46 protein-coding genes, 2 pseudogenes and 1 riboswitch are annotated in these 54,388 nt (G+C 71.6%); of the genes and pseudogenes, 18 read left to right on the top strand and 30 right to left on the bottom strand.

Going from position 1 to position 54,388, the window contains the following annotated elements; genetic code table 11:
- Positions 1-101 (top strand): 2-oxo acid dehydrogenase subunit E2 (locus tag ACZ404_RS32155; RefSeq protein WP_468446069.1); only part of this gene is annotated, 101 nt, incomplete at its 5' end.
- A 276-nt stretch (positions 102-377) separates the two neighbouring features.
- Here ACZ404_RS32155 and ACZ404_RS32150 read toward each other — a convergent pair.
- The 6 genes from ACZ404_RS32150 to ACZ404_RS32125 are packed head-to-tail and all read right to left on the bottom strand — an operon-like array spanning position 378 to position 4,611.
- The gene (locus ACZ404_RS32150; protein ID WP_468446057.1) at positions 378-1,073 is read right to left on the bottom strand and encodes a contact-dependent growth inhibition system immunity protein; all 696 of its coding nucleotides are present in this window, start codon (positions 1,071-1,073) and stop codon (positions 378-380) included.
- Positions 1,074-1,093: 20 nt separating this feature from the next.
- Positions 1,094-1,399: an RNase A-like domain-containing protein gene (locus ACZ404_RS32145; protein WP_468446055.1), complete on the bottom strand. Its 306-nt coding sequence runs from the start codon at positions 1,397-1,399 to the stop codon at positions 1,094-1,096.
- Complete coding sequence (locus tag ACZ404_RS32140) at positions 1,396-2,043, bottom strand: hypothetical protein (protein ID WP_468446053.1); 648 nt, start codon at positions 2,041-2,043, stop codon at positions 1,396-1,398. The genes ACZ404_RS32145 and ACZ404_RS32140 overlap by 4 nt, the downstream gene beginning before the upstream one ends.
- A gap of 59 nt (positions 2,044-2,102) precedes the next feature.
- On the bottom strand, positions 2,103-3,815 hold the full coding sequence (locus tag ACZ404_RS32135; protein WP_468446051.1) for an RNase A-like domain-containing protein: 1,713 nt from the start codon (positions 3,813-3,815) through the stop codon (positions 2,103-2,105).
- Positions 3,815-4,126 carry a WXG100 family type VII secretion target gene (locus ACZ404_RS32130; RefSeq protein WP_468446049.1) on the bottom strand — a complete coding sequence of 104 codons (312 nt, stop codon included), beginning with the start codon at positions 4,124-4,126 and terminating at the stop codon, positions 3,815-3,817. The genes ACZ404_RS32135 and ACZ404_RS32130 overlap by 1 nt, the downstream gene beginning before the upstream one ends.
- A gap of 59 nt (positions 4,127-4,185) precedes the next feature.
- Positions 4,186-4,611 carry a WXG100 family type VII secretion target gene (locus ACZ404_RS32125; RefSeq protein ID WP_468446067.1) on the bottom strand — a complete coding sequence of 142 codons (426 nt, stop codon included), beginning with the start codon at positions 4,609-4,611 and terminating at the stop codon, positions 4,186-4,188.
- 284 nt (positions 4,612-4,895) lie between these two features.
- On the opposite strand from ACZ404_RS32125, the gene ACZ404_RS32120 reads away from it, so the two are divergent.
- The 3 genes from ACZ404_RS32120 (at position 4,896) to ACZ404_RS32110 (ending at position 7,814) form a co-directional block, all read left to right on the top strand.
- A complete protein-coding gene (locus ACZ404_RS32120) occupies positions 4,896-5,027 on the top strand; it encodes a hypothetical protein (RefSeq protein WP_468446047.1) in 132 nt (43 codons plus the stop codon).
- Positions 5,028-5,158: 131 nt separating this feature from the next.
- The gene (murJ, locus tag ACZ404_RS32115) at positions 5,159-6,817 is read left to right on the top strand and encodes a murein biosynthesis integral membrane protein MurJ (RefSeq protein WP_468446065.1); all 1,659 of its coding nucleotides are present in this window, start codon (positions 5,159-5,161) and stop codon (positions 6,815-6,817) included.
- Between the two features lie 100 nt (positions 6,818-6,917).
- Positions 6,918-7,814, top strand: a complete 897-nt coding sequence (locus ACZ404_RS32110) for an alpha/beta fold hydrolase (protein ID WP_468446045.1) — start codon at positions 6,918-6,920, stop codon at positions 7,812-7,814.
- Positions 7,815-7,874: 60 nt separating this feature from the next.
- On the opposite strand, the gene ACZ404_RS32105 is transcribed toward ACZ404_RS32110, so the two are convergent.
- The 3 genes from ACZ404_RS32105 to ACZ404_RS32095 all read right to left on the bottom strand — a co-directional run bounded on the left by ACZ404_RS32105 (position 7,875) and on the right by ACZ404_RS32095 (position 9,868).
- A complete protein-coding gene (locus ACZ404_RS32105; RefSeq protein ID WP_468446043.1) occupies positions 7,875-8,327 on the bottom strand; it encodes a hypothetical protein in 453 nt (150 codons plus the stop codon).
- A complete protein-coding gene (locus ACZ404_RS32100; protein ID WP_468446041.1) occupies positions 8,324-8,866 on the bottom strand; it encodes an RNA polymerase sigma factor in 543 nt (180 codons plus the stop codon). Before ACZ404_RS32100 ends, ACZ404_RS32105 begins: the two co-directional genes overlap by 4 nt.
- A gap of 96 nt (positions 8,867-8,962) precedes the next feature.
- Positions 8,963-9,868: a D-alanyl-D-alanine carboxypeptidase family protein gene (locus ACZ404_RS32095; protein ID WP_468446039.1), complete on the bottom strand. Its 906-nt coding sequence runs from the start codon at positions 9,866-9,868 to the stop codon at positions 8,963-8,965.
- A gap of 188 nt (positions 9,869-10,056) precedes the next feature.
- Between ACZ404_RS32095 and ACZ404_RS32090 the strand changes: the two genes are divergently transcribed.
- Positions 10,057-10,707 (top strand): GntR family transcriptional regulator, encoded by a 651-nt coding sequence (locus ACZ404_RS32090; protein ID WP_468446037.1) that lies wholly within the window; start codon positions 10,057-10,059, stop codon positions 10,705-10,707.
- Positions 10,704-11,999 (top strand): MFS transporter, encoded by a 1,296-nt coding sequence (locus ACZ404_RS32085; RefSeq protein ID WP_468446035.1) that lies wholly within the window; start codon positions 10,704-10,706, stop codon positions 11,997-11,999. Before ACZ404_RS32090 ends, ACZ404_RS32085 begins: the two co-directional genes overlap by 4 nt.
- A 120-nt stretch (positions 12,000-12,119) precedes the next feature.
- Here ACZ404_RS32085 and ACZ404_RS32080 read toward each other — a convergent pair whose 3' ends face one another.
- A complete protein-coding gene (locus ACZ404_RS32080) occupies positions 12,120-12,944 on the bottom strand; it encodes a maleylpyruvate isomerase family mycothiol-dependent enzyme (protein ID WP_468446033.1) in 825 nt (274 codons plus the stop codon).
- A gap of 182 nt (positions 12,945-13,126) precedes the next feature.
- Here ACZ404_RS32080 and ACZ404_RS32075 point away from each other — a divergent pair, with 182 nt between their 5' ends.
- Positions 13,127-13,927 carry a carbon-nitrogen family hydrolase gene (locus ACZ404_RS32075; RefSeq protein WP_468446031.1) on the top strand — a complete coding sequence of 267 codons (801 nt, stop codon included), beginning with the start codon at positions 13,127-13,129 and terminating at the stop codon, positions 13,925-13,927.
- 60 nt (positions 13,928-13,987) lie between these two features.
- Here ACZ404_RS32075 and ACZ404_RS32070 read toward each other — a convergent pair whose 3' ends face one another.
- The 5 genes from ACZ404_RS32070 to ACZ404_RS32050 form a co-directional block, all read right to left on the bottom strand.
- Positions 13,988-14,488, bottom strand: coding sequence for an LURP-one-related/scramblase family protein (locus ACZ404_RS32070; RefSeq protein ID WP_468446029.1), 501 nt, complete (start codon positions 14,486-14,488; stop codon positions 13,988-13,990).
- A gap of 73 nt (positions 14,489-14,561) precedes the next feature.
- Positions 14,562-14,810 carry a DUF6458 family protein gene (locus ACZ404_RS32065; RefSeq protein WP_468446027.1) on the bottom strand — a complete coding sequence of 83 codons (249 nt, stop codon included), beginning with the start codon at positions 14,808-14,810 and terminating at the stop codon, positions 14,562-14,564.
- A 99-nt stretch (positions 14,811-14,909) separates the two neighbouring features.
- Positions 14,910-16,550: a hypothetical protein gene (locus ACZ404_RS32060; protein ID WP_468446026.1), complete on the bottom strand. Its 1,641-nt coding sequence runs from the start codon at positions 16,548-16,550 to the stop codon at positions 14,910-14,912.
- A 129-nt stretch (positions 16,551-16,679) separates the two neighbouring features.
- Positions 16,680-17,978 (bottom strand): M18 family aminopeptidase, encoded by a 1,299-nt coding sequence (locus ACZ404_RS32055; protein WP_468446024.1) that lies wholly within the window; start codon positions 17,976-17,978, stop codon positions 16,680-16,682.
- Between the two features lie 87 nt (positions 17,979-18,065).
- The gene (locus tag ACZ404_RS32050; protein ID WP_468446022.1) at positions 18,066-19,892 is read right to left on the bottom strand and encodes an acyl-CoA dehydrogenase; all 1,827 of its coding nucleotides are present in this window, start codon (positions 19,890-19,892) and stop codon (positions 18,066-18,068) included.
- Between the two features lie 141 nt (positions 19,893-20,033).
- Here ACZ404_RS32050 and ACZ404_RS32045 point away from each other — a divergent pair, with 141 nt between their 5' ends.
- From ACZ404_RS32045 to ACZ404_RS32035, 3 genes and pseudogenes are all read left to right on the top strand, one after another.
- Positions 20,034-20,507 carry an SseB family protein gene (locus ACZ404_RS32045; protein WP_468446020.1) on the top strand — a complete coding sequence of 158 codons (474 nt, stop codon included), beginning with the start codon at positions 20,034-20,036 and terminating at the stop codon, positions 20,505-20,507.
- A 108-nt stretch (positions 20,508-20,615) separates the two neighbouring features.
- A complete protein-coding gene (locus ACZ404_RS32040) occupies positions 20,616-21,593 on the top strand; it encodes a pirin family protein (protein WP_468446018.1) in 978 nt (325 codons plus the stop codon).
- A gap of 65 nt (positions 21,594-21,658) precedes the next feature.
- Positions 21,659-22,681 (top strand): annotated as a pseudogene (locus tag ACZ404_RS32035) (AI-2E family transporter); the annotation flags it as partial.
- Here the strand turns inward: ACZ404_RS32035 and ACZ404_RS32030 are convergent.
- The gene (locus ACZ404_RS32030; protein ID WP_468446016.1) at positions 22,675-24,867 is read right to left on the bottom strand and encodes an ATP-binding SpoIIE family protein phosphatase; all 2,193 of its coding nucleotides are present in this window, start codon (positions 24,865-24,867) and stop codon (positions 22,675-22,677) included. The pseudogene ACZ404_RS32035 and the gene ACZ404_RS32030 sit on opposite strands and share 7 nt — an antisense overlap.
- Before the next feature lie 207 nt (positions 24,868-25,074).
- On the opposite strand from ACZ404_RS32030, the gene aspS reads away from it, so the two are divergent.
- Positions 25,075-26,838 (top strand): aspartate--tRNA ligase, encoded by a 1,764-nt coding sequence (aspS, locus tag ACZ404_RS32025; protein WP_468446014.1) that lies wholly within the window; start codon positions 25,075-25,077, stop codon positions 26,836-26,838.
- A gap of 62 nt (positions 26,839-26,900) precedes the next feature.
- Here the strand turns inward: aspS and ACZ404_RS32020 are convergent, their stop codons facing one another.
- On the bottom strand, positions 26,901-30,008 hold the full coding sequence (locus ACZ404_RS32020) for an FG-GAP repeat domain-containing protein (protein ID WP_468446012.1): 3,108 nt from the start codon (positions 30,006-30,008) through the stop codon (positions 26,901-26,903).
- 90 nt (positions 30,009-30,098) lie between these two features.
- Positions 30,099-30,860, bottom strand: coding sequence for a nucleotidyl transferase AbiEii/AbiGii toxin family protein (locus ACZ404_RS32015; protein ID WP_468446010.1), 762 nt, complete (start codon positions 30,858-30,860; stop codon positions 30,099-30,101).
- A 151-nt stretch (positions 30,861-31,011) separates the two neighbouring features.
- Here ACZ404_RS32015 and ACZ404_RS32010 point away from each other — a divergent pair, with 151 nt between their 5' ends.
- Together ACZ404_RS32010 and ACZ404_RS32005 are read left to right on the top strand one after the other, a co-directional pair.
- Positions 31,012-31,359, top strand: a complete 348-nt coding sequence (locus ACZ404_RS32010) for a DoxX family protein (protein WP_468446008.1) — start codon at positions 31,012-31,014, stop codon at positions 31,357-31,359.
- A 261-nt stretch (positions 31,360-31,620) separates the two neighbouring features.
- Positions 31,621-32,352 carry a class I SAM-dependent methyltransferase gene (locus ACZ404_RS32005; RefSeq protein WP_468446006.1) on the top strand — a complete coding sequence of 244 codons (732 nt, stop codon included), beginning with the start codon at positions 31,621-31,623 and terminating at the stop codon, positions 32,350-32,352.
- Positions 32,353-32,409: 57 nt separating this feature from the next.
- Here ACZ404_RS32005 and ACZ404_RS32000 read toward each other — a convergent pair whose 3' ends face one another.
- From ACZ404_RS32000 to ACZ404_RS31975, 6 genes and pseudogenes are all read right to left on the bottom strand, one after another.
- Positions 32,410-33,021 (bottom strand): Uma2 family endonuclease, encoded by a 612-nt coding sequence (locus tag ACZ404_RS32000; protein ID WP_468446004.1) that lies wholly within the window; start codon positions 33,019-33,021, stop codon positions 32,410-32,412.
- A 52-nt stretch (positions 33,022-33,073) separates the two neighbouring features.
- Positions 33,074-33,387 (bottom strand): annotated as a pseudogene (locus ACZ404_RS31995) (helix-turn-helix domain-containing protein); the annotation flags it as partial.
- A gap of 84 nt (positions 33,388-33,471) precedes the next feature.
- Positions 33,472-35,088, bottom strand: a complete 1,617-nt coding sequence (gene metG / locus ACZ404_RS31990) for a methionine--tRNA ligase (protein WP_468446002.1) — start codon at positions 35,086-35,088, stop codon at positions 33,472-33,474.
- Between the two features lie 100 nt (positions 35,089-35,188).
- Entirely contained in the window at positions 35,189-36,538 is a 1,350-nt protein-coding gene (locus ACZ404_RS31985) for a VWA domain-containing protein (protein ID WP_468446000.1), read from the bottom strand.
- 97 nt (positions 36,539-36,635) lie between these two features.
- On the bottom strand, positions 36,636-38,576 hold the full coding sequence (locus ACZ404_RS31980; RefSeq protein WP_468445998.1) for an FUSC family protein: 1,941 nt from the start codon (positions 38,574-38,576) through the stop codon (positions 36,636-36,638).
- A 106-nt stretch (positions 38,577-38,682) separates the two neighbouring features.
- A complete protein-coding gene (locus ACZ404_RS31975) occupies positions 38,683-39,471 on the bottom strand; it encodes an alpha/beta fold hydrolase (RefSeq protein WP_468445996.1) in 789 nt (262 codons plus the stop codon).
- An 87-nt stretch (positions 39,472-39,558) separates the two neighbouring features.
- Between ACZ404_RS31975 and ACZ404_RS31970 the strand changes: the two genes are divergently transcribed.
- On the top strand, positions 39,559-40,905 hold the full coding sequence (locus tag ACZ404_RS31970) for an aminotransferase-like domain-containing protein (protein ID WP_468445994.1): 1,347 nt from the start codon (positions 39,559-39,561) through the stop codon (positions 40,903-40,905).
- Between the two features lie 145 nt (positions 40,906-41,050).
- Here the strand turns inward: ACZ404_RS31970 and ACZ404_RS31965 are convergent, their stop codons facing one another.
- Together ACZ404_RS31965 and ACZ404_RS31960 are read right to left on the bottom strand one after the other, a co-directional pair.
- Complete coding sequence (locus ACZ404_RS31965) at positions 41,051-41,989, bottom strand: hypothetical protein (RefSeq protein WP_468445992.1); 939 nt, start codon at positions 41,987-41,989, stop codon at positions 41,051-41,053.
- 109 nt (positions 41,990-42,098) lie between these two features.
- On the bottom strand, positions 42,099-42,587 hold the full coding sequence (locus ACZ404_RS31960) for a hypothetical protein (protein ID WP_468445990.1): 489 nt from the start codon (positions 42,585-42,587) through the stop codon (positions 42,099-42,101).
- A gap of 212 nt (positions 42,588-42,799) precedes the next feature.
- Here ACZ404_RS31960 and ACZ404_RS31955 point away from each other — a divergent pair, with 212 nt between their 5' ends.
- On the top strand, positions 42,800-44,059 hold the full coding sequence (locus ACZ404_RS31955; protein ID WP_468445988.1) for a hypothetical protein: 1,260 nt from the start codon (positions 42,800-42,802) through the stop codon (positions 44,057-44,059).
- A gap of 5 nt (positions 44,060-44,064) precedes the next feature.
- Here the strand turns inward: ACZ404_RS31955 and ACZ404_RS31950 are convergent, their stop codons facing one another.
- From ACZ404_RS31950 to ACZ404_RS31940, 3 genes are all read right to left on the bottom strand, one after another.
- A complete protein-coding gene (locus tag ACZ404_RS31950; RefSeq protein ID WP_468445986.1) occupies positions 44,065-46,035 on the bottom strand; it encodes an Ig-like domain repeat protein in 1,971 nt (656 codons plus the stop codon).
- 200 nt (positions 46,036-46,235) lie between these two features.
- Positions 46,236-47,804, bottom strand: a complete 1,569-nt coding sequence (locus ACZ404_RS31945; protein ID WP_468445984.1) for an LCP family protein — start codon at positions 47,802-47,804, stop codon at positions 46,236-46,238.
- Between the two features lie 513 nt (positions 47,805-48,317).
- Positions 48,318-49,136 carry a hypothetical protein gene (locus ACZ404_RS31940; RefSeq protein ID WP_468445982.1) on the bottom strand — a complete coding sequence of 273 codons (819 nt, stop codon included), beginning with the start codon at positions 49,134-49,136 and terminating at the stop codon, positions 48,318-48,320.
- A gap of 800 nt (positions 49,137-49,936) precedes the next feature.
- Here ACZ404_RS31940 and thrS point away from each other — a divergent pair.
- Both thrS and ACZ404_RS31930 read left to right on the top strand, forming a co-directional pair.
- On the top strand, positions 49,937-51,220 hold the full coding sequence (gene thrS / locus ACZ404_RS31935) for a threonine--tRNA ligase (RefSeq protein WP_468445980.1): 1,284 nt from the start codon (positions 49,937-49,939) through the stop codon (positions 51,218-51,220).
- A 49-nt stretch (positions 51,221-51,269) separates the two neighbouring features.
- The gene (locus ACZ404_RS31930; protein WP_468445978.1) at positions 51,270-52,241 is read left to right on the top strand and encodes a nucleoside hydrolase; all 972 of its coding nucleotides are present in this window, start codon (positions 51,270-51,272) and stop codon (positions 52,239-52,241) included.
- 36 nt (positions 52,242-52,277) lie between these two features.
- Here the strand turns inward: ACZ404_RS31930 and nicT are convergent, their stop codons facing one another.
- Entirely contained in the window at positions 52,278-53,363 is a 1,086-nt protein-coding gene (nicT, locus tag ACZ404_RS31925) for a Nickel transporter NicT (protein ID WP_468445976.1), read from the bottom strand.
- A 29-nt stretch (positions 53,364-53,392) separates the two neighbouring features.
- Positions 53,393-53,595, bottom strand: a riboswitch (cobalamin riboswitch).
- Between the two features lie 78 nt (positions 53,596-53,673).
- Between nicT and ACZ404_RS31920 the strand changes: the two genes are divergently transcribed.
- Positions 53,674-54,018 carry an ArsR/SmtB family transcription factor gene (locus ACZ404_RS31920; RefSeq protein ID WP_468445974.1) on the top strand — a complete coding sequence of 115 codons (345 nt, stop codon included), beginning with the start codon at positions 53,674-53,676 and terminating at the stop codon, positions 54,016-54,018.
- Positions 54,019-54,388 lie beyond the last annotated feature (370 nt).

The following is a 54,388-nucleotide window of genomic DNA, read 5'->3' as shown; positions in this document are numbered from 1 at the left end:
GCTTCGACCACCGCCTGATCGACGGCGAACTGGGCTCCAAGGTCCTCGCCGACATCGCCGCGATCCTGGAGCAGCCCAAGCGCCTGATCACCTGGTCCTGACCGACCTGAGCCGCGCACCCCACCTCGGGGTGCGCGGCTCGGGTCCTGGTCCGTCCGGCCAGGGCTGGTCGAGGAACACCGGGGGGGCCATTCTCCGCAGCCGCTGCCGCCAGCGGGCCGCACCTCGGCCTCTTCCTTCGACGCCACTCCCTGCCTGCGGGAGACCTGAGACCGTGACCCTCCTGCCGCCGCAGGCCCGAGAAGCGCTCCGACGCGGAGGCGACGCCGTCTGCCGCGTCTCGCTCCATGAAGCCGGCCCCAGCGCGCACTTGCTGCTTACCCGAGCGCTGACCCTGCGTCGGGACCGTCCTCGGCACGAGGCACGGGGAGCTGCCCGGCGACCAGAGCGAGCCAGCCGCTGGGTGAGTACGGCGGCGGGGGGTCGACCTCCATCCCTAGCTCAGCAAGCGCCAGGGCGAAATCGGTCTCGTCCAGAGCGAGTGCGAGCAACTCGTGCATCTCTCCGACCAGCCGAGCGACCAGTTGAGGATCGGACGAGTTCCGATAGTCGTCGATGGCCGCGTCGTGGTCGCCGAACTCGTCTGGCATGTCCTGGGAGAACCAGCCGCCGAGGAACTGGCCGAGTTCGGGGAAGCGGGCATGCCATTCCCAGTGCGTCGCGGGGGTGGCCGGGTGCGGAACCTCACCCGTTTCGATGCTGTGCTTGATGTGGTCGGCGAGGCAGTACAGCCACTGCTGGATGTTGTTCTCAGAAACGCCCACGTCGGGAATGGCGTAGAACTCACCCAGGCGCAGGCGCAGTCGGCCCGGTGGGTTGTCGGCGTACTCGCGCAACTGCCGTTCCGCTACGGCGAGGGCCCAAGGGCGGTGATGCCACGTGTGCCGGAGATAGGCGATCAGCGCATGGCTGGGCCGGTCCGGGGTGTCGTCCGCCGGCTGCCCGAGGTAGGCGCGCACGACCTGGTCGAGCTCGCCGTAACGGCGATCGTGTTCAAGGGGGCTCAGGGGCACTGTGGTCAGCCTCTATGGGGTCACAGGTAGATCGGAAATGTGGCGTGGACGGCGAACCCGTGCGGTCGGGAGTCGTCGCGTTTGAGGATCACCCGGGCGGCGTGCACGTCTACGGGCTCCCGGCCTGCCAGCATCATCGCCTGCAACAGCACGCGCCCCACGGGCTCGGACCGGGACGGCCAGGAAGCCTCGACGGTCAGCCGAGGACGGGTGGACTGGGCCAGCCAGCGATGGATGAGTTGCTGGTTGCCGGTGACGACCTGCTGGGTGGCCCATCGGGCCGTTTCGCGGTCGGGGTAAGTGGCGGAGCGCTGCGTGGTGGTCATGGCTGGTCCGAGTCCGGCGTCGGGGTGGGGTGATGGTCTCTCATGTGAGTTGCGACGGTCGTCAGCAACGTGGTGAGTGTTGCGGGGGCGGCCCAGGGCATCCTGTTCAGGAGCCGGGCCCGCGAGCCAACCGAATCCAGTATGCGCACGAGGGCGTACTGGGCCTCCGAGGCGACGGGGCCGAGGAACTCCCCGCAGAATGGGTGCTCCGAGTCGATCGCCGCGCTGATCGCGTCTTCGAGCGACGGATACTCGCCCTGTGCGATCCAGTTGTCATAGAACCCCTGTAGCCTGCGGAACCTCACGCGGGTCTCCCACTCGGAGCCGGGCGGCAGGTCGATCTCGTCGCGGGAGTCCTGCTCGACGAGACGAAGAGTGCCCGCCAGCGTGCGCAGGTACTCGCCACCGTCCATGCCCTCCGCAGCACGGCTGAGCTTCGCCGTGAACTCCTCCGACAGCGAGCCTCCCCGGTCGAGGTGCTCGGCCGCGAGGTCGAGAAGCGCCGTGACAGTGGGGACAGGACAGAGCCATTGCGTCTCGTTGGAAGAGGCCACCAAACGGACGAAGGCCGCCAGCTCGTCAGTCAGTGAGTATTTTCCTCGGGATTCCTGACAGGTGATCGCCAAATCAAGAACTCTGGCCACCGGGCCCCTGTCGAAGGCGGACCAAGTGAAGGACAACAAGGTGTCTCCTCCCGGGAATTTCAACTCACTGGCATTGAGGTGACGACGATGAACGGCGGTACAAGTCCCTCTCGGTATCGTAGTACGACTCGTACCCGGTGGGTATCACTGGCCTGGGCCGCATTGCCGTGTGCGGCGTAGTCCGCGGCGCTGACGGTCGAGCCGGTGGCTTCGTTGAAGGACAGCTCGACGGGGGGCTGTATCTTGGAATTATTGGGGTCCCAGCTTGGATTATTGCGCTTTCTTCGCTCGACCCGCTCAATCCATTTTTCTATTCGATCCGCATTGTCGATGTCGTCGAGAGCCGACTGTGTGTAACGCTGAGCAGACGTCAGGTCCTTGAAACTCGACGCAGAGCTCGCACTCGGATCGTCCCGGAGCCGGCCTCTGAGCTGGTCGTCGGTCAGACCTACGTGTTTGTCGACGGAGTGGCCCCCGTACAACCCCTCGTCATTGGCCAGGTCAAGCGGATAGAAGTGGTTCTTCTCGTCCTCGTCCTTGGTGTATTTGTGCTCGTTTTTGAAGTCGTTGAGCGCCCTGGCCCCGAACGCCTCGGCGCGCGCCTCCTCTGCGTTGTAGGTGGGGGCACTGCGCTCTGCCTCCTCCAGGTGTGGTTTCAGTTCGTGGAACTGCGGCGTCAATGTGTTGACTCGTGCGGTGTAGTGATCCACCACGGCATTCAGAGCGGCGGTGTCGATGTTGAGAGTGATCTCGGTTCCGACTTCCGCACCCGCTTTCAACAGGCCTCCGATGAAGCGTCCGACGGTCTTGGCTCCTTCTTTGACGTCCTCCATGTCCAGGCCGTCGCTGAGGTCGATGTTACCGATCGCCTGCTTCACGGCATCAAAATATATCTTCCAGACCTTGTCGTTGAGGTCGACCGCGGCCTCCGCGAATTCGCGGAGCAGGTCGCTGATCTTCTTCGCGCTGTCGAAGAGGACCGACATGACCGGGTGCGTGGCGGTCGGGCTGGAGGCGCTGTCGTGCTTCCACTGATATGGAGCGCCGGGGTCGTTCTTGCCCCAGGCCGTGGTACCCCAGAGCGCACTGCAGAACTGCCGCATGGCGTCGTACCACTCGCTGTTGCTCTGCTGAGTGATGCCGCTGATGTATCCAGTGAGCATGCTCTCCGTGGTGGAGAGCGTGATGGTCATGTCTGCCCAGGACTGGGACAGCGAGTTGAGATAGTGCTGCTGCGGGAAGGGGTAGACGTCCGGCACCTTGCCCCAGCGGAAAGCGTGCTTGAGCAGTGGGCGGATGATGTGCCACACGGCGTCGGGTATGCACTCGAGCAGCGAGCGGATGAAGTCGTCACCGCCGTCGTCGTCACCCCACTTGAGGTCGGGCACCGATCCGTAGTCCGGTGCTTTGTGGATGACCTGAGGCGGTGGTTGGGTCTGGGGCTTGGTCTTGCCGGACGCGTCGTTGGCCGCCTCGGCCTTGGAGTAGTTGTTGGCCGTGGTGGCGAATCCGATGGCGGCACCGCCGATGCTCTCCACGGACCTGGCCCACACGTCGAGGAAGAGACTGCCGACCTCGACGTACGCCTTGGCGAAGTCTTGTGCGGCGGTGCCGTAGCCGCCGGCGTCCGGATACTTGTGCAGTTCGGTCAGCAGATCTTTGGCGGCCTTGTCGAATGGTGTCTGCTGCCCGGCGAAGCTGCCCGCGACGAAGTGCAGATGGGACGGCTTGACATCGATGGTGCCGCTCGACGACGGGGCCGGCGTTCCCATCAGGCGGCTCCCCAGCCGCGCAGCACTGCCTGATGCGCCGCCGCGTAGTTGGCGTGGCCAGTGGTGACGTATGCGTGCAGCCACTTCTGGGCCGCCTGTAGATCTTGTGCGGAGCGGTCCCACTCCTCGAGCTTCTTCACGAACATCTCGCGAGCTTCGCCCTTCCACGACAGCACGACCGGTTCGACACGGTCGTACAGGTCGTCCAGCTTGCCGTTGAGCTGTTTGAGGATGTCTTCCAGGTCGGCGGCGAGTTCGTGAAGTGTGGCGAACGAGACGGTTATGTGGTCGTCGGCGGCACCGGTCGACATGAATCCCCCTTGGTGTCGGTGACTGTGTATGCGAAACGGGTACGCGAAGCTCTGGGGTGTCAGAAGCCGTCGAGGGCGCTGCGCGGGGCAGCCGGGTCGGCGTCGGCTCCGGGATTCGGCGTGGAAAGTCTGTCGACCTCGCTTGCGATGTCGACGTGGACTCGGTTGATCTGTTCGAGCACGTGCAGATCGTCGGCACTGAAGCCGTCACGGCTCAGCCGTACGGCTTCCTCAAGCTGCTTCATCACGTCCCGGATGCGTACGGCGTCCTCGGCCGCCGCGCGATGGAACTCCCGATACGCCGTTGCCGCCGGGCCTTGCCAGCCGGCCTCGATGCGGTCGACGATCTCATCCATGCGCTTGACCTGCCTGTCCAGGTGGTCCTGCATGTCGTCAAGATCTTTCGCCAACTTGGTGAGATCGTTGCGCGACACCCGTAGGTCGGCGCCGCCTCTGTGCCCTGTCTCCGTCCCGCGAACGGCCATGTCGTACGCCTCCCCCGCGTCCACGCCAGTGCCTCGATGGCGTGGTCAATCGTACGTACGGTGGTCGTCTCGCGGGTCTCACGGCCCGTCCATGGGCACGTCCGACTCCGCCTGATCGTCGTCCCCGGCCGCACGCGCCTGAGGCCGGCGTTCTCCTCCCGGATCCGTGACCGCGATGCGGAGCGTGGTGCCGCGCAGCGAGATCTCCAGGCGGATGAGGGGTCGTGCAGGCAGCCGTGCAGTAAGGCGTTCGTGCACAACTCGCCGGCGCGGACGTGGTTTACATGGACACGCCGTGGCTGGAGAGGGAGGAGGACGCAGCCCGGCACAACGCCTCGTTCGAGCGGATCGCTCGCTGTGGGCTCGCCCCCCGGGACTCCGCCACTTTGATGGAACGCATCCGCAAGGAGCTGTGAACGACACCGTCGCCGTCCGGGGCCCCAAGGACCCCGCCGGGCCCGTCCTCACGGTGGGCCCCGTCGCCTGGGCTCCCTTCGCGGCGCATCCTGCTCGTAAGTGATCTCAACTGCCGTAAGTTGAGCGCATGATGACGGGGGCAGCGAACAGCACGGCGCGGCATGCGAAGGTGCGGAAGGGGGCCGGGCAGGGCGGGCTCGTCCGGAGTTCCGCGCTCATGGCGGTCGGGACCGTCGTTTCGAGGGCCACCGGGCTGATCCGGACCGTGCTGCAGGCGGCCGCTCTCGGCAACGCGTTGCTGGCCAGTACGTACAACACGGCCAACACCGTGCCGACGAGTCTGTACACGCTGCTGATCGGCGGCGCGCTGAACGCCGTGCTGGTGCCGCAGCTGGTGCGGGCGCGGGCCACGCAGCCCGACGGTGGGCGGGCGTACGAGCAGCGGCTGGTGACGCTGGTCGTCACCGTGCTGGCCGTGGGGACCGCGTTCGCGGTGTGGGCGGCGCCGGAGATCGTGGGCGTGTACATGCGGGACACGCCGGAGCAGCACGAGGCGTACCGGCTGACGGTGGTCTTCGCCCGGTTCCTGCTGCCCCAGATCTTCTTCTACGGCCTCTTCTCCATCCTCGGCCAGGTGCTCAACGCCCGCGAGAGGTTCGGCGCGATGATGTGGACGCCGGTGCTGAACAACCTCGTGCTCATCGGCATGTTCGGCACTTACCTGGGGCTGATGACCGTGCCCCACTCGGTCGCCGACGTCACCGCCGCGCAGGTCCGCTGGCTCGGCATCGGCACCACCGCCGGGATCGCCGTACAGGCCCTCGCGCTGATCCCCTTCGCCCGCGCCGCCGGGTTCCGGTTCCGGCCCCGCTTCGACTGGCGCGGCACGGGACTCGGCTCGGGCGTGCACGCGGCCAAGTGGACCCTGCTGTTCGTGCTGGCCAACCAGGTCGCGCTGACGGTGGTGACCAACTACGCCAACGCCGCCGACCAGGCGATGCCGAAGGCGGGCGTCGGCTACACGGCGTACAGCTACGCGCAGACCATCTGGATGCTGCCCCAGTCCATCGTCACCGTCTCCCTGGTCACCGCCCTGCTGCCGCGCATGAGCAGGGCCGCCGCCGAGGGCCGGATCACCGATCTGCGCGCGGACCTGTCCCGTGCGCTGCGGATCAGCGGGGTCGTCATCGTGCCGGCGGCGTTCCTGTTCGTCGCGCTCGGACCGCACCTGGCCACCCTGCTCTTCGCGCACGGCACCGCCGACGCGGCCTCCGCGCGGCCCCTCGGCCACATGCTCCAGGCGTTCGGGCCCGGTCTGATCCCGTTCTCCGCCCAGTACCTGCTGCTGCGCGGCTTCTACGCCTTCGAGGACACCCGTACGCCGTTCTTCATGGCGGTGTGGACCGGTGCCGTGAACATCGCCCTCGCCACCGCCTGTCACGTCCTGCTGCCCACCCGCTGGGCGGTGACCGGCATGGCCGGCGCCTACACCCTCTCCTACCTCGCCGGGCTGCTCCTCACCGCCCGTCTCCTCGCCCGCCGCACCGGTGGCCGCCTCGACGACGGCGCCCTGCGCGGCACGTACGCCAAGCTGCTGTGCGCGGGGGCGGGCGGTGGGGCCGCGGGCTGGGCGGTGGCGAGGGGCTGTGCGCAGGCCGTCGGCGACCGGGGCACGGCAGCCACCGCCGTCGCGACGGCCGCCGGCGCCCTGGCCCTCGCCCTGGTCTTCCTCGTGCTCGCCCGGCTCCTGCGCGTCCCCGAACTGCGCCGGCTGCCCGGCCTGCGCTGACACCCTCCAGGATTGCGGGGAACCTTTCGCACCGCTCCCGACTCCTGACCCGGCGATGCGGACCCGACGGGGGACCGCGCCGACCCGAGAGGGGTCCTGCATGGCACCGCACACCATGACCGTGTCCGACCGGCCGTTGCCCGAGGACGCCCGTGCCGCGCACCGCTGGGCGGAGGTCCGCGGCACCCGCCTGCACGTCGCCGAGTACGGCAGCGGCACCCCGTTGCTGATGCTGCACGGCTTTCCCCAGCACTGGTACGCCTGGCACCGGGTGGCCGCCCTGGTCGGGGACGGGTACCGGCTGATCTGCCCCGACCTCAGGGGCTTCGGCTGGTCGCAGGGCACGGCACGCGGCTACGACATGGACTCCCTGGCCGGGGACGCCCTCGCGCTGCTCGACGCGTTCGGCCTCGAACGCGTCGGTCTGGTCGGGCACGACTGGGGTGCCCACCTGGGCTTCCGGCTGTGTCTGCGGGCGCCGGAGCGGTTCAGCGGGTACCTGGCGCTGAACATGTCCCACCCCTGGCCCCGGCACCGGGCCGTCCTGCCGAACCTGTGGCGCATGTGGTACACGGCGTTCGTCGAGTACCCGGTGCTCGGCCGGGCGGTTCTGCGGCACTGGCCCGGGTTCACCCGCTTCCTGCTGCGCCACCAGGTCGCCGATCCGGCGGTGTGGCCCGAGGCCGATCTCGCCGAGTACGCGGCGGCCACCTCCGCGAGCGCGTCCGCCGCCCAGGCCCTGTTCTGGCAGTACGTGCTGCACGACATCCCCGCCCTGCTGCGGGGCACCCTGCGGCGGCAGCGGCTGACCGTGCCCACGGTGCTGCTGGGCGGGGAGCGGGACAACGTGGTCGCGCCGTCGCTGCTGGCCGGTGCGCAGCCGTACGCCGACGAGCTGCGGGTACGGCTGGTGCCGGGCGCCGGTCACCATCTGCCGCAGGAGCGGCCGGAGGAGGTCGCAGAGGCCGTCCGGAACCTGTTCACCGCCGGGGGATGACGAAGCTCGGCCACGTACCATCCGCCGCCAGGGCCCGGCGCGGCTTCTTCGCCGCCGGGTCTAGCGCAGCCCCGCCCGCTCGGCGACGCGGTGCACGAACGCCCGTCCGCGCCGCTCGCCGAGCAGTCGGCCGTAGAGCCACTGGGCCGGGCGCAGGACGGCCGGGCGGGTCGCGCCGAGGACCGCGAAAAGCGTGCCGCCGTCCTCGGGGACGGCCGCCATGCCGCCCACGACCAGCCGCGACTGCATCAGGCACCAGCCGGGGGCGAGCCGTACCTCGAAGGCTTCCCGCAGGCCCGAACGCCCCACCGCGAGTGCCTGCTTGCGGTCGGCGTCGCCCGGCGGGACCCGGAACTCCCGCAGGAACGGCACCAGATGGGGCAGTTCGCCGGACAGGTCGGCGGCGACCTCCCACACCCGCTCGTACGGCAGGTCGAGCCGCTCCTCGGCGTACAGCCCGGCGTGCAGGCCGGCGGCCAGCACCCGCAGGCGCCGTACGGGATCCGTGCTCATCGCGACCACGCCTTCCGGAACGCTGAACGGGCCCGGTGCAGCCGGGACTTGACGGTGCCGGCGGGAACGCCGAGCAGACCGGCGACGGCGGCCTCGTCGAGGCCCTCCAGTTCGCGCAGGACCAGGATCGCCCGGTGCCGTACCGGAAGCCGGGACAGGACGTCCCGTACGTCCGCGGGCAGGTCGCCGTCGGTACCGGAGCACAGCCCGCCGAGGCCGGCCGGGTCGGCGGGGTCGGCCGGTTCCTCGACGGCCGTGCGCCGGGCCACCCGGACGGCCTCGCGCACGGTGACCGTGCGCACCCAGCCGTAGAGGGCGAGCGGATCGCGCAGTCCGCCGAGGCCCCGGAAGACGGCCGTCAGGGACTCCTGGACGGCGTCCTGGACGTCGTACGGCGCGAGCGGCCGGCACAGCCGGGTCACGTACGGCGTGACCAGCGTGAGCAGATCGTCCAGGGCGAGGGCGTCCCCGCCCTGCGCGGCCCGGACCAGCGCGGCGGCCGTCTCCCACGGCTCGGCGCCGTCCCCCAGTGTGTCCATGTCGGAGTCAGCCTACGAGTCCGTGCGGGGTGCGTCGGCACGGCAAGGGCCCGCCGCGCTCGGCGACGGGCCCGGGTGCCGGTGGCTCGACGAAGGTCAGCCGAGCTTGGCGAAGCCGTAGTTCATCAGCTTCTTGGCGTCCGCCTCGCGCTGCGGGATGGAGGAGGAGGCGAGGACGGTGCCGATGACCGTCTTGCCGTTCCGCGTCGCGGCGAACACCAGGCAGTACTTGGCCTCCGGGCCGGAGCCGGTCTTGACGCCGATGGTGCCGCTGTAGCTGCTGAGGAGCCCGTTGGTGTTGGTCCACGGGTTCATCACGCGGGTGCTGCCGGTCTTGGTGATCGTCCGGGCCGTGTACGACTTGGTCTTGACGATCGTGCGGAACGTGGAGTTCTTCATCGCGCTGCTGGCGATTTTCGTCAGGTCGCGCGGCGTCGAGTAGTTGGAGCCGTTGCCGATGCCGTCGAAGGAGTCGAAGTGCGTGTTCTGCAGGCCCAGGTTCTTGGCGGCCGTGTTCATCTTGCCGATGAAGTTCGCCACGCGCTTGGCGCGGGTGGAGCCGGTGCCGTACTTGTCGGCGAGCGCGTAGGCGGCGTCGCAGCCGGACGGCAGCATCAGCCCGTACAGCAGCTGACGGACGGTGACCTTGTCGCCGACGATCAGGTGCGCCTGGGAGGCGTTGTTGCGGACGACGTAGTCGCTGTACTCCTTCTGGATCGTCACCTTCGCGTCGAGGTTGAGGTTCGACTGCGCGAGCACGACCTTGGCGGTCATGATCTTGGTGGTGGAGCCGGTGGAGCGCTTGGTGTCCGCCGCCTTGGTGTACAGGGTCTTGCTGTTCGCGTTGTTCATCACGTAGCCGCCCTTGGCCACGATGGAGGGCGTCGTGACGGCCTGCGCGGGCGCCGCGGTGAGGGCCCCGGTGGCGAGCAGCGCGCCGGAGGTGACGGCGACGGCGGTTGCTCGGCGGATGCGGCGGGTGCCCTTGATGCCGGTAATCAAAGTGAAGTACCCCGATTGTCTTGAATGACCCTGATGTGCGGCCGAGTTGAGTGGCACAAGAGTGGGGCCGCACGTGTCTGACACGTAGGTAGCACAGATGGTTGTGCCGCCGCTGAGAGAGATCTGCGTCACGTCCGCATGCTGGACGGGGCGGGTTCATGCGTACGCCTTGTATCTATCCTGTGGACATGGTCACGCCCGTGAAGCAACCACCCGCCGCCGACCGCGTCTACACCCACATCAAGCAGGGCGTTCTCGACCGCCGTTACGAGGGCGGCACCCTCCTCACCGAGGGCGAGCTGGCGGAGGCCGTCGGCGTCTCCCGCACGCCTGTGCGAGAGGCGTTGCTGCGGCTGGAGGTGGAGGGCCTGATCCGGCTGTACCCCAAGAAGGGCGCCCTGGTCCTGCCCGTCTCCGCGCAGGAGATCGCCGACGTGGTGGAGACCCGGCTGCTGGTCGAGGAACACGCCGCCCGCAAGGCCGTGCCCGCCCCGGCGGGGCTCGTGGAGCGGCTCGCGGAACTGCTGGAGCAGCAGAAGGCGCAGGCCGCGGCCGGCGACCTGGCCGGTGCCGCGGTGACCGACCGCTGCTTCCACGCCGAGATCGTGCGCAGCGGCGGCAACGAGATCCTCTCCCGCCTCTACGACCAGCTGCGCGACCGGCAGCTCAGGATGGGCGTCGCCGTGCTGCACTCCCACCCCGACCGGATCGCCAAGACACTCGCCGAGCACGGGGAGATCCTGAACGCGCTGCGCTCCGGCGACGCGGAGGCGGCCGTCGGGCTCGTGCACCGGCATGTGAGCTGGTTCTCGCATCTCGCCCGGGGTGAGGTGCGATGAGCCGCGCCGTCCTGCCGGGCGACCCTCCGGGCGGCCGGCGCGCGGTCGGCATGTGGTCGGTCGGCGTCGCCGTCTACTTCGTCGCCGTCATCTTCCGTACGTCCCTGGGCGTGGCCGGCCTGGACGCGGCCGACCGCTTCCATGTCAACGCCTCCGCCCTGTCCACCTTCTCGATCCTGCAGCTGCTGGTCTACGCGGGCATGCAGATACCCGTGGGCCTGCTGGTCGACCGGCTCGGCACGAAGAAGGTGCTCAGCCTCGGCGCCGTGCTGTTCACCGCCGGCCAGCTGGGCTTCGCGTTCTCCCCGTCGTACGGCACGGCGCTGGCCTCGCGGGCGCTGCTCGGGTGCGGTGACGCGATGACCTTCATCAGCGTGCTGCGCCTGGGCAGCCGCTGGTTCCCGGCCCGGCGCGGGCCGCTGATCGCGCAGCTCGCCGGCCTCGTGGGCATGGCGGGCAACCTGGTCTCCACCCTGCTGCTCGCCCGGCTGCTGCACGGCGTCGGCTGGACCGCTGCGTTCGCGGGCAGCGCGCTGGCGGGCGCGGCCGTCCTCGCGCTGACGCTGCTGTTCCTCAGGGACCACCCCGAGGGGCACGAGCCCGAGCCGTTCCCGCACCAGGGGGCGGCCTACGTCCGCCGGCAGATCGCCGCGTCCTGGCGGGAGCCCGGCACGCGGCTCGGGCTGTGGGTGCACTTCACCACCCAGTTCCCGGCGATGGTCTTCCTGCTGCTGTGGGGCCTGCCGTTCCTGGTCCGGGCCCAGGGGATGAGCCGCGCCGGCGCGGGCGAACTGCTCACGCTCGTCGTGCTGTCCAACATGGTGATCGGGCTGGTCTACGGCCAGATCGTCGCCCGGCACCACGCGGCGCGGCTGCCGCTCGCGCTGGGCACGGTGGCGGCGACGGCGGCGGTGTGGGCCCTGACCCTCTTCTGGCCCGGCGACCACGCGCCGATGTGGCTCCTGCTGGTGCTCTGCGCGGTGCTCGGCGCCTGCGGCCCGGCCTCCATGCTCGGCTTCGACTTCGCCCGACCGGCCAACCCGCCCGAGCGACAGGGAACCGCCTCCGGCATCACCAACATGGGTGGTTTCATCGCCTCGATGACGACGCTCTTCGCGATCGGCGTCCTCCTGGACGCCACCGGGGACGACTACACGGTCGCCTTCTCCGCCGTCTTCGTCCTCCAGGCCCTCGGCATCACCCAGATCCTCCGCCTCCGCGCCCGCGCGGCCCGCCGCGAGCGGGAGCGGCTGGTGGCGAGCCGCGTGGAGACGGTCCACGTACCGGCGTGACCGCATGCCGGTCGCGTGAGCGGGCGCCGAGCCGCGCCGCGGACCGTCACCCCTCGCCCGCATGCTCGTGCCGGGCACGTCAGTGGGCGTACAGGGCACCCGGCACCCGCTTCCGCGTCGCTACGGCGTCACCGCGAAATGGCGCAGGATGGCTGCCGTCAGGTCCGGGTCGCCCTCCGCCTTCACCCGGTCCGCCACCGCCTCCGGGGTCACGCGGCCGCAGGCGAGGCGGACGTACGTCTCCCAGTCGAGGGTGAGGGTGGCGGCGGGGCCGAGAGCGGGGGCCGTCTCCAGGGTGCCGCGGCCCTGGATGTCGACGCGTATGGTGCGCAGGAACTCCACCGGGCCGTGCACGTCGAGGACGACCGCCGAGCTGCGCGGCGCCTGCGCGTCCTGCGCGACGACCCGGGGCAGCGCCTCGAGCAGGACGTCACGGGCGATGTGCGCACCGGGCGAGTCCAGGTTGCCGGGGCGGCCGAGCGCCGTGCGCAGGTCCTGCTCGTGCACCCACATCTCGAAGGCGTGGGCCCGCATGGCCTCCTCGAGGGTGATCTCCTTGCCCATCGGGCCGCGCACCCGGGTGCCGGGCTCCCGGGACTCGTTGCGCAGCTGGCGGTTGCGGCGGATCACCGTGTACTCCAGCTCGGCCGTCATCTCCGGCGCCGTGTGGTGACGGCGGACGTCGACCTGCATCTCGTTGTACCGCTGGTGCTCGTTGGTGACGTGGAAGAGGTCACGGGGCAGGCTGTGGATGGGCCGCGGGTCCCCGAGCATCTCGCAGTCCATGCCGATGACGTGGGAGACCACGTCCCGGACCGACCACCCGGGGCACGGGGTCCGTCGGTTCCACTCCCCCTCGACCAGCGACTGCGCCATTTCGGATATCGCGTCGATCGAGTGGGTCCAGGCGTCGGCGTAGGGCTGGAGGGTGGGATGCAGACTCACGGAACGGGACCCCTCGGCGTTTGGTACACGGGCAGGTGGTGGCGGCGTTGCCAGCGGGAGGTGGCTGCACTCGGCGGTGATGTCGAAACGCTAAGTTACGCTGCTCCGAGGCACCCCGGCAGTGCTTTCGTGTGACGATCGTAGGCCTGTGTGGACGACTCGAATGCCAGGACGGTGGTAGTGTGCGCGCCTCGCTGATCCAGATCGCCGTGGACGAGGACGAATCGGTCGCCTCGCGCAGGCAGCGAGTGGCCTCGCTGGTGCGTGAGCAGGCCGGCTCCGACCTCGTGGTCCTGCCCGAACTGTGGACGACCGGCGCCTTCGCCTACGAGGAGTTCGGCCCGCAGGCCGAGCCGCTCGACGGCCCGACGTACGAGGCGATGGCCAAGGCGGCGGCCGACGCGGGCGTGTGGCTGCACGCCGGTTCCGTTCCCGAGCGCGATCCCGACGGCCCTCTGTACAACACCTCTCTGCTCTTCTCCCCCTCCGGTGAGCTGGCCGCGGCCTACCGCAAGATCCACCGCTTCGGCTTCGACAAGGGCGAGGCCGTGCTGATGGGCGCCGGGCGGGACCTCGTGACCGTACGCCTGCCGGGCACCACCCTGGGCGTGGCCACCTGTTACGACCTCCGTTTCCCCGAGCTCTTCCGTTCCCTCGTCGACGCCGGCGCCGAGACGCTGGTGGTCCCGGCGGGCTGGCCCGAACGGCGACGCGCGCACTGGACGCTGCTGGCCCGGGCGCGGGCGGTGGAGAACCAGGCGTTCGTGCTCGCCTGTGGAACGGCCGGGACGCACGCCGGAGTTCCGCAGGCGGGTCACTCGATCGTGGTGGATCCGTGGGGCGAGGTGCTGGCCGAGGCCGGCGCCGGCGAGGAGGTCCTCACGGTCGACTTCGACCCGGCGAAGGTGGCGGCGACCCGCGAGCAGTTCCCGGCCCTGAAGGACCGCGTCCTCGGCCTGGAGCCACCCCGGCGCCACGGGTGAGCGACGCCACGGACGAGGAGCCGTGACGGGGAAGGCGAGGGCGCTCAGTCCTCGTCGCCCTCAGTCCTCGTCGTCCCGGTCGTCCTTCTCCGCCAGGTGGATCACGCACACCGCCACCGCGATCAGCAGCGCGGGATCGGCGTCCTCGCGCACGATGTCCACGCCGTAGGTGTCCCGCAGATGCAGCCAGCGCCGGGAGATCACGGCGAGGAGTTCGCCGTCGTACTCGACGGCGAACTCCCGGTCCAGGATCTTGCCGCTGACGTCCAGTTCGGTCCCGTCGACCAGGGACACCCGGTAGTGGTTGCGCAGCAGCGACAGCCGCTTGCGCCGGATGGTGGCCAGGCCCTCGCCGTCCCGTTCGATCACCATGGTGTCGCGCAGGGCGAACATCTTCTCGTGGATGTCGATCAGGACCCGCCCCTGGGCGTCCTTCAACTCGAAGGTGTCCCGCAGCCGCATGGCCTTGCCGTCGACGAGGAAGGCCTTGTCGCCCTGCTCGTTCTCGATCCAGTAGTCGTCACCGATGCCGAGGATCCGGTCCCGCACGAGGTATCTCATGCGGGTACCGTTCCCCGGCACCGTCCGGTCATCACGGACCCGGACACGCTCTCCGGCGCGGGCCGGAAAACCCTCACACGCCGTACCCGTTGGTGTAGCCGTCGCCGCGGTGGTGGTGGGGCTCCTCCTCGACCACCGGGGTCGGCGGGACCACCACACGCCGGCGCCGGGCGATGCCGCTGAACGTGGCGATGCCGATCAGGCCCACGGCCATCAGGATGACGCCGACGAGGTCGAGGTTGACGCCCTGCATGTGCCAGTCGGTCGCGAACGTGAGGATGGCTCCCACGGCGATGAGGATGATGCATCCGCCGAGGCCCATAAGTCGTCGCCTCCCCTTTCGGTTCCGGAATCTCCGGTGCCGTCCGGGTACCCTGCGCCGCCCCGTACATGCTCGGGGCGGCGCAGTCCGGCCGTCGGGTCAGAGGACGTCGACGTAGTCCTCGCGCCCCGAGCCGACCAGGTGCGTGCTGTTCGGGTACAGCAGCACCGCGACCCACGTGCCGTCCTTCGACGCGGTCGAGCCCTTGCCGAAGGTGCCGTCGGAACGGGTGGTGGCGTTGCCCATGTCGTACCAGCTGCTGGAGCCCTTGGGCCGGAAGAGGATCTTCACCTTCTGGCCGGCGTAGGCCTTCCAGGCGTGGCTGCTCGAGCTGTAGTACTGCAGCTTGCCCTTGTACGTGAGGGTGTGTCCCTTGTGCACCGGCTCCGGCGAGGCGTTGCCGTCGGTGATGCGGGTCGGGGTGCGCCTGACGTACACGACCGTGCTGTACGACTCCTGCCAGTTGCGGCTGCCTTTGAAGTGCGCCCGGTAGTAGCCCCGGTAGGGCGCGTCGAAGGTGCCCTTGAACGACGCGCCGGACTCGGGGTCGAAGCTGCCCGGGGTGACGGTCTTCATCGTCCTCCAGCCGGTCCTGCCGTCGGCCGAGTACTGCAGCTCGACCTTGTTGTCCGCGTCTGCGGGGATGCTGGAGCCGGTGTGCAGCCTGCCCTTGGCGGTCAGCCGGGAGTACTTGTCCAGGCTCGCCGTGAAGTCGGTGAGGGACGTCTTCCGCGCGACGTACACCTTCACCTGCTGCGGCTCACTGAAGTTCAGGAACGTCCCACTGCGCACCTGCACGTCGACCGTGCCGGTCTTCGGCAGCGTCAGCTGCCCCGTGAAGCGGCCGTCGGCGCCCGTGACGGGCCGTGAGGCCGCGCCGCCGAACTCGTCGGACCAGACCTCGTCCACCGTGGCTCCGGCCAGCGGCTTCCACGCCCCGCCGACGTACACCTCGGCCGTCCCGGAGACCTTCGCGGCCTGCCCGGCCCTGACGTCGAGTTCGGTGGCGTCGAGCGTCACGCGTGTGTCCGACTGCACGGCCCTGACCCCGACGCTCTCGTTGGCCCGGGACTGGTAGAAGGGATCGTCCAGCCGCAGCCAGGCGTTGACGTCGGCGCTGGACGCGTCGGTCACGGTGTACGTGGCGGTGAAACGGCCGTCGGTGCCGGTCCTGGTCGTCCCGTCGTCCCCGTTGGAGATCTCGAGGTCCACCTGCGCGTCCGCAGCCGGTGTCGTCTCGCCGGTGCGCGGGTCGGTGACCGTGAAGCCGCCGGTGACGGTGACGTCCTGGTGCTCGTAGTCCGGGTTCTGCGGAGTGGCCTGCAGATCCGTCAGGTGCGCTTCGAGCTCGTACCAGTAGGTGCCCTGGGCCGAGGTGGTGTCCCCGTCGGCGTCGGTCAGGTCGACGACGACGCGGTAGGCGCCGAGGTCGGCCAGGCGCAGCGGCGTGGTGGTCCGCCACAGGTCGGCGAAACCGGTGCCGGTGTCCGGGGTGAAGTCGCTGACCTCGGTGACCTCCGGGGCGTCGTCGGCGGAGCCCGGCGCGTACAGGTGGGCGGTGATCGAGGTGATGGCGGTGTCCGACGAGGCGGACACCGCCATCAGACCGTCGCCCGGGTGGTCACCGCTGCCCACGCCGTACAGCACCGGCGCCACCGCGGCGTGGGCGGCCGGGACCGGGCCGAGCAGCACGCTCGCGGTGACGGAGGCGCAGGCGAGCGCCAGGGATCTCTTTCTCAAGGTGAAGTCCCCCCACGAGACCATGGATACGCAGATCGTTGAAGAGCGAAGCGCATCGTACGCCGCCGAAGCCGCACTTGAACAGGTTCAAAAGTAACGGTTCCGCAGGGGGGACGCCGGGGGCGGAAGTCAGCCCTCCAGGAACGCCACCAGGGCGTTGGCCAGCAGGAACGGGTCGTCGGCGCCGCACAGTTCGCGCACGCTGTGCATCGACAGGATGGCCACGCCGATGTCGACGGTCCGGATGCCGTGCCGGGCGGCGGTGATGGGGCCGATGGTGGTGCCGCAGGGCATGGAGTTGTTGGAGACGAAGCTCTGCAGGGGCACGCCCGCCCGCTCGCAGGCGGCGGCGAACACCGCCCGGCCGGAACCGTCCGTGGCGTAGCGGTTGTTGACGTTGACCTTGAGGATCGGCCCGCCGTTGACGCGCGGGTGGTGCGTCGGGTCGTGCCGCTCGGCGTAGTTGGGGTGGACGGCGTGCCCGGTGTCGGAGGACAGGCAGACGGTGGCGGCGAAGGCGCGGGCCCGGTCCTCGTACGACCCTCCGCGCGCGAACACCGAGCGCTCCAGCACCGTGCCGAGCAGCGGGCCGTCGGCGCCGGTGTCGGACTGGGAGCCGTTCTCCTCGTGGTCGAAGGCGGCCAGCACGGGGATGCGGTCGAGGGGGGCGCCGGAGGCGGCCACGGCGGTGAGGGCGGCGGCGGCTGCGTGCACCGACAGCAGGTTGTCCATGCGCGGCCCGGCGACCAGCTCGCGGTCCCGGCCGAGGTAGGCGGGCGCCTCCACCGGGTGCAGCGTCAGGTCCCAGCCGGCCACCGAACCGGCCGCCACTCCCGCCTCCTCCTCCAGGAAGGCGATCAGGTCGCCGTCGCGCAGGTCGTCGCCGAGCCCCCACACCGGCTGCAGATGGCGCTGCTTGTCCAGCTTCAGGCCCTCGCTGGTGACCGTGCGGTCCAGGTGGATGGCGAGCTGGGGCACCCTGAGCAGCGGCCGGTCCACGTTCACCAGCACCGTGGAGCCGTCGCGCAGGGTCAGCCGGCCGGCCACGCCCAGGTCGCGGTCGAGCCAGGAGTTCAGCAGCGGACCGCCGTAGATCTCCACCGCGACCTGGCGCCAGCCGTGCGCCCCGCTGTCCGGCCGCGGCTTGACGCGCAGGCTGGGGGAGTCGGTGTGCGCGCCGATGATGTGGAAGGGGGTGTGCGGTGCGGCGCCCTGAGGGACGTACCAGGCGACGATCGCGCCGCCGCGCAGCACGTACCGGCCGCCGGCGGCCGCGTCCCAGGCGTCCGTCTCGGCGACCTGCCGGAAGCCGGCCTTCTCCAGCCGCTCGGCGGTGTTCGCCACGGCGTGGTACGGCGACGGACTCGCCGCCAGGAAGGACATCAGGTCGTCGGTGTGGCCGCGGTCGAAGCGGGCTGGTGCGCTCATGGGGCTTACCTTAACGACGTGCGTGGGCCCGCCCCCGGTACGGAGGCGGGCCCACGGCGGTGATCGGTGGGGGCGAATCCGGCCTTTCTAGAACGCGGCCTCGTCCAGCTCCATCAGGTCGAGGTCGACGGTCCCGGCGACCTTGCGGGCCAGGGTGACGCCCGGCAGCACGTTGGCCGCGAAGAACTTCGCCGCCGCGATCTTGCCGGTGTAGAAGGCCTTGTCCTTGGCCGAGGCGGTCGGCAGCTTCTCGGCGGCGATGGCGGCACCCTTGAGCAGCAGGTAGCCGACGATCACGTCACCGGAGGCGAGCAGCAGGCGGGTGGTGTTCAGGCCCACCTTGTAGATGTTCTTGACGTCCTCCTCGGTGGCGGCGAGGTCGGTCAGCATCAGGCCGACGATCGCCTCCAGCTCCACGGCCGCCTTCGCCAGGTGCTCGCGGGCGCCGGCCAGCTCCTCGCCGCCGGTGCCGAGCGCCAGGAACTTCTTGATGTCCTCGGCGAGGCTGTTGAGGGCGGCGCCCTGGTTGCGGACGATCTTCCGGAAGAAGAAGTCCTGGCCCTGGATCGCGGTGGTGCCCTCGTACAGCGTGTCGATCTTGGCGTCGCGGATGTACTGCTCGATCGGGTACTCCTGCAGGAAGCCGGAGCCGCCGAAGGTCTGCAGCGACTGGGCGAGCTGCTCGTAGCCCTTCTCGGAGCCGTAGCCCTTGACGATCGGCAGGAGCAGGTCGTTGAGCGCGTGCTCGGCCTTGGCGTCCTCGCCGGCCGCCTCCTTGACGGCGATCGCGTCCTGGACGGAGGCGGTGTAGAGGACGAGGGCGCGCATGCCCTCCGCGTACGCCTTCTGCGTGATCAGCGAGCGGCGCACGTCGGGGTGGTGGGTGATGGTGACCTTGGGCGCGGTCTTGTCCATGAAGTTCGCCAGGTCCGGACCCTGGACGCGCTCCTTGGCGTACTCCAGCGCGTTGAGGTAGCCCGTCGACAGCGTGGAGATCGCCTTCGTGCCGACCATCATGCGGGCGAACTCGATGATGCGGAACATCTGGCGGATGCCGTCGTGCTTGTCGCCGATCAGCCAGCCCTTGGCGGGGTGGCGGTCGCCGAAGGTCATCTCGCAGGTGTTGGAGGCCTTCAGGCCCATCTTGTGCTCGACGTTGGTGGCGTAGACGCCGTTGCGCTCGCCGATCTCGCCGGTCTCGAAGTCGAAGAGGTACTTCGGGACGAGGAAGAGGGACAGGCCCTTGGTGCCGGGACCGGCTCCCTCGGGACGGGCGAGGACGTAGTGGAGGATGTTCTCCTCCATGTCGTGCTCACCGGAGGTGATGAAGCGCTTCACGCCCTCGATGTGCCAGGAGCCGTCCTCCTGCTGGACCGCCTTGGTGCGGCCGGCGCCGACGTCCGAGCCGGCGTCGGGCTCGGTGAGCACCATGGTCGAACCCCAGGTCCGGTCCACGGCGATCTGCGCCCACTTCTTCTGCTCCTCGGTGCCCTCCTCGAAGAGGATGCGGGCGAACGCCGGGCCGGAGGAGTACATCCACACGGCCGGGTTGGCGCCGAGGATCAGCTCCGCGTACGCCCAGATCAGGGACGGCGGGGCGGTGGTGCCGCCGATCTCCTCGGGCAGGCCGAGCCGCCAGTACTCGGAGTCCATGAAGGCCTTGTAGCTCTTCTTGAAGCTCTCCGGTATCGGCGCGGTGTTCGTCTCGGGGTCGAAGACCGGCGGGTTGCGGTCGGCGTCGGCGAAGGACTCCGCCAGCTCGTTCTCGGCGAGGCGGGTCAGCTCCTCCAGGACGCTCTTGGCGGTGTCGGTGTCCATCTCCTCGAACGGACCGGTGCCGTACAGCTTGTCGCGGCCGAGCACTTCGAAGAGGTTGAACTCGATGTCGCGGAGATTGGACTTGTAGTGCCCCATGAGACAACTCCGTTGAGGACTCGGCGAGGCACTGGCTCCTCGCAACTGTTCACGTTCCAACAAGTGGCTACGATGATGCTACCCGTCGGTAATAAGAAGCAAGCCCGATCGGGTCATCTGTGACTGGTTACTCTTTGGGGCATGTACGGATACGGCCAGCCCATGGACGGCGGGGCTTCGCAGCAGCAGTACGCCGCACCTCAGCAGCCGATGGCCGGCGGCTACGGGCAGCAGCCGCCGCTGTATCCCGAGCCGTCCCCGCCCTCGCTCGCGGACGCGGTGCGTGCCTTCACCACCGGGCAGATGTCCGCGGAGGACTTCCAGCAGATCTTCGCGACGTCGAAGGTGTACTGCCCGCGCGGCGACACTCCCGGCTTCCTCGCCCTGCACAACACCCAGCAGCCGGTGATCCCCATGTTCACCTCGCTGAAGGAGCTGCGCCGGTACGCGGGCAAGGAGTCCAAGTACTTCGTGATCACCGGCGCCGAGGTGATCGACCTGCTGCCGACCGGCTACGGCTTCGTCCTGGACATGGAGGGCGAGCACCGCATGGTGTTCGACGCCAAGGCGGTCGAGCAGATGGTCGACTTCGCGATGCGCAGAATGTACGGCTGAGCCGTTGCGAACCCCGGAGCCCGGAGGGAATGCCCTCCGGGCTCTCTGTGTTGTGGGTGGCAGAAAGTTCAATGCTCAACTAAACTCGGAGCACAAGGAGGTCCGACCATGCCTGCAGTGACCGTCGAGAACCCGTTGACGCTGCCCCGCGTGACCGCTCCCGCCGACGCGGTGGCCCGTCCCGTACTCGCCGTCACCACCGCTCCGAGCGGTTTCGAGGGAGAGGGCTTCCCGGTGCGCCGCGCGTTCGCCGGGATCAACTACCGCTACCTCGACCCGTTCATCATGATGGATCAGATGGGCGAGGTGGACTACCAGCCCGGAGAGCCCAAGGGCACGCCGTGGCACCCCCACCGCGGCTTCGAGACCGTCACCTACATCATCGACGGCATCTTCGACCACCAGGACTCCCACGGTGGCGGCGGCACCATCACCAACGGTGACACCCAGTGGATGACGGCGGGCTCCGGCCTGCTGCACATCGAGGCGCCGCCGGAGCACCTGGTCATGTCGGGCGGCCTCTTCCACGGCCTGCAGCTGTGGGTGAACCTCCCGGCCCGGGACAAGATGATGGCCCCGCGCTACCAGGACATCCGCGGCGGCAACGTCCAGCTCCTCACCTCCCCGGACGGCGGCGCGCTGCTGCGTGTCATCGCCGGCGAGCTGGACGGCCACCAGGGTCCCGGCAGCACGCACACGCCGATCACGATGATCCACGCGACGCTGGCGCCGGGCGCGGAGATCACCCTGCCCTGGCGCGAGGACTTCAACGGCCTCGCGTACGTGCTCGCCGGCAAGGGATCCGTCGGCAGCGAACGCCGTCCGGTCCAGCTCGGCCAGACCGCGGTCTTCGGGGCCGGCTCCTCGCTGACCGTCCGCGCGGACGAGCGGCAGGACTCCCACACCCCGGACCTCGAGGTCGTCCTCCTCGGTGGCCGTCCCATCCGGGAGCCCATGGTCCACTACGGCCCGTTCGTCATGAACACCAAGGACGAGCTGATGCAGGCCTTCGAGGACTACCAGAAGGGCCGCCTCGGCACGATCCCGGCCGTGCACGGCATGACGGAGACCGGCCCGCAGGGCTGACGGCCGTCACCCGGCCGGGCCGTCCACACAGGACAGCCCGGCCGGTTTCATGATCGGCTGGACGGGTGCAGCTGCTGCCCGAGCCCGTCCGCCGTCTCGCCGCCTGGTGTGCGGTGCTGCTGCTCGTCGCCGGGGTCGGCTGGGTCGCCGTCCAGATCTGCGCCCGGTTCCGCACCGCCCTCGTGCCGGTGCTGCTCGCCCTGCTGGGCAGCGCGCTGCTCGGGCCGCTGTACCGGTGGCTGGTCCGCGTGCGCGTGCAGCGGTCGCTGGCCGCCGCGGTGACCTGTGTCGCCGTCCTGGCCGTGGTCGGCGGCGCGATGTACATCGTCGTCAGCGCCGTCGTCGACAACGGCGACCAGATCATCACCTCGCTGCAGGACGCCACCAAGTCCGTCGCGCGGCACTTCGGGTACCCCGGCACCGGGCTGGACGACCTCGCCGCCAACGCCCGCAAGCTGCTCTCCCGGTTCGGCGCGCCCGCCGTCTCCGGCGTCATCAGCGGGGTCGGCGTGGTCGGCGAGACCCTCGCCATGGCGGTCCTCGCGCTGCTGCTCACGTTCTTCTTCCTGCGCGACTCCGGGCGCGCCGTCCACGCCCTCCGGGACCTCGCGCCCGGCGGCACCGCCGACACCCTGGAGGCCATGGCGCGGCGGGCCTTCGAGGCGGTGCAGGGCTTCATGCGCGGCACCACCCTCATCGCGCTCATCGACGCCTTCTGCATCACCGTCGGCCTGCTGATCCTGCGGGTGCCGGGCGCCATCGGCCTGGGCGCACTCGTCTTCGTCGGCGCCTACATCCCCTACCTGGGCGCCTTCGTCTCGGGCGCGGTGGCCGTGCTGGTGGCCCTCGCCGACCGCGGCTTCGTCGTCGCGCTGTGGGCGCTGGGGGTCGTCCTCGCCGTGCAGGTGCTGGAGGGGCATGTGCTGCAGCCGGTGATCCAGAGCCGGACCGTGCAGATGCATCCGGCGGTGGTGCTGGTGGCGATCACCGCCGGGGCGTCCGTCGCGGGCATCGTCGGCATGCTGCTCGCGGTGCCGCTGACCGCGGCCGCCACCGGCGTCGCACACGAACTGCGCGCCCGCTACGGCCGGCCGAACGGCCGGGGGCCGGGCGGGACGTCCACGCCGCCCGGGCCCACCGGGCCCACCGGGCCCCCCGGGCTCCCGGGACCGTCCGGGCCGGTCGAGCCGTCGGACTCGTAGAGCTCGAACCAGATGCCCTTGCCCTCGCCCCGCGGCTCCACCCCCCAGGAGTGGGCGAGCAGCTCGATCAGCATCAGACCGCGGCCGGAGGAGGCCAGCTCCCCGGGCCGGCGCTTGTGCGGCAGGTCGTCCCCGGCGTCCGTGACCTCCACCCGCAGCCGGCGCCCGCCCGGCTCCCCGGTGACCTCGGCGATCAGCAGCGCGTCGGCATCGGTGTGCACCAGGACGTTGGTGACCATCTCGGAGACCAGCAGCACCGCGGAGTCGACCTGCTCGGCCGACCGCCAGTCGTGCAGCAGCTCGCGCAGATGCCGTCGGGCCCCGGCGATCCGCTCGGGCTCGTCCTGCGCCACCGACAGCAGCGTGCGCCGCGCGGTGGGCCGCACGGCACCCTCCTCCGGCCGGCACAGCAGCACGACCGCGATGTCGTCCTCGCGCCGGTCGGCCAGCGGGCCCGTGGTGTGGTGCGAGGACGGCCCGTGCACGCCCTGCACCAGCGCGTCCGCCAGCGACTCCACGTCCCCCTGGTGCTCCTCCAGGATCTTGCGGATGCGCCGCCAGCCGCTCTCGATGTCGTGCCCGCCGGTCTCGATCAGACCGTCGGTGCACAGCATCATCGTCTCGCCCGGCTCCAGCGCGAACCGGGTCGTCGGGTAGTCGGCGTCCGGGTCGACGCCCAGCGGCAGCCCGCCCGCGGTCGGCCGCATCATCACCGTGCCGTCCGCCATCCGGATCGCCGGGTCCGGATGCCCTGCGCGGGCCATCTCCAGCATGCCGGTGCCCGGGTCGGCCTCCACGTAGAGGCACGTCGCGAACCGCACGTCGGTCATGTGCTCGTCGTGGGTGATGCCGTGCAGAAAGCGGGAGGCGCGGGAGAGCACGGCGTCGGGGCGGTGCCCCTCGGAGGCGTAGGCGCGCAGGGCGATGCGGAGCTGGCCCATCAGCCCGGCCGCCCGCACGTCATGGCCCTGTACGTCCCCGATGGCCAGCGCGAATCTCCCGCCGGGCAGCGGGATCATGTCGTACCAGTCGCCGCCGACCTGCAGCCCGCCGCCGGTCGGGATGTAGCGGGCGGCCACCCGCATGCCCGGGATCTCGGGGCCCAGCGAGGGCAGCATGGAGCGCTGCAGCCCCTCGGTCAGCTCCCGCTCGGTCTCCGCGGCACCGGCCCGCGTCAGCGCCTGGGCGAGCATCCGGGCCACCGTCGTCAGCACGGCCCGCTCGTCGGGCGTGAACGCCACCGGGTAGGTGAAGGCCGCCATCCAGGCGCCCATCGTGCGGCCCGCCACCGTCAGCGGCAGGAACGCCCAGGAGTGGCGGCCGAAGTGGCGGGCCAGCGGCCAGGTGACCGGGTAGCGCGCCATGTACTCCTCCGGGGAGGAGAGATAGACGGCCCGGCCGGTGCGCACGACCTCCGCGGCCGGGTAGTCCGTGGCCAGCGGCATGTGGGAGAAGGGGCTGTCGTCGCCCGGGGCGTGCCCGTGGTGGCCGATGACGGTGAGCCGGTCGCCCTCCACGCCGAACACCGCGAGTCCGTCCGGGGTGAAGCCCGGCATGGACAGGCCCGCCGCGACCCGCAGCACCTCCGCCGTCGACCGCGCCTCCGCCAGGGCCCGGCCCGCGTCCAGCAGGAACGCCTCCCGGGAGCGCCGCCAGTCCCCGGTGACCGCGCTGCGCGCCGCCGAGGCGCCCGGGATCGGCTCGGTGACCTCCTGCAGGGTGCCGATCAGCTCGTACGCCCGCCGGTTCGGGTCGAAGGACGGCTTCGACCGGCTGCGGACGACGCGGACGACCCGCCCGTGCTCGTCGACGATCCGGACGCGCACCTCGGCGAGGGTGCCCTCGGAGGCCGCAAGCTGGACCACCCCGGTGATCTCGTTCCAGTCGACCGGGTGCAGCCGGGCCCGGGTCTGGGCCTCGGTGAGCGTGACCTGCTCCGCGGGCAGCCCGAGCAGCCGCGCCGCCTCCGCGTCCACGGTGACCAGTCCCGCGGCCGTGTCCCAGTGCCACAGCCCGGTCGCGAGGGCGGCGAGGACGTCACCGACCGACGGCAGGGGCTCGCCTGTACGCATTGCCCCACTTTAAGAAGATGCGAACGATAACTGCCACCCTGGGAGGGCAGTCGGTTCCGCTCGGGAGTCCGCCGGGGGCGGGCCGTAATGGTGGGGAGCCGATCTTGGGGTGCCCGGTACCCTTGATGGGTCCGGGCCCCGTGCCCGGCCCCGCCGGGGGAGCTGCCCCGGCACTCATCACCCCACCACGAAGGACGATGAACGACGATGCATCGGTACAGGTCCCACACCTGCGGCCAGCTCCGCGCCTCTGACGTCGGCACCGACGTCCGGCTGAGTGGCTGGCTGCACAATCGGCGCGACCTGGGCGGCATCCTCTTCATCGATCTGCGCGACCACTACGGCATCACGCAGCTGGTGGCCCGCCCCGGCACGCCCGCCTACGACGCGCTGGACAAGGTCTCCAAGGAGTCCACGGTCCGCGTCGACGGCCGCGTTGTTTCACGTGGAACCGAGAACATCAACCCCGACCTGCCCACCGGCGAGGTCGAGGTCGAGGTGACCGAGGTGGAGCTGCTGGGCGCCGCCGCCCCGCTCCCCTTCACCATCAACACCGAGGACGGCGTCAACGAGGAGCGGCGCCTGGAGTACCGCTTCCTGGACCTGCGCCGTGAGCGCATGCACCGCAACATCATGCTGCGCACCCAGGTCATCTCGGCGATCCGCCAGAAGATGAGCGGCCTCGGCTTCAACGAGCTGGCGACGCCGATCCTGACGGCCACCTCCCCCGAGGGCGCCCGCGACTTCGTCGTGCCCTCGCGCCTGCACCCGGGCAAGTTCTACGCCCTGCCCCAGGCCCCGCAGCAGTTCAAGCAGCTGCTGATGATCTCCGGCTTCGACCGCTACTTCCAGATCGCGCCCTGCTTCCGCGACGAGGACGCCCGCGCCGACCGCTCGCCGGGCGAGTTCTACCAGCTCGACGTCGAGATGAGCTTCGTCGAGCAGGAGGACGTCTTCCAGCCGATCGAGCAGCTGATGACCGAGCTGTTCGAGGAGTTCGGCGGCGGCCGCCACGTCACCTCGCCGTTCCCGCGGATCCCGTTCCGCGAGGCGATGCTGAAGTACGGCTCCGACAAGCCGGACCTGCGCGCCAAGCTCGAACTGGTCGACATCACCGACGTCTTCGAGGGCTCGGAGTTCAAGGCCTTCGCCGGCAAGCACGTGCGCGCCCTGGCCGTCCCCGCGGTCCAGGACCAGCCCCGCAAGTTCTTCGACCAGCTCGGTGAGTACGCGATCTCGCTGGGCGCCAAGGGCCTGGCCTGGGTCCGTGTCGGCGAGGACGGCGCGCTGTCCGGCCCGATCGCGAAGTTCCTCACCGAGGAGAACGTCGCCGAGCTGACCAAGCGGCTCTCGCTCGCCCCGGGCCACGCGGTGTTCTTCGGCGCCGGCGAGTTCGACGAGGTCTCCAAGATCATGGGCGCGGTCCGCGTCGAGGCCGCCAAGCGCGCCGGCCACTTCGAGGAGAACGTCTTCCGGTTCTGCTGGATCGTCGACTTCCCGATGTTCGAGAAGGACGAGGACACCGGCAAGATCGACTTTTCGCACAACCCCTTCTCGATGCCCCAGGGCGGCATGGAGGCCCTGGAGACCCAGGACCCGCTGGACATCCTGGCCTGGCAGTACGACATCGTCTGCAACGGCGTCGAGCTGTCCTCCGGCGCGATCCGGAACCACGAGCCGGACATCATGCTCAAGGCCTTCGAGATCGCCGGCTACGACCGCGAGACCACCGAGCGCGAGTTCGCCGGCATGCTCCGCGCGTTCCGCTTCGGCGCCCCGCCGCACGGCGGCATCGCCCCGGGCGTGGACCGCATCGTCATGCTCCTCGCGGACGAGCCCAACATCCGCGAGACGATCGCCTTCCCGCTCAACGGCAACGCCCAGGACCTGATGATGGGCGCGCCCACCGAGCTGGACGAGTCCCGCCTGCGCGAGCTGCACCTGAACATCCGCAAGCCGCAGCCCAAGTAGTCGCGACGCACGACGGCCCCGGGACCTCCACGGTCCCGGGGCCGTCCGGCGTTGCAGGGCCGTCAGGACAGGGACTTGTACCCGCCCCAGCCCGTCGCGATCTTCGTACGGGAGCCGAAGGAGCCCTTGCCGTCACCGCTGTTGCGGTACACGTTGCCGCTGCTGTCCCGGGAGACCAGGTCGGCCCTGCCGTCGTCGGTGATGTCACCGACGCCCACGACGGCGTTGTAGGAGCCGCCCCAGTCGCTGAACACCTTGGCGCGGGCGGCGAAGGTGCCGTTGCCCTTGCCGTGGTAGCGGAACAGGGTGTTGGCCTTGTCCTGGGCGAGCAGGTCACCGATGCCGTCGCCGTCGAGGTCACCGGCGCCGACGATCTTCTTGTAGCCCTTCCAGTCGTCGTACAGCTTCACCCGCGAGGACAGCTTGCCGTCGCTGGTGCCCTTGTAGAGGTACACGGCCCCGGTGGAGCTGTTGCGGGCGATCAGGTCCGGGAGTCCGTCGCCGCTGACGTCACCGGGCGAGGTCAGCACGTCGTACTGGGTCCAGCCGCTGCTCGCGAGCGTCGTGTACGACGTCTGCGGGGTGAGCGCCTTGCCGCAGCCCGGCTTGTACAGCCGCAGGGCGCCGCTGCTGTAGCGCACCAGGACGTCGTTGCAGCGGTCGCCGCTCAGGTCGCCGAAGGGGACGGCCCGGACGGTGGTGGACCAGCCGGCGCCGCTGGTCTTCTCGCCGAACGTGCCCGTGCCCGTGCCGGACTGGAAGGTCAGCCCGCCGGAGGAGTTGAGGGTGAGCAGGTCACCCCGGCCGTCCGGCCCGTCGGGGCTGGTGAAGTCGTGGCGTACCGCCGCGCCCCGGGACAGGAAGCCCTCGCCGCTCGCGAGGGTGACGGTCGTGCCGGTGGCGGTGGCCTTGAGGGTCCAGGTGAACTCGCCCGTGGGGAACCTCTCCCCGGTGACCGTGGTGCCGTACCAGAACGCCGCCACCCGTGCCGCGGACGCTCCGCCGGTGGTCGTGTCCGTGAGCCTGCCGGTCGCGCCGCTCTGGACGGAGGTGAACGTCACGGACCAGGACTGGACCGGCCGGGACAGCAGCCAGGAGCCTTCGAAGCGCATGCCCGGGCCCACATGGGTTCCGGCCTGCGTCTCGAACACCGTCACCGCCGACGGCGCGATGTGCGTGGCGGCCACATGGGTCCGCTCGTACCGGTCGAACCAGGCGACCATGCCCGTGTACTCGTCCACCGTCCAGCGGTAGCGCCGGTCGGCGGCGAGCCCGGTCTCCGGCACGTCGGAGGCGAGCACGCTCGTGGCGCCGGTGGTGGCGTCCGTGAGGACCAGCTGGTCGTCGCCGTGGTCGTGGCGGACCGTGAAGCCGTCGCCGAGCAGCACGTCACCCGGGGCCACCGGGCGGGACGTACCCGCCTGTGTGTCGTACACCCCGGCCGAGTCCGTGCCGCACGCCCAGTACACCCAGCGGCCCGCCGCCTGCAGCTCGCTCGGCACGCAGGCCAGGCCCGGAACCGTCACCGTGGCGAGGGTCTTGTCCTGGGTGAGGCTGTAGGAGGTCAGCTGGCCGGCCGTCGAGGTGGCGCTCCACAGGGTGGGGCCGTGCAGGGCGGCGGCGCGGACCGAGCGCTTCAGCTTCTGGCCCTGGCCGAAGTCGCCGACGTACTGCATCGGCGTCGAGCCGCCGGAGTTGTAGACGGCGTAGTCGTCGGAGACGTCGACGATCGTGCCGCCCCCGGTGTGGAACTCCAGGCGGCCGCCGCCGATCGAGACCAGCCGGTCGGCGTGCTCCAGGCCGCTGCCGCCCTCGCCGCCGTCGTAGTAGGTGTCCAGGTAGACGTCTCGCGGCCCGTCGCCGAGGTTGCCGAACATCGCCGAGCAGGTGGTGCCGGCGTACGGGCACTCGGGGCTGATCGCCGAGCTGTCCGTGGCCGGTGTGGCGGTCGGGGTGCCGGCGACGATGCCGACCTGGCGTACGGAGGTCGTGTCGGAGGCGCTGCTCGGGTCGTCCTCGGCGACGCGCAGGCTGCCCCGGCTGAACGCGAGCCCCGTCTTGGGGTTCTCCTGCGCCGGGACCTGGTACACCTTCTCAAGCTTCAGCGAGCCGTCCGCGGCCCGGCCCACCCGCTGCACCCACCAGTCCGACGCGCCGCTGCCGCCGGTGATGAGGGCGTCCCCGCCCGGGGCGGCAGCCACGTAGGCGCCGGCGCTGTCCAGCAGGGTCTCGGAGTGGCCGTCGGTCACCGACACCGCGACCAGCCGGGACGTGGCGGTCCCGGTGTCCAGCGGAAGCAGCAGCCAGTCGCCGACCAGCACCGGGTCGCCGTCCAGGGCGCCCGGGTGGTCGAACGTGACGACCTGCTCGGGCGCGGACGGGTCGTGCCGGTCCTTCAGATGCAGCTCGGCGGTGCCCGACTGGTACCAGCCGATCCGGTCCTCGGACATCACGTAGTGCGTGGCGTACGTGGTGTCGGTGAACACCTGGGTGTTCACGGCCGTCCCGGCGTCGACGTACCGGATGCCGCCGTTGCGCGCCCACAGCACGCCGGCGGAGTCCGCGGCGACGATGTCCTCGCTCTGGATGTTCGTCGGCTCGCCGGTGATCGTACGTTCCCGCCACTGCCCGTCGACCTGGTCCACCAGGCTGTAGCCGGTGACGATCGTGTCGCCGGCCAGTGCCCGGTAGTAGCGGTTGCTCTGCCCGAAGGCGACCTTGGTCCGCCGGTCCGTCGCCGGGTCCCACAGGACGACGGCGTTGCTGGTCGTGCCGGCAGGCAGCGCGACCAGGTCGCCGTCCGAGCCGTACCAGGCCGTACGGCAGGCCGAGCCGATGACGGTGCAGCCCTGGCCGGGCGTGTAGGGGCTGCCGTCGTCGTTGCTGACGCCGCGCGTGGTGCCGTCCGCGTAATCCGTCCACAGCAGCCCCGGCACGCCGGCCTGCCGGTGCAGGAACCCGCGCTCGCCGGCCGCGTACGGGCGGTCCGTGCGCGGTGTGGCGGAACTCGGGTCGGTGAGCGTGATCTCGCTGCCGGCGGCCGCCGTGGTGACCGGGTCGGCCGAGGCGCCGTCCTCCGGCAGGACGGCGAAGGCCACGGCCGCCACGGCGACCGCGAACGAGGAGACGGCCGCGGCGAGTCCGCGCCGTCCCGGGGCGTGTCTGCCCACGTGAGGTTCCCTCCCCGCGAGGGCCCCCGCCCTCGCACAAGTGAGCGGACTTTACCAGCCCTTTTCTCGCCCTTGGTGCGGTGGGTTCCCTCAGCTGCCGGTGCCGGGCTCCTGGCCGGAGCCGCTGGCCCCGCTGTCCGGGGAGTCGGCGTCCTGGTTGTCCGGAGAGGCGCCGTCCTCCAGCAGCCGCTCGGCGATGTCGTCGGACCAGCGCTGGGCCCAGGCGCGCAGGGCGCCGATCCGCGGCCCGGTGCAGCCGTACCGCGCGAAGTCGGCGTCGGCGTAGAAGTCCGTGCCCGTCAGGCGGGACTGCAGGGTGGGCAGGTCGAAGGGGTCGTGGGCGTGCCGGCGGCCCAGCTCCTCGAGGTCGGGCAGGGTGAAGTGGGCGGCGGCGGCCTGGGCGTCGATCAGATCGACGGCCGCCCCCCGGTCGTACAGGGCCCGGATCTTCGTACCGACCGCGTCCTCCAGGGCGAGGGCCGGGCCGTACGGGGTGAGCTCCGGAGGCTGCCAGAAGGCCTCCTTGTGCAGCGCGAGGACACAGGGCTCGCCGGTCGGCGGGTCGACGACCGTCAACTGCGCCGTCCGCGCGGTCACGACCCCTTCGCCCCGCACCTGCCGCCCGCGCGCCTCCAGGGCGGCGCCGACGGCACCGGCGATCCGGTCCATGGGCTCCGCGCTCTCGGTGGCGAAGTCGAGGTTGGCGTGCGGGCGCCGCAGCAGCCCGTGCGCCTCGAGGGCGTACCCGCCGGCGAGCACCAGCGCGTACGGACTGCCGGCCGAGACGACGTCGGCGAGGAGCCGGCGGTGGGGCTCGGACGCGGGTGCGGGTTCGGATGCGGGGAGGGTCACGACATCCGTACTCTGCCAGACGCGAGGCGGGGGGCGGGGGCACCCCGCCTGGGGCGGCAACAGGATTTCCGCCGGCGCCTGTCACATCGGTCCTGTTGCCGGTGTCAGAGGGGTGTCCGCAGTTCGACCGATCGCCCGACGGGAGCCCCTCATGCGTACCGCGCACATCGTCGTCACCCTGCTCGCCGCCCTCATGGCCGGTTTCTCCGGGACCGTCCTGCTGCTGCGCGCCGAGTGGATCGTCAAGGCGCTCACCGACTACCGGGTGCCGCGGGCGTGGTGGACCTGGCTGGGGCTGGCCAAGGCGGCGGGCGCCGTCGGCCTGGTGGTGGGCCTGTTCGTGCCGGTCGTCGGTGTGCTGGCCGGGGTGGGGCTGGTGGCGTACTTCGCCGGGGCGGCGGTCACGGTGGCGCGGGCACGGTGGTACGCGCACATTCCGTTCCCCCTCGTGTACGCGGCGCCGGTGGTGGGGGCGCTGGTGCTCGGGTACGCGGCCTAGTCGGCGAAAACCTGCCCGGCGGCAACCCCCTTGCGGGCGGCGGTCACTGAGGGGTCGTAAGGCAAGTTCAGCAGACCCTGAGGACTCCTCCGTGGCAGTTCCCTCTCACCGCCGGTCCCTCCGCAGGCGGCACCTGCTCGCCGTGTCCGCCGCCGTCGTGGCCGCAGGGGCCGGCGCCGGTGTTCCGGGGCGGAGGCGGTGAGCGCGCCGACCGGTCCCGCAACTGCCTCCGCGCAACCGCCACTTGAATAGGCTGAGACGATGGAACGCGTATCGGACCAGCCGGACAGCCCTGTCGCGAACGACTACGACGGCTTCGCCGAGGCGTACGCGGCGGAGAACGAGAACAACCTCGTGAACGCGTACTACGAGCGGCCCGCGATGCTGGCCCTCGCCGGAGACGTGGCCGGCCGCCGGATCCTGGACGCCGGCTGCGGCTCGGGCCCCCTGACCGCCGCACTGCGCGAGCGCGGTGCCATCGTCACCGGCATCGACGCCAGCACCGGGATGCTGGCGCTGGCCAGGCGGCGGCTCGGCGAGGACGCGGACCTGCGGCTGGCCGACCTGAGGGACCCGCTGCCCTTCGCCGACGGCGCGTTCGACGCCGTGGTCGCGTCACTGGTGCTGCACTACCTGAAGGACTGGGGGCCGACGCTGGCCGAGATGCGGCGCGTGCTCAGGCCGGGCGGCCGGCTGATCGCGTCGGTGGACCATCCCTTCGTGGCCTACACCCTGTCGGACCCTCGTCCCGACTATTTCGCGACCACCGGCTACACCTTCGACTGGACGTTCGACGGACAGCCCCACCCCATGAAGTTCTGGCGCAAGCCGTTGCACGCCATGACCGACGCCTTCACCACCGCCGGCTTCCGCCTCACCACCCTCGGCGAGCCCCAGCCCACCCCGGCCGCCCGCGACCTGTTCCCCGACGACTTCCCCACCCTGTCCACCAAGCCCTGCTTCCTGTTCTTCGTGGTGGAGGCACTGCGGTGACGGAGGCAGGCGGTCCTTACCCTAGGTCCGCCGCCGGACCCGTCGCGCAGGTTCTCTTCAGTGTTGCTCGCCGCCCTCGCTCCGGTAGAGCGGCAGATTCTGGGTCGAGATGGTCCAGTCGGCGATGGTGACGTCCTCGCCGTAGACGAAGTCCTTGCGGGTGGCGTAGCGGGGGCCGTCGGGGGTGGTGTGGATGTCGGTGAGGACGGCGCCCTGGCCCGTACGCGGGTCGAAGATCACATAGATGGGGACGCCCATGAGGGGGTAGTCGCGCATCTTGGTGACCCAGTCGTTCTCCGGGTTGGACTTGGACACCACTTCGATGGCGGCGATGAGCGAGCGAGGGTCGATCGAACCCTGGACGTTCAGGTCCGCCCATGCGATCACCATGACGTCCGGATGGCGCATGATGCCCTCGGGCTCGTCCTCCACATCAGGTGTGCCGGTATGGGCCAGCAACTCGTCCGGCATGACCCTTTCCAGACGGCGGCTGATATGTGCAGCCGTGACCTCGTGAGGCCCTCCCGGCGACATCATGTCGTGGACGATCCCTTCCTTGGTGATCTCGAACTTCCCAGGCAGCGTGTCGTCCATGGACTGAACGAAGTCCCGCATGGCCCGGTACAGGTGGGAGGCGCCCTGCTGCGGGTTGTCCGGGGCGATGGTCATGGCGCTCGCTCCTCGTCGTCTGTGCCCAGGGGCAAGGATCGTCACGTTCATGCTAGGCGGCCTCCGGGAGATCGGTTCGGCAGTCGCGGCAGCGACCTGGTTCCGGTGCGCGGAAGGCGCGGTCGCAGCCTTCGCAGTTCTGGAGCGAGTGGTGGACGGCCGGTGGCTGGGCGGGTGCGTGGAACGGAGGCGGGGGCGGGAGCTGGGCGGTCAGGCGGTGGGGGTGAGGTCACGCTCCAGCCAGGCCGCGACGCCGGGTGCGAGGTGTTCGGCCTCGGTGGTGGAGAGGAGCAGCCGGGGGTCTGTGCGGCGAAGGCCGGCGAGGACGTCGACGGCCGCCTGGAGGAGAACGGGCGCGGGGTACGACCGCCCGCGGTCCGGGTATCGGACGAGGCCCGGACCGACCTGTCAGGGTCGGGTTCCGGGCCTCGTCCGCACGTGGTGTGGGCGTTACGCGGTCGGCTTCTCCTCGAGGCGCGGGAAGAGCACCGCTCCCTTGGTGACCGTCGAGCCGGCGGGGAGTCTGCCCCAGGTGCCGGCCTCCTGGACGCGCTGGCCGGCCAGGGCGCCCAGGGACGCGTCGGCGCCCAGGGAGTCCCAGAGCTTCTGGGAGGTCTCCGGCATGACCGGGTTGAGGAGGACCGCCACCGCGCGCAGGGACTCCGCCGCCGTGTAGAGAATCGTGGCCAGGCGGGCCTTGCCCTCGGCGGTCTCGTCCTTGGCCACCTTCCACGGCTCCTGCTCCGTGATGTAGCCGTTGACCTGCTTGACGAAGTCGAAGACGGCCAGGATGCCGCCCTGGAAGTCCAGTTCGTCGCCGATCTTCCGGTCGGCCTCCGCGACCGCCTTCGCCAGGCCGTCGTGGATCGCCTTCTCGGCCTCGCCGTCGGCCGTCGCCGCCGGCAGCTCGCCACCGAAGTACTTGCCGACCATGGCCGCCACACGGGAGGCGAGGTTGCCGTAGTCGTTGGCCAGCTCGCTCGTGTAGCGGGCGGAGAAGTCCTCCCAGGAGAAGCTGCCGTCCTGACCGAAGGCGATCGCCCGCAGGAAGTACCACCGGTACGCGTCGACGCCGAAGTGCGAGGTCAGGTCCTGCGGCTTGATGCCGGTCAGGTTGGACTTCGACATCTTCTCGCCGCCGACCATCAGCCAGCCGTTGGCCGCGATCTTCCCCGGCAGCGGCAGGCCCTGGGCCATCAGCATCGCCGGCCAGATCACCGCGTGGAAGCGGAGGATGTCCTTGCCGACCAGGTGCACGTCGGCCGGGAAGGTCGTCTCGAACTTCGCCTGGTTCTCGTTGTAGCCGACCGCCGTGGCGTAGTTCAGCAGCGCGTCGACCCACACGTAGATCACGTGCTTGTCGTCCCAGGGGATCGGGATGCCCCAGTCGAAGGTCGAGCGGGAGATGGAGAGGTCCTGCAGGCCCTGGCGGACGAAGTTCACGACCTCGTTGCGCGCGGACTCCGGCTGGATGAAGCCCGGGTTCGCCTCGTAGTGCGCCAGGAGCTTGTCGCCGTATTCGCTCAGGCGGAAGAAGTAGTTCTCCTCGCTGAGGATCTCCACGGGCTTCTTGTGGATCGGGCACAGCTTCTGACCTGCGAATTCACCTTCGCCGTCGAGTAGCTCGCCCGGGAGCTTGTACTCCTCGCAGCCCACGCAGTACGGGCCCTCGTAGCCGCCCTTGTAGATCTCGCCCTTGTCGTACAGGTCCTGCACGAATTCCTGGACGCGGTCGGTGTGCCGCTTCTGCGTGGTGCGGATGAAGTCGTCGTTCGCGATCTCCAGGTGCTCCCACAGGGGCTTCCAGGCCTCGGTGACGAGCTTGTCGGCCCAGGCCTGTGGGGTGACCCCGTTGGCCTCGGCCGTGCGCATGATCTTCTGACCGTGCTCGTCCGTGCCGGTGAGGTACCACACCTTCTCACCGCGCTGACGGTGCCAGCGCGTGAGCACGTCGCCTGCGACGGTCGTGTAGGCGTGGCCCAGGTGAGGAGCGTCGTTGACGTAATAAATGGGGGTGGAGACGTAGTACGCCTTTTCACCCTGCTTCTCGGATCCAGTGGCCGCCATAAGTCGAAATCCTACTGGGCCCGCGGAGATCGACTCACACGCGTTTCGGGGGGTGGACCGCCGGTGGCGGCGCCGGCCGCTGGTCCACCCCCCGGACGGCCTACGGGCGCCAGTTCGCCAGGGTGCCCTCGTAGAGCTCGGTGTCCGTGAGTTCGCGGGGGGTGGGGCCCGCGTGGAAGAAGGACGTGTTGGGGGCCTTCAGCTTGCGGAGGTAGTCGAAGGCCTTGTTGTCGTGCTCACCGAAGGCGACGAAGGAGAAGAAGACGGCCGGGTGGGTCTCCGCGGCCGAGGTGAGGGCCTGGGTCGCGGGGGTCTTGGCGTCGGGGGCGCCGTCGGTCTGGAACACCACGAGGGCCGGGGTGCCGGGGGCCGCGTTCTTCTCGTAGTGGGCGAGTACGGCCGCCACCGCCTCGTGGTAACTGGTGCGGCCCATCCGGCCGAGGGTGGCGTGGACGTCGTCGATCTTCGTCTCGTGGTCCTGGGTGAGGGTGAGGTCGGTGGTGCCGTCGACCTCCGTGGAGAAGAAGACGACGTGGACCGTGGCCTCGGGGTCGAGGTGGGCGGCGAGGGCGAGGGTCTGGTCGGCGAGGGCCTGGGCGGAGCCGTCCTTGTAGTACGGCCGCATGCTGGCGGAGCGGTCGAGGACCAGGTAGAGCTTCGCCCGGGTGCCGGTGAGGTCGGTCTTCTTGAGGGCGGTGGTGGCGGCCTTGTAGGCGGTGGTGAGGGAGGGGGTGCGGGACTTGACCCTGGTGAGGGGCGTGGCCGGCTTGGGGGCGGGGGCGCTTGCCGCTTCGTCCTGGGCGGGGGTGCTTGCCGCTTCGTCCTGGGCGGGGGTGCTCGCCTCGGCTTCGCCTTCGGCGGGGGTGCTCCCATCCGCACCACCCGTGCTGCTTTCGTTGTCCGGTGCGGGTGCCCCCTGTGGGGCTTCCTCGCCGTCGGCGGCCTTCGGCTCGTCCGGTGCGGATTCGGCTTCCGCTGCCGGTTCCGGCTGCGGCTCGGTTTCCGGTTCCGACTTCTGTTCGGCTTCCGCTTCCGCCTGCGGTTCCTCCGGGGCCGTCGCTTCCGCCACCGGCTTCAGTTCGATGACCGGCTCGGGCTCCGGCTCCGGGGTCGGCTCCGGCTCTGCCACCGGCTTCAGCTCGATGACCGGCTCCGGCTCCGGCTCCGGTTCCGCAGCCTTCGGGGCCTCCGTGGGCGGCTGCTCCACGTCTCGGTCCGTCGGCTGCCTGGGTACCGTCACGTTGTCGAACGCCGCCGTGACCAGGTCGTGTTCGTCGGAGGACGAGGTGCGGGGCTCGGGGACCTGGGCGGTCGGGGCGGGGGTGGGTTCGGAGGGGGTGGTGGTCGGCTCCGGGGTCGGCGCGGGACGTCGGTCCGCACCCTCTGCTTCGGCGGTGCGCGTCTTGCGCCCTCGGCCGAATGCGTTCCGCAGACGAGTGAGAATGCCCATGTCGCAACCCTTCGCGTGAGTTGTCCCGTCGATCCCTGGCCAGGACGGACACGTAAGGTTAGCGGCCCCGGATTGCGTTTCGACCGGCGGTGGAGCCTCAGTGCGGTGTCGCGATGGCGCGGGCCGCCGCGACCTCCTGGCGCAGCGGCTCCAGAACGCTTCCGACGGGCCCGGTGAGATCGGTGCGGACGGCGGTCAGGGTCTCCGTGCGGCGCACGGCCTCCGACAGTTCGCGCAGCTGCAGGGCCACCTGGCCGATCTCGGCGGCCGACGGGGGCGCGGCCCCCTGGCCCACCCGGACCCGGGCCGCGGTCGTGGCGTCGACGATGCGTTCCACGGCGACGACCAGTGGCCACCAGGCGGCGGCCCGGCGCCCGGTGGGCGGGGGCTCGGTCAGGGCCCGCTGGAACTCGGTGCGGACGACGGACAGGTCCCGGTAGAGGCGGCGGCGCATGCGGGCGCGGGCGGCGGGGTCGACGGCGGTGCCGAAGGCCGACTCGACGTACGTCGCCGTGTCCGCCACCGCGTCCGCGAGGCGGTCGCCGACCCGGGTGTGCCAGCTCTCCGGCCACAGCAGATAGCCGGCGGTCAGGGCGATCGCGCAGCCCATGAGCGAGTCCAGGAGGCGGGGGAGCAGCAGCGCCGTGCCCTGGCGGTTGAGCAGATCGGAGAGGAGCAGGATCACCGGGGTGATCGCGGCCGTCTGGTAGCCGTAGCCCCGGGGTGTGAGCAGGGGGATGAGCGGGGCCAGCAGCAGGATCACGGGGACGTCCCACCAGCCGGGCGGCACCTCCGCCAGCACCCCCGCCGCGATCACCAGGCCGGCCACCGTGCCCAGCGCCCGCAGCAGCGCGCGGGAGAACACCGAGCCGAAGTCGGGCTTGAGGACGAAGGTGATGGTGAGGGCGACCCAGTAGGAGCGGGGCACCGGGACGAGGGAGACCAGGGACTGCGCGATGCCGATGCAGAGGGCGAGGCGCAGGCCGTAGCGCCAGGAGTGGGCGGACAGGACGACGCTGCGGGCCGCGCGGGCGGTGCGGATGCCGAGGGCGGCGGGCCGGCCGAGCCGGTCGTCGATGCCGCGCGGGTCGACGTCGGGGGCGGTGGCGACCTCGGCGGCGTGGCGCAGGGCGTGGTCGACGGCCCGGGCGGTCTCGGTGGTGGGCACCGGGAGCCGGTTCAGGGCCATGGGGCCGGTGAATCCGGTCTCGATGGCGTGCGCCACGTGCCGGAGGGCCTCCGGGACCTCCGGCGGGAGCGGGCGGCCGCTGAGGTGGACCGCGGGGGCCGCCTCCACGACCGGGGTGATCGCGTTCAACTGGGCGAGCAGGCGGGTCAGTTCGCGGCTGCGGCCGTGGTGGCGGGCGCGGTGGGCGAGGATCAGGTCGTACGACCGGTTCAGCGACTCGGTGACGTCGAAGCGGACGGTGACGTAGCGGTCGGGGTCACCGCAGGCGGCGAGCAGGTCGGCCACGGTGCGGTAGGCGGCCGCGACCGACGCCCGCTCGGGCACCCCGGCCCGCAGCGGCCAGGCGAGCAGGGCGAGGAGCAGGACGAGCAGGCCGCCGCCGGTCAGCAGGGCCGGGGCCAGCCACCAGGGGCCGGGCAGCGGCAGCCCCGCGCCGATCACGGCGTTCATCAGCAGCAGGAGCCCGGACACGGAGGCCACCGCGCCGATCGTGGAGATCATTCCGGAGACCAGCGCGACGCCGGTGAGGGTGGCGACGGCGTACCACCCGTGCCCGTACACCAGCGTGCCCAGCGTGACGCCGACCGCGCCGAAGAGCTGCGGGACGGCCATGCTGACGATGCGCAGGCGGTAGGCGGCCGCCGTGTCGCTGATGACGCCGGACAGGGCGCCCATGGAGGCGAGCGCGCCGTAGTCGGGCCGCCCGGCCGCGAAGCCGAGCGCCAGGGGGAGGGCCATCGCGACGCCGGCCCGGGCGGCGGCGGGCCAGTTGGCGGGTGCTCGCTGAGGCCGGAGGTTCCGGACCAGCCAGTCGGGGGGCGTGAGGCCGGTGGGGAACACTCGGGACATGCGGTCATTATGACCGCTTTGCTCCGGCGGTCGGAGGGCTCGTCCCGGGTGTCCGCGCCGCGGGGTCGTGATCGGCCTCTCGGTCCGGTCGGTCACGACCCGTCCGTCACGACCGCGCGTCCACCTCGGTGAGGAACCGCCGCAGCGCCCTGTTGAACTCCTCGGCCCGCTCCAGGTTCGGCATGTGCGCCGCGCCCTCGACGACGCACAGCCGGGAGTCGGGGAGCGCCGCGTGCATCGCCTCCGCGTCCGCGACCGGCGTGTACGTGTCGTCGGCACCGACCACCACCAGCGCGGGAACGGCCACCCGGGTCAACAGGTCCCGGTAGTCGGGGCGTTCGGCGCGGCCCCGCAGGGCGGCCGCGGCGCCCTGCGGGGCGGTGGCCGTCATCATGCGGTGGACGTGCGCCTTGACCTCGGGGTCGGCGTACGGGGCGACCATCTTCTCCAGGACCTCGTCGGCGTACCCGCGCATGCCCTCGGCCAGCAGCCGGTCGGCCATGGCCCGCCGGCTCTGCCGGCCCTCGGGTGTGTCGGCCTGCGGGAAGGTGTCCGCGAGGACCAGCCCCCGGACGCGGGCGCCGAAGCGGTCATAGCACTCCATGGCGATCTGGCCGCCCATCGACAGCCCGGCCAGGACGAACGTGTCCACGCCGAGCCGGTCGAGCAGTTCTTCCAGGTCCCGGGCGTGGCGGTCGAGCGGCACGGTGCCGGGGGTCACGGGAGAGGCACCGTAGCCGCGCAGGTCGGGGGCGACGACGCGGCGTTCGGCGCAGAACGCGGCGACTTGCGGGTGCCACATCGTGCGGTCGAAGGGGTGGCCGTGGACGAGGACGAGCGGGGCCCGGTCGCAGGCGCCGGGGTTTTTGTCCTCGTATGAGAGGAAGGGCTGCATGTGAGTGACCCTAGGGCGCCTCAACTCCTCGGTGCAATAAAATCTTTGCCCTCGGTGCAATCCCAGGCGCCCGGGGGAGGGGGTCTCGTGGACGAGTACCGGCGGATCGCCGACCGGATCGCCGCCGACATCGGCCGTGGCCGACTGCGGCCGGGGCAACGACTGCCGCCGCAGCGGGCGTTCGCGCGCCGGCACGGGATCGCCGCGTCGACGGCGGGGCGCGTGTACGCCGAACTCGTGCGCCGGGGGCTGGTGGTGGGCGAGGTCGGGCGGGGGACGTTCGTGCGCGCCACCGAACCGGACAGGCAGCCGGGGCACGCCCTGACCGAGGTGTCCGCCGACGCGGTGGTGAATCTGGAGCTCAACTACCCCTCCGCGCCCGGCCAGTCGGAACTGCTGGCTCCCGCCCTCGCGGCCCTGCTGCGGCCGGACGTACTGACCGAGGCGCTGCGGCCCGCCCCGGCCACCGGCACGGCGGCGGCCCGGGAAGCGGTCGCGGGACTGCTGGCCACCGGGGGATGGCGGCCCGACCCGGCCGGGATCCTGTTCACCGGCAACGCCCGCCAGGCCATCGCCGCCACCCTCGCCTCCCTGGTCCGGCCCGGCGGCCGGGTCGGGGTCGAGCCGCTGACGTATCCGCTGGTCAAGGAGATCGCGGCGCGGATCGGCTGCGTCCTCGTCCCGCTCGCGGCCGACGCCCGGGGGCCGCTGGCCGCGTCCGTCGCCGCCCTGCACCGCAGCGCCCCGCTGTCGGCGCTGTACCTCCAGCCGACGCTGCACAACCCGACCTCGCTCACGGTGGACGGAGAGCGGCGCGCGGAGCTGGCCGAGGTCGTCCACAGCCTGGGGATACCGGTGGTGGAGGACCGGATCTGGTCCTTCCTGCACCAGGGCGGCGCGCCGCCACTGGCCGCCCTCGTGCCGGACCTCGTCCACCTGGTCGACGGGCTGTCCAAGCGGGTCGCGCCAGGGCTCACCGTCGGGTTCACCGCCGTACCGGACGGGCGGGTGGAGGCGGTGGCGCGGGCCGTCCGGTCCGGGGGCTGGAGCGCGGGTTCCTTCGCGCTGGAGGCGGCCGTGCGCTGGCTCGGGGACGGGACCGTGGCCCGGCTGGTCGCCGCCAAGCGGCGGGACGCGGCGCGGCGGCAGCAACTGGTCGCCGGGGAACTGGCCGGGTTCGCCGTGCGCTCCGATCCGGCGGCCTACTTCGCGTGGTGGGAGCTGCCCGCGCCGTGGCGTGCGGACACGCTCACGGCGGCCGCCCGCGCGCACGCGATCGCGGTCACCCCGGGTACGGCCTTCTCGGTCGACCCGAGCTGTACGCCCGACACGATCCGGCTGGGACTCGGGTCGGCCCCGGAGGCGGAGCTGACGCGGGCGCTTCGCACCCTGGCGGAGCTGGTGCGCGGCGGGCCGCCCGGCGGACTCGGCTGACTCGGGGAGGCAGCGGGGCAAGGGGAGGATCCGTGCCACGGAGCGGGAGGAAACCGCAGGTGGCCGGCTTGCCGGAGGACACGTGTCTGCCACGTGGCGCGAGGGCGCACGGGGTGGGTGCCGGGAGGCGCCCGGCGGGGTGCGGTCAGGCTCTCGCTCTCGTCGGGGCCGGGGCGGGGGCCGGTGCGGGCGCCGGGGAGCCTCGGCGGCGTCGGGCGGGGCGGGGCAGGCGCAGGCGGCGGGTGAGCCAGGTGGTCAGGGCCACGGCGAGACCGAGGCCCAGGAGGAGCCAGGAAGCCGTGCGGAGGGTGGCGGTGAGCGCGTCGTAGACCGCGCCGACGGCCTGGTGGGGCACGTCGGCGGGCAGGCCGGCGAGTGTGAGACCGCGGCCGGCGGCGACGGCGAGGCCCAGCGCGGCGCCGCCGGCGGCCGTACCGAGGGCGGCCGCGGAGACGGCGCGGCGGCGGTGGACGGCCAGGGCGATCCCGGTGACGGCGAAGGCGACGGCGGTGACCGGCAGCCAGAGACCGGCGATTTCAAGCACGTGGAATCCCTTCCGCAGTCGGTCCACCTCGCCCGCCTTCAGCACCGGCACCGCCGTGTGCTCCACCGGGATGCGCGCGGCGAGCGCCACGTGGTCCTGGGTGAGCTGCTGCTTGACCTGCGCGGTGACCGGGGCGAAGTCCACGGTGACCGGCTGCCGCGCGTCCCCGGTCGGTGCCTGCTCGCGCAGGGCGCGCAGCACCGCGTCGTGGGTGACCCGGTTGCCGGTGTCCCAGGCCAGTCGGAAGGCGCGGGTGCGGGTGAAGGAGCGGACCGCCTCGTGCACGAAGGGGGCGACGGAGTCGCGCACCGTACGGACGTCCATGCGCTGGTCGACCTCGCGCACGATGTCGTCCCCGACCCGCTTGGCGACGGCCTCCCGCACGTCCGGGTCGGCGGCGAGCGGGGCCATCGTGGTGACGTAGCGGCCCGTGTCGGTGAGCCCGTACGCCGCCCAGGCCGCCAGCGCGCCGAACGGCACGAGCAGGCAGGCCAGGACGATCAGTGCGGCCGACAGGGCACTCCTCAGACGTGGGGACACCCTTCCAGGCAACGGTGCGCGGGGCGGCCGCGCGAGCGGAGCGCCTCCAACCGGGGGACGAGGGAGGGCCGGACGGCGGGCCCCGGAACACGCCGTCCCCCCCGCGTCCTCAGCGGATCCGGTTGCCGGCGGCGTCCTCGCGTGTGTAGTAGCGGTAGAAGAACGCGACGAACGCGCCCGCGGACACGAACAGCGAGATCACCACCGCCTCCCAGACCGCCGGTCCGGACTGCATGTACAGGAATCCGACCGCGGCGCCGGTGAATGCCGCCCACAGCAGTGCGTGCAGTTCCCTCGCCATCCGTGGCCCCAGCACCATCAGCGAGCCGCAGATCACCGCGAAGACCAGTGCGGTGACGAACCCGAAGAGCAGGTTCCCGCCGGTGACGGGACCGCCGAAGCGCTGGTTCGCCGCGGCCCAGTAGCCGTAGACCAGCCCCAGCACCACAGGGACCACCACCCGGGCGATCCGGTGGGTGCGGGCGTCGAAGACGTCGGGGGTCCTGCGGCCGCCGAGGGCCGGTGCGCGGTCGCCGCCGGGCGGGGCGGTGAGGCCCGGCCGGGGCATGCCGCCGGGTGTGGGTGCCGCGTGTGCCATGAGAGCACTCCTCTCTCTCCTCGCCCCCGCCTTCCAGACCACACCTGGGGGGACGGGCAGGCAAGTCGTCCGGGAGGGTGACGAGTGCCCGGATACGGTGCCTGTGCGCGGGTGCGTGCCGCTTCGGCGGGGCTGTGTGCGCGGTCCGGAGCACGGGGGTGCGGTGACAGCGGTTACGGTGCTGGCTGTAGGGCGACCACAGGGGAGGGACGATGCCCGGAACCGTGCTGCTGCTCGCGGCCGCGCCGCTGGGCCGGGGCCGGCTGGTGGACGCGGCCGGTGTGCTGCCCGTTCTGGCCGCGGTCGCTCCCGCCGTGCTGTCCGGGACGGACACCGCGAACGTGGTCGAGCTGGCCGATCCGCTGGAGCCGCAGGCCGTGCTCACCCGGCTGCGCGCCGCCGCGGCGGCCCCCGGACCGCTCACGGTGTACATCGCCGGACAGCTGCATCTGGACCGCCGCCAGCACCTGCCCCACCTGGCGCTGGCCCGCACCACGCCGGCGACCGTCCGCTACACCGGACTGCCGTGGCACTGGATCCGCGAGGAGCTGCGGTTGCGCTCCGCGGCGGACACGGCGCTCGTGGTCGATCTGCACGCCGACGGCGAGACCTGGCAGCACCTGTCCGAGCGGCCCCTCGACTCCGGGCGCACGGTCTGCGTCTACGGCCGCATCGCCGCTGCGCAGTCCGGGCGACGGGGGCCGGCGGAGCCGTCGTACATGAAGGCGGTGGCGACCCTGCTGCGCAGCGGCCACCGGCCGCCCCTGCAGCACCTGCACGAGCAGGCACTGACCCGTTCCGCCGACGCGACCACCCCCCGGCACCTGCTCCTGTCGGGCCCCGGCGGCCACACCCCCGGCCCCCCGCACCACCCACACGCCGGCCTGGTGCTCGCCGAGTCGTACGGCAGCCCCGCTCCCCCGCCCCGCCCTGCGCTTCCGGGGTCGTACGGCGCCCCGGTCGCGCACCCCCCTGCCACGGCGCGGCCCCCTGCTCACTCCCCGCTCGCGCCACCCCGGCCCGCACCCCTGCCTCCCGCCCGCACCCCGGCATCCGACCCGCACGAAGCCATCAGTGAGGCCGTTCGCCAGGGGCGGTACGGGGAGGCCGACGGGCTGGCCGTCCGTGAGGAGGAGGCTGCCGTGCGGGGGTTCGGGCCGGCGTCGGACGAGGCGTTGCACTGGGCCGAGGTGCGGGCCGATCTGGCCATGTTCGCGGGGGACGCGGTGCGCAGTTGCGGGGCCTGGCTGCGGGTGGCCGGGCTGCGGCTGGCGGCGGGGCAGCCGGTGGACGCGCCCGAGGTGGAGGCGGCCGTGGACCGGGCCCACCACCAGTGGAGCCGGATCGAGGACGCGGCGCGGGCCCGTGAACTCGGGCCCGCGCTCGCGGAGTTGCGGCTACGGGTGCCGGGCCGCCGGCAGGGCGCGCTGGAGAACGTCCAGCGGCACCTGCGGCAGCTCCAGGCCCGTTAGCGGCCTCACCTGGTGAAGGTGAAGTACTTCCAGGCGCCGTGCGTCGTGGAGTTCACGGTGTCGCCGGAGCTGCCGTTGATGTACGAGGAGCGGACCCGGAAGCGCCAGCCGACGTCCTGGCCGTGGTCGCCGGTGATCTGCACCCGGGAGACGCCGTCGGAGCCCAGCTTGAAGTACTCGGGGTCGCCGGGGTACCAGGTGCCCTGGTAGTACACCTCGAACTCGAACTTCTGCGCGCGGTCCGGGTAGTACGGCATCTTCGTCGTGATCACCGGGTTCTTCGTCCTGTGGAAGAAGTAGTACGTGTGACCCCACGCGTGCTCGGCCTTGTAGTGCTTGCTGACCGAGGTGGACACGCTGACCCGGGCGCCGACCGTGCTGGACGCGGAGGCGGACGTGTACCGGGCGTCGCCCGCGAACTTCGCGGTGACCTTGGTGTCCCGCTTCAGGTCCAGGGTGACCGAGAGGTTGCCGTGCGAGTTGACCTTGCCGGACTTCACCAGCTTCTTCGGCCTGTCGGGGCCGAACGGGTCGGCCCAGATCTCCACGGTGCGGTTCTTGTAGGTGGTGCCGAGGTGCGCGGTGAACGTGACGTCCTTGCCGTACGCGTACACCTTGCCGTTGTTGTTCACGCTCAGCTTCGGCTTGGCCCGCGAGACGTCCACGGTGTCCTTGCCGGAACCCGCCGCGTGGTCGGCGTCGCCCGCGTAGGACACCGTGTACTTCACCTTGCCGCCGGCCGGCGGGGTGTCCGTGAAGGAGAACGTGCCGTCGGCCTTGGCGGTCACCGGGGCGAGAGCCTTGCCCTTCGGGGACTCCAGGTCGGTGCGCGTCACGGTCAGCTTCACACCGGCCGGGAGCGCCACCTTGGAGGTGACCGTGCCCTTGACGGTCAGCTTCTTCGCGCGGGCGGCGGACGACGGGGCGTCCACCGTGATCGTGGTGACCGCCTTGGTGGGCGCGGTGAGCACGCGCAGCGAGTAGACGCCCTCGCTGTTGTACGACACCGCGAACAGGCGCGAGGTGTCCGGCGCCCAGGCGAGAGCCGAGTCGGCGAGCTCGTCGGCGCCGCTGGTCCGCCCGGTGTTCGGGAAGTCGTACTCGCGCACCGAGGTGGTGGCGCCCGCCTTGTAGACGTAGACGTCCGGGTTGTACCAGCCGTCGACGCCGGCCGCGACCGTCCCGTCCGGGGCGATGGCCACGGCGTTGGGGTAGTTGTTGCTGTCGTAGGTGCCGTCCGGCGTGAGGTCGGCCGTCTTGAACACCGGGTGGTGGTACGGGTATCCGCTCGCCGTGACGACGTCCTTGCCGTCGGGCGTGACGGCCAGGTCCCGCAGGTTCTCGCCGGCCGACGCGGAGGCGAGCCGGGTCGGGGCGCCGGTGGAGACGTCGTAGGAGACGACGGTCCCGGAGCTGTCGCCGGTCTGGCCGGCCAGCAGGGTGCTGGAGCCCGGGGCCGCGTCGAGGATCGGCGCGGAGTACCAGCCCTTGTCCTGGTCGAGGGTGACCTCGTGCTGCTCCCCGGTGAGGTCGACGGAGCCGAGGTCGCCCGAGCCCGAGGCGCCGTAGCCGAACCACAGCCGGCCGCCCGCGAGGGCGACGCTGCGCGGCTGGTCGCCGACGGCGTAGCGGGTGGTCTCGGTGTCGGTCGCGGTGTCGATGACCGCGACGGCGTCCAGGTTCTGCACGGCCGCGTAGAGCGTGCCGGAGTCGGCGGACAGCTCCAGGCCGCTCACGCCGGACAGGTTCGCGGTGAGCTGCTTGGTGACGTTGCCCGCGTAGTCCGTGACGACGATCTTGCCGTTGGACGGGTCGCTGACGAAGACCTGCTGGTGGACGCCGTCGACGACGACGTCGCCGGTCTGCTTGACCGGCAGGGTCCGGCTGGAGTCGGCATGGGCCGGAGCGGCGGCCAGGGCCGCCGAGCTGAAGAGGACCGCCAGGGTCGTGGCAGCCGTCATGGTGCGCTTACGCACGCTGATTCGAACCCCCCGGAACGAATGAAGAGTAGGACGCCACCCGAGCACGGGGACAGGGGGCGCAGGGCACGCGGCCACGGGGTCTGTGCGCCTTCCGTGTGCGTCGTGTGTGCCGTGCGGGTGTCTTGTGTGTGCTTCGTGTGGCGGGTGAGCAAAGCGTAAGTCATGTCACTGACAAACGCAGCCGGTTACTCACCTCACCAGGTGTAGCCCTTCTGCACCGGCATGCAGGCGTCCTTGGTGTCGCCGTTCAGCACGGCCGCCGACGCCGGAGCCTTGGTCGGGCTCTTGGTCTTCGGGTAGGCGGCACCGGTGCGCCAGTCGGCGCCCACGACCAGTGTGATCCCCGTGACGTCGGTCGACCGGCGCACCTGCTTCAGCGGTATCCCGAGGGCGGTGGCCACGGCCTGGGCGTCGCCCTCCAGGTCCGCGCTCGGATACAGCAGGGCGGTCTTCGCCTCGGTGGCGGCGGTGGTGTCCACGAGCGCCCGCGCGAAGCCCTTGCCGTGCAGCACGTCCACCACGGCCGTGGCCCGCTGGGCCACGGGGGCCTGGCCGTCGGCGCCGGTGCCGTTGCGGACCTGCACCGCGATGCGGTCGTCGGCGGCCGCCGGGTCCTTGGACTTCTTCTCCTTGGCCGGGTGCTTGGCGCCGTGCCCGTCCAGCGGGGTGTCGTCGCGGACCATGGACAGCAGTTGTTCGGCGTCCTCGGGCGAGGGCACCAGACGGTTGCGGTTCTGCGACCACTCCACGGTGGGCAGCGTCGTCATGGTGATCCGCTTGGTGGGCACCTTCTGCAGCTCGCCCGACAGGTCGTACAGCTTCTTGACCGTGCCGAGGCCCTCGTCGACCGTGAGCGCCTTCGTCGCGGCCTCCGCGAGCCGGCGCATCTCGCCGGGATTGCCGAGCGTCGCGTTCTTGCGGAGCTGACGGACCATCGAGGTCATGTACATGTGCTGGGCGTGGGTGCGGCCGAGGTCGGTGCCGTCCTCGAAGCCGTAGCGGGTGCGCAGCCACTGCAGGGCCTGCTCGCCCTTGACGTACGTGGTCCCCTCACGCAGCTTCAGGCCCGAGCCGTGGCCGTCGGAGGTGTGCGACCAGACGTTCTGCTTCACACAGACCGGGACGCCGCCGATGGCGTCCGCCATCGAGACCACGCCGGAGAAGTCGACCATCATGAAGTGGTCGATGTGGATCTTGGTGAGGTTCTGCCAGGTGGCGACGGTGCAGCCCGGACCGCCCCGGCCCAGCGACTCGTTGGCCATGGCCATGGAGAGGCCCGAGTACTTCTTCCCGTCCGGGCCCGTGCACTTGGGGATCGGGATCATCGTGTCCCGAGGGAGGCTGACCACCGACATGTTGCTGCGGTCGGCCGAGACGTGCAGCAGCATCTGCACGTCGGCGAGCGGCGGGCGCCCCACGTCGGCCTTGGACCCGCCGAGCTTGAGGTCCTCGGCGGTGTTACGGCTGTCCGAGCCGATCAGCAGGATGTTCAGCGGCGTCTGGCCGGCCGCGTTCGGGGTGGCCTTGGGGACGTCGCTCGTGCCGAGGTTGAGCTTCGCCTTCTTGATGTTGCCGTTGAGGTGCTCGTAGTAGAGGTAACCGGCACCCGCCGCGCCGAACACCACGGCCGCCAGGCCGAACGCCGACCAGCGCAGGATCCGGCGCCCCCGGCGCGGTCCCCCGGGTCCGGAGCCGCCGCGTCTTCCCCCGCCGGCATGCCGTCCGCCACGGTCACTCGGTCGCGCCTCGGCGTCCAGCACCATCCCCCTGACCTCCCACCCCCCGACGAGGCATGTCTGCCGTCGTCCGCCGCATTGGATCGCACACACTAGCGGCGGGGTCGCCCGTCCGGGGGTGCGCGGTGAGAAGTGTCACTCGCGTACAACCTTCCGGGGGGTTGACGAACTGGCCTTCTTCATAGGGCAGTTCGTGATCGGCCGGAAGGCCGGCTCAGGGCCGGGAACAGGATGGGTCGGTCAACGTCCGTGCTGCCGCAGGGCTGTTGGGGCCGGTCGGGTGTCCGTCGCGTGGGCGGGACCGGCGTTCGCCACGGTGATGAGGGCGGCGACGGCGAGCACGGCCGCGGCGACGCCGCATACGTACCGTGCGGTGGGGCGTCCGTAGGGATCGGATGTACGTCCGTGCACGGCGACCTCGCAACAACAGCGACGTGTTAAGCATGCTTGATCCGCCGTTCAACCTAGGGGCTGCCGGGCGCGAACGGCAAGGGCTCCCGGGCGGGTTGGCGGCGGCGGGAGGCCGGAACGGGACGCGTGTCAGACCTGCGCCCGCCCCTGCTTGCGCACGTCCGCCAGGCGCAGGGCGCCGACCTGGACGGCGGCCTGGGTCGCGTCGTTCGGTACGTCGCCCAGGCCCCCGTTGGTGAGGGCGAAGGCGTCGGCGCCGACCCGGACGGCGGCCACGTCCAGCGTCAGGACGACCTGCTCCTCGCCGGAGGCGTCGGAGGCGTCGGAGGTGTCGGAGCTGCCGGAGGTGGTGGTGGCCAGGGTGACGCGCAGCCCCTGGCGCACGTCTCCGACTTCCGGCAGCGGGGCCTCGGTGACCTGCACGTCCTCGATCAGGCCGTTCTCCGAGGTGGCCGTGAAGCGGGCGCAGTCGACCGGCATCGTCCGCAGCCAGGCGAGCTGGGCGTCGATCTCCGCCGCGCGCCGGGCGCCGATCTGGTAGCGCAGCTGGGCGTCGGTGTCGGCGTCGTCCAGGCCGACGGCGACGCGGGCGGGGCCGCCGAGGAGTTCGTCGGAGTACAGGGCGTCGAGCAGGCGTTGGCACTTCTCCGCCGACGTCGACGCCTTCAGCAGGCCGTCCCGCCAGGTGGCCGCCCCCTGGGTCGCCACCCAGGGGGCGCCGAGGTCGGTCTGCGTGATGAGCGCGGCCCGGGCCTGCTCGTCGGTGAGCGCCGCGCCGTCGCCCTGGGCGGACGCCTTCGCCGTGGGGGAGGACGGGTCCACGGTGGGCAGGGGCTGCTCGGCGGTCGGCTGGTGCTCCAGGCCCAGGGCCGCGCAGCCGGTGAGGGCGAGCAGGCCGGCGGCGAGAGCGGCGAGCGGGAGGGCACGGGGGCGTATCGCGGCGGTCATCTCGGGGTGCCTCCTGGACAGGCGCGGGCCGGGGCCGGTGGGGGTGCCACCTCTCACGGCACCACCCCTCCGCCCCACCCACCAGCGCTCCGGCCCGTCCGGGTGAGGGGCCGCCCCGGGCGGCCCCTCACCCCAGGGACGACACCCCGGCCCGGCCGCCACCGCCTCACCCCGCGCCCGCCGCCCGCGTCCGCCCTCACCTGGCGTCCGCCTCATCCGGTGTCCGCCGCTCCCGTGGCCGCCCTCATCCGGTGTCCGCCGCTCCCGTGGCCGCCCTCATCCGGTGTCCGCCGCTCCCGTGCCCGGCCTCATCCGGCGCTCGCCGCTCCCGTGGCCGCCCTCATCCGGTGTCCGCCGCTCCCGCGTCCGCCTCATCCGGCGCTCGCCGCTCCCGCGTCCGCCTCATCCGGTGTCCGCCGGCCCCGTGCCCGCCCTCATCCGGCGCCAGCCGCCCCCGCGTCCGCCCTCATCCGGCGCTCGCCGCCCCCGCGTCCGCCCTCATCCGGCGCTCGCCGCCTCCGCGTCCGCCTCACCCCGTGCCAGCCGTCTCCGCGTCCGTCTCACCAGCGCCCGTCGTCGCTCCCGCCGTCCGGGCTCCGTCGCTCCCGCCGCCCGAGGAGAGACCCCGGCGAGCGGACGCCTCTCCGGGGCCGGGCGTCCCCAAAAACGCCTCGCACCTCCCGTGACGCCGTTGCTACCGTCGCCCCATGCAGCGCGCCCCGCAGTGTCCGCAGAGCACGACGACGCCGGTGACCGTCCCGGCGCGCTGACAGCTGACCCAGTCCGAAGCCCCGGGGCGAGTGCCCCGGGGCTTCGGCGTTCGCACGGCTCCGGGTTCCTCGCCCCCACCCACCCTTGAGGAGCCCGCCATGCACGACCACCGCCGCCTCGGCCGGGAACTCGGGCTGTTCGGCACCGACCCGCTGATGGGTGCCGGGCTGCCGTACTGGCTCCCCGACGGGGCCGTCGTACGGCACACCCTGGAGGAGTACCTCCGGGAGGCCGAGCGCGCCGCCGGCTACCGGCACGTGTACTCGCCCGCGCTCGGCAAACGGGAGCTGTACGAGATCTCCGGGCACTGGGACCACTACCGGGACGACATGTACCCGCCGATGGAGCTGGGCGCCGAGCAGGTCGTGCTGCGTCCGAGCCTGTGCCCCCACCACGCCCTGATCTACCGCTCCCGCGCCCGCAGTTACCGCGAACTGCCCCTGCGCATCGCCGAGTTGGGCACCATGTACCGTGCCGAACTCTCCGGCGTCCTCGGCGGCCTCACCCGGGTCCGGGCGATCCAGCTCAACGACGCCCACATCTTCTGCACCCTGGAGCAGGCCGTGGCGGAGGCCCGCGCCGCCCTGGAGCTGATCGCCCGCGCCTACGCCGACCTCGGCATCGAGGCCGTGCGCCACCGTCTGTCGCTGCCCGGCGAGGGCGGCAAGTACGTCGCCGACCCCGAGCTGTGGCGCCGGGCCACCGCGCTGCTCGAGGAGGTCCTCGCCGAGTCCGGAGTGGCGTACGAGGAGGCGCGGGGCGAGGCGGCCTTCTACGGCCCGAAGATCGACGTACAGATCGCGGACCCGGCAGGCCGCGAGTCCACCCTGTCCACCGTGCAGATCGACCTCCACCAGCCCGCCCGCTTCGGTCTGCGCTACATCGGCGCCGACGGCGCCCGGCACCGCCCGGTCATGGTCCACCGCAGCGTCCTCGGCAGCGTCGAGCGGGCCGTGGCTCACCTGCTCGAGGCGCACGGCGGCGCCTTCCCGGCCTGGCTGGCCCCCGTCCAGCTCGTCGTGCTGCCGGTCGCCGGGGAGCAGGTGGAGCGGGCGCAGGAGGTGGTCCGGGAGGCGGTGGCCGGCGGCCTGCGGGCCGAACTCGCCGGTCCCGAGCAGGGCACCCTGGGCGCCCGCGTCCGGGCGGCACGCCTCGTGCCGTACCAGGCGGTCATCGGCGAGCGCGAGGCCGCCGCCGGCCGGGTCGCCGTACGGCTGCGGGACGGCCGGCGCCCCGGCGAGCTGCCCGTGCCCGAGCTGCTGCGGCGCATCGCCGACCGGGTGGCCGCCCGGGGCACCGCACTGTGGGGCTGAACACGCCCACGGTCTGAACTACTGTCGGTCACGACGGAAGGAGTCCGCCGTGGCCGACCGACCCGCCATCCCCGTGATCATCGACTGCGACACCGGCGTCGACGACGCCCTGGCCCTGCTGCTCGCCGTACGCCATCCGGGCCTCGACCTCCGGGCGGTGACCTGCGTGGCCGGGAACACGGACGTCGACGGGGTGGTCCGCAACACCCTGACCGTGCTGGAGCAGGCGGGCGCCCCCGACATCCCGGTGGCCCGGGGGGCGGAGCGCCCGCTGATCGAGCCCGCCCGCTCGGCGCGGCACGTGCACGGCTCGGACGGCATGGGCGACCTGGGCCTGCCCGCGCCCACCCGGGCCCCGGCCGCCGTGGACGCCGTCACGCTGCTGCACCGGGAGATCCTGGCCTCCCCGCGCCCGGTGACGCTGATCCCCACCGCGCCCCTGACGAACATCGCCCTGCTGCTGCGCACCCACCCGGAGGTGACCCGCAACATCGAGCGGATCGTGTTCATGGGCGGCGCGGTCGCCACCGGGAACGCCACGCCGGTCGCCGAGTTCAACGTCTGGCACGACCCGGAGGCGGCGGCGATCCTGCTCACCGCCGGGGTGCCGATCACCATGTACGGTCTCGACGTCTTCATGCGGGTCGTCGTCCCCGGCACCGAGGTGCACCGGCTGCGCGCCGCCACCGATCCCGGTACCCGGTTGGCCGGCGAGCTGCTCGCCCACCGGCCGACCACGCAGGGCGGCCCGCCGGAGGCCGAGGAGGCGGGCGGTCTGGGCGACGCGGGCGCGGTGTGCGCGGTCGCCGACCCCGGAGGCCTCACCACCCGGCTGCTCCCCGTCGAGGTCTCCCTCGGCCCCGGCCCGACCCGCGGCCAGACCGTCGTCGACCGCCGCCCCCGCCCCGGCGAGTCCGAGATCCACGAGGGCGCCCGTGAACACACCCTGGTGGACGTGGCGTTGGAGGTGGACGTCGACCGGTACGTGAAGCTGTACCTGGAGACGGTGGAGCGCCCGTAGACCTCCGCCGGCCCTAGGCCTCTCGGCCCCGGAGAGCTACTCGGAGGCCGCCGGAACCCGCGCCGCCCAGCGCTCCTCCACGCGCCCGACCCGCCAGTACGTCACCGCCGCGGCCCACACCACGACGAACAGCCCGACGATGATGTAACCGACGCTGTCCAGGTTCAGCCCGGCGATCCAGCCGGTGACCGCGTCGCGCAGGTCGAACTTGTCGTGCAGGACGCCGACCAGCTCGATCGTGCCGATGAAGAAGGCGACCGCGATGGACAGGCCGGTGATGGTGAGGTTGTAGAACACCTTGCGCACGGGGTTGGAGAACGCCCACTGGTAGGCGAAGTTCATGAACGTGCCGTCGAGGGTGTCGAACAGGCTCATCCCGGCGGCGAACAGCAGGGGCAGGCACAGGATCGCGTACCAGGGAAGACCCGCCGCGGCGCCCGAGCCGGCCATCACCATCAGCGTGACCTCGGTGGCCGTGTCGAAGCCGAGCCCGAAGAGGAAGCCGAGGGGGAACATCTGGCCCGGCCGGGAGACCGACCTGGTGAGCCGGCCGAGGATGCGGTTCATGAACCCGCGCGAGTCCAGGTGCTGTTCGAGCTGCTTCTCGTCGTACGTCCCCGCCCGCATCGCCCGGAACACCTTCAGGATGCCGACCAGGGCGACCAGGTTGAGGGCGGCGATGAGGTAGAGGAACGTGCCGGAGATCGTCGTACCCATGAAGCCGAGCACCTGGTGGGTGCGCGAGTGCTCGTTCATGACCCGGCCGGCGAGCTGGGTGCCGCCCGCGATCAGCAGGGACAGCAGGACGACCACGCTGGAGTGGCCGAGGGCGAACCAGAAGCCCACCGACACCGGCCGCTTGCCGTCGGCCATCAGCTTGCGGGTGGTGTTGTCGATGGCGGCGATGTGGTCGGCGTCGAAGGCGTGCCGCATGCCGAGGGTGTAGGCGGTGACGCCGAGGCCGACGCCGAAGACGTCCCGGCCGACCTTGTAGTGCTCGGGGGCGACGAGCAGGAACAGAACCCCGAAGGCGACGACGTGCAGGGCGGCGATGACGGCCAGCAGGCCGGCCGTCCTGATCGTGTCCTCGCGTCGCCAGCGGAAGGAAGCGGCATCGGCCATCGGGTTCACGCTCCAGCACCTCGTGGATCACTTCGTGAGCTGCCGTGGCCGGTCTCCTGGCTTACGGGTGGTGCGCCCGCCGTCCCTGCCTTCCCAGCCGTACGACGGCCAGTGGCCCGGCGGATGCCGGACGGAACGGGAACTCCCCGATCACAGTGGCGAGGGCCGCGTCGGCATGGACCCCTGAGGGGCCGTCACCGACTTCCCGAGCACCACGGCGTGTCCACCGTAGGGGCACGGGAGACCGCCTGCATAGCTGCGTATCTGCGCAGGTATTCAAGATCACATGGCGGCCTGCGAGGATGACGTCATGCATCTCGTGCCTGCTGACCGAGCGGACCGTCGCACCATCGACGGTCACCGGGTGTGCGAGGCGATCGCCGCCATCGGCGACGCGGGTCGTCTGCGTACCTGGGCCGACCGCTTCTCCCTTCTGGCCGACCCCAACCGCCTGGCCCTGCTCCTGGCCCTCCACCACACGGGTCCCCTGGCGGTCTCGGACCTCGCCGTCGCCACCGGCATGAACGACCCCGCCGTCTCCCAGGCCTTGCGGCTGCTGCGAGCGGCGGGGGTGGTGGCCGGCGAGAAGGAGGGCCGCGTCGTGCGCTACCGGGTGGTGGACCCGGAGGTGACAGCACTGCTCCAGCACTGCTGACCGAGGCAGGCAGCACGCCGGCCACCAACCGCCGGCCGGGTGTCGAAACCACCCGCTGGGGCAAGACCGGCTGCGTGGCGGCGGGCTGTGGCGGCTGCCTGCGGGAGCGAGGTGGGTTGTGTGGCGGCAGCCTGGCGGAGTTCGCCGGCTGTGTGGCGGCTGCCTGCTGGGGCGAGGTGGGTTGCGGGGCGGCAGCCTGGCGGGGCTTGCGGGTTGTGTGGCGGCTGCCTGCTGGGGCGAGGTGGGTTGCGGGGCGGCAGCCTGGCGGGGCTTGCGGGTTGTGTGGCGGCAGCCTGGCGGAGTTCGCCGGCTGTGTGGCGGCTGCCTGCTGGGGCGAGGTGGGTTGCGGGGCGGCAGCCTGGCGGGGCTT

It is taken from the genome of Streptomyces sp. NPDC030798, assembly GCF_055572275.1.
This window is presented reverse-complemented; position numbering and strand designations above follow the sequence as displayed.

Excerpts from the sequence above, each read along its gene's own strand:
- ACZ404_RS32145 (WP_468446055.1), bottom strand. The coding sequence starts at position 1,399 with ATGACCACCACGCAGCGCTCCGCCACTTACCCCGACCGCGAAACGGCC.
- ACZ404_RS32135 (WP_468446051.1), bottom strand. The coding sequence starts at position 3,815 with ATGGGAACGCCGGCCCCGTCGTCGAGCGGCACCATCGATGTCAAGCCG.
- ACZ404_RS32130 (WP_468446049.1), bottom strand. The coding sequence starts at position 4,126 with ATGTCGACCGGTGCCGCCGACGACCACATAACCGTCTCGTTCGCCACA.
- ACZ404_RS32125 (WP_468446067.1), bottom strand. The coding sequence starts at position 4,611 with ATGGCCGTTCGCGGGACGGAGACAGGGCACAGAGGCGGCGCCGACCTA.
- ACZ404_RS32120 (WP_468446047.1), top strand. The coding sequence starts at position 4,896 with ATGGACACGCCGTGGCTGGAGAGGGAGGAGGACGCAGCCCGGCACAAC.
- murJ (WP_468446065.1), top strand. The coding sequence starts at position 5,159 with ATGACGGGGGCAGCGAACAGCACGGCGCGGCATGCGAAGGTGCGGAAG.
- ACZ404_RS32110 (WP_468446045.1), top strand. The coding sequence starts at position 6,918 with ATGGCACCGCACACCATGACCGTGTCCGACCGGCCGTTGCCCGAGGAC.
- ACZ404_RS32105 (WP_468446043.1), bottom strand. The coding sequence starts at position 8,327 with ATGAGCACGGATCCCGTACGGCGCCTGCGGGTGCTGGCCGCCGGCCTG.
- ACZ404_RS32100 (WP_468446041.1), bottom strand. The coding sequence starts at position 8,866 with ATGGACACACTGGGGGACGGCGCCGAGCCGTGGGAGACGGCCGCCGCG.
- ACZ404_RS32090 (WP_468446037.1), top strand. The coding sequence starts at position 10,057 with ATGGTCACGCCCGTGAAGCAACCACCCGCCGCCGACCGCGTCTACACC.
- ACZ404_RS32085 (WP_468446035.1), top strand. The coding sequence starts at position 10,704 with ATGAGCCGCGCCGTCCTGCCGGGCGACCCTCCGGGCGGCCGGCGCGCG.
- ACZ404_RS32070 (WP_468446029.1), bottom strand. The coding sequence starts at position 14,488 with ATGAGATACCTCGTGCGGGACCGGATCCTCGGCATCGGTGACGACTAC.
- ACZ404_RS32065 (WP_468446027.1), bottom strand. The coding sequence starts at position 14,810 with ATGGGCCTCGGCGGATGCATCATCCTCATCGCCGTGGGAGCCATCCTC.
- ACZ404_RS32055 (WP_468446024.1), bottom strand. The coding sequence starts at position 17,978 with ATGAGCGCACCAGCCCGCTTCGACCGCGGCCACACCGACGACCTGATG.
- ACZ404_RS32050 (WP_468446022.1), bottom strand. The coding sequence starts at position 19,892 with ATGGGGCACTACAAGTCCAATCTCCGCGACATCGAGTTCAACCTCTTC.
- ACZ404_RS32045 (WP_468446020.1), top strand. The coding sequence starts at position 20,034 with ATGTACGGATACGGCCAGCCCATGGACGGCGGGGCTTCGCAGCAGCAG.
- ACZ404_RS32040 (WP_468446018.1), top strand. The coding sequence starts at position 20,616 with ATGCCTGCAGTGACCGTCGAGAACCCGTTGACGCTGCCCCGCGTGACC.
- ACZ404_RS32030 (WP_468446016.1), bottom strand. The coding sequence starts at position 24,867 with ATGCGTACAGGCGAGCCCCTGCCGTCGGTCGGTGACGTCCTCGCCGCC.
- aspS (WP_468446014.1), top strand. The coding sequence starts at position 25,075 with ATGCATCGGTACAGGTCCCACACCTGCGGCCAGCTCCGCGCCTCTGAC.
- ACZ404_RS32010 (WP_468446008.1), top strand. The coding sequence starts at position 31,012 with ATGCGTACCGCGCACATCGTCGTCACCCTGCTCGCCGCCCTCATGGCC.
- ACZ404_RS32005 (WP_468446006.1), top strand. The coding sequence starts at position 31,621 with ATGGAACGCGTATCGGACCAGCCGGACAGCCCTGTCGCGAACGACTAC.
- ACZ404_RS32000 (WP_468446004.1), bottom strand. The coding sequence starts at position 33,021 with ATGACCATCGCCCCGGACAACCCGCAGCAGGGCGCCTCCCACCTGTAC.
- metG (WP_468446002.1), bottom strand. The coding sequence starts at position 35,088 with ATGGCGGCCACTGGATCCGAGAAGCAGGGTGAAAAGGCGTACTACGTC.
- ACZ404_RS31985 (WP_468446000.1), bottom strand. The coding sequence starts at position 36,538 with ATGGGCATTCTCACTCGTCTGCGGAACGCATTCGGCCGAGGGCGCAAG.
- ACZ404_RS31980 (WP_468445998.1), bottom strand. The coding sequence starts at position 38,576 with ATGTCCCGAGTGTTCCCCACCGGCCTCACGCCCCCCGACTGGCTGGTC.
- ACZ404_RS31975 (WP_468445996.1), bottom strand. The coding sequence starts at position 39,471 with ATGCAGCCCTTCCTCTCATACGAGGACAAAAACCCCGGCGCCTGCGAC.
- ACZ404_RS31960 (WP_468445990.1), bottom strand. The coding sequence starts at position 42,587 with ATGGCACACGCGGCACCCACACCCGGCGGCATGCCCCGGCCGGGCCTC.
- ACZ404_RS31955 (WP_468445988.1), top strand. The coding sequence starts at position 42,800 with ATGCCCGGAACCGTGCTGCTGCTCGCGGCCGCGCCGCTGGGCCGGGGC.
- ACZ404_RS31945 (WP_468445984.1), bottom strand. The coding sequence starts at position 47,804 with ATGGTGCTGGACGCCGAGGCGCGACCGAGTGACCGTGGCGGACGGCAT.
- ACZ404_RS31940 (WP_468445982.1), bottom strand. The coding sequence starts at position 49,136 with ATGACCGCCGCGATACGCCCCCGTGCCCTCCCGCTCGCCGCTCTCGCC.
- nicT (WP_468445976.1), bottom strand. The coding sequence starts at position 53,363 with ATGGCCGATGCCGCTTCCTTCCGCTGGCGACGCGAGGACACGATCAGG.
- ACZ404_RS31920 (WP_468445974.1), top strand. The coding sequence starts at position 53,674 with ATGCATCTCGTGCCTGCTGACCGAGCGGACCGTCGCACCATCGACGGT.